This window comes from Aeromonas sp. Y318-3 (genome assembly GCF_027706185.1).
In the GTDB taxonomy this organism is placed as follows: Bacteria; Pseudomonadota; Gammaproteobacteria; order Enterobacterales; family Aeromonadaceae; genus Aeromonas; species Aeromonas veronii.
The window spans coordinates 112,198-164,558 of sequence record NZ_JAPDCN010000012.1; the positions used below are offsets into that span (position 1 = coordinate 112,198).

The following is a 52,361-nucleotide window of genomic DNA, read 5'->3' on the forward strand; positions in this document are numbered from 1 at the left end:
AGGCGGGGCAGCTGGATGGCCGCGAGCGGCGCGCCCTGCTGCGCCGGGCACTGGCTCACCCAGCGGTGATGGATGGCGCGGTGGCGGGGGAGCGGGTTCGCCTGCTGCTGCACCCGGGCATGACGCCCCCGCCGCTGGCGGAGCTGCAATTGACCAACGGCGCCTTTCAACCTGCTCAGCCCCGGCTGGAAGATGCCTTTATCGACCTGCTCGGCGGCGGCCCCGGCGGGGAGTCGAGTCTGGCGGCCGGGATGCGGGAAGCCGAACTGCCGCAGGGGGTCTCCCCCGAGGCGGTGATCGAGGCGCGCCACCTCACCAAGCGCTTCGGCGATTTTGCCGCCACCGATGATGTCAGCTTTGCGGTGCGCCGCGGCGAGATCTTCGGCCTGCTCGGCCCCAACGGGGCGGGCAAGTCCACCACCTTCAAGATGGAGTGCGGCCTGCTGCGCCCGAGCGAGGGGCAGGCACTGGTGACCGGCATCGATCTGGCCCACAGTCCGTCGGCTGCGCGCCAGCGCCTCGGCTACATGGCGCAGAAATTCTCCCTCTACAAGCAGCTCACCGTGGCGCAGAACCTCTCCTTCTTCGCCGGTATTTACGGCCTGTTCGGCCGCCACCAGCAGACGCGGATCGACGCCATGGTGACCGCTTTTGCCCTCACCCCCTGGCTCGATCAGAAGGCGGAATCCCTACCGCTCGGCCTGCGCCAGCGTCTTTCACTCGCCTGCGCCCTGCTGCACGAGCCGCCGCTGCTGTTTCTCGACGAGCCCACCTCCGGGGTCGATCCGGTGACCCGGCGCGAGTTCTGGTCGCACATCAACGCGCTGGCCGACCACGGCGTCACCGTGCTGGTCACCACCCACTTTATGGATGAGGCGGAGTATTGCGACCGCATCGCCCTCATCTATCGCGGCAAGCTGCTGGCGCTCGGCACCCCGGACGATCTCAAGGAGCTGGCCGCCAAAGAGGCGGCGACTTCTCTGCCAACCGGCTCCTTGCCGACCTGTTCTTTGCCAACAATGGAAGAGGCCTTTATCACCCTGGTCGAGCGGGCCAGCGAGGAGGACGCATGAGCATCAACCGTCGGCGACTGCTGGCCCTCTGCCGCAAGGAGACGCTGCAAATCGTCCGTGACCCGAGCAGCATCCTCATCGCCTTCATCATGCCGGTGGTACTGCTGGTAGTGATGGGTTACGCCATCAATCTGGATGTGGACCATCTGCGCCTCGGCATCTGGCGTACCGACAGCGGTGCCCCGGCGGTGCGGCTGGAGCAGGCCCTGCGCGGCTCTACCGCACTGGAGATCCACAGCGGCCCGAGCAAGGCGTCCCTGCTCGCCAGTCTGGCCCGTGGCGAGATCCGCGGCCTGCTGGTGATCGATGACGGCTTCTCCCGCGCGCTGGCCGGTCAGGGCAATGGCACGCCGCAGGCGCTGCTGCTGACCGACGGCTCCGAGCCCAACACCGCCAACTTCGTCACCAACTATGTGCAGGGGATCTGGCAGGGGTGGCTCGCTGGCGAGGGGGTTGCCATGCCGGTGTCGATAGAGAGCCGCGCCTGGTTCAACCCGGCGCTGGTGAGCCGCAACTTTCTGGTGCCGGGCTCCATTGCGGTGGTAATGACCATCATAGGGGCCCTGCTCACCTCGCTGGTGGTGGCGCGGGAGTGGGAGCGCGGCACCATGGAGGCGCTGCTCGCCACCCCGGTCACCAAGGGGGAGCTGCTGCTCTCCAAGCTGCTGCCCTACTATGGACTCGGCATCATCGCCATGCTGCTCTGCCTGCTCTTCTCGGTGGCGGTAATGGGCGTGCCGTGGCGCGGCTCCCTGCTGCTGCTCTTTCTGGTCACCAGCGTCTTTCTCGGCAGCGCCCTCGGGCTCGGCCTGTTCCTCTCCACCGTAATGCGCAGCCAGTTCAACGCCGCGCAGGCTGCGCTGATCGCCGCCTTTCTGCCCGCCGTGATGCTGTCGGGTTTCGTGTTCGAGATCGCCAGCATGCCGCCGCTACTGCGGGCCATCACCCACCTCATTCCGGCCCGTTACTTCGCGAGCTCGCTGCAGACCCTCTATCAGGCGGGCAGCGTCTTCTCGATCCTGCTGGTCAACGGTTTCTGTCTGCTGCTGCTGGCCGGTTTCTGGCTGGCCCTGACCGCCCGCAAGACGCGGCGCACTCTGGAGTAACCCATGCTGATCCGACTCTGGTGGCTGATCCGAAAAGAGCTGCAGGCCCTGATGGGCAATACTCAGGGGCGCTTTCTGCTCATCATGCCGGTGCTGCTGCAAACCGCCCTCTTCCCGTTCGCCGCCACTCTGGAGGTGACCGGCAATACGCTGGCCATCTACAACCAGGATGGCGGTGCCCAGAGCCGCGAGCTGCTGGAGCGCCTCACCCATATGCCCGCCTTCACCACCATCATCCCGGTGCAGGGCGAGGCGGGCATGACCGAGGCCATCACCGGACAGCGGGCACTGCTCGGGCTGATTATTCCGGGGGATTTCTCGCGCCGGCTGGCGCGCGGCGAACCGGCCAAGGTGCAGCTGATCATCGACGGGCGCCGCTCCAATGGCGGTCAGGTGGCGGCGGGCTACATCAGTCAGGTGATTGTCCGCTGGCAAAGTGAGGGCAAGGGGCAACCCGAGCTGGCGGTGCGCAACCTCTACAACCCCAACGTCGAATTCCACTGGCATATCCTGCCGGCGCTGGTGGCCATCATCACCACCACAGGTTGTCTTATCGTCACCGCCCTCTCGGTCGCGCGGGAACGGGAAGAGGGCACCTTCGATCAGCTGCTGGTCTCGCCCCTCACCGCAGGCTGGATCATGGCGGGCAAGGCAGTGCCCGGCATCATGGTGGCGGTGGGGCAAGGGTGCATAGTCGCGCTGGCCGCCCGTTTTGTCTTTCACCTCCCCTTTGCGGGCAGCCTCAGCCTGCTGATAGCGGGCATGGTCTGCTACGGGCTGGCACTGGCCGGGATCGGGCTCTTCATCTCGTCGTTCTGCTCGACCCAGCAGCAGGCCTTTCTCGGGGTCTTCTCCTTCACCGTACCGGCAGTGATCCTCTCGGGCTACATCTCGCCGGTGGAGAACATGCCGCAGGTGTTCCAGTGCCTGGCGGCCATCGACCCCCTCACCCACTTCATCGTGCTGCTCAAGGGGGTCTTCCTCAAGGGGTTCGACTGGTCGGCCGCCTGGCCCCTGTTATGGCCGCTGCTCGCCATCGCTGGCGTCACCCTGTCGCTGGCGCTTGCCATGTTCCGCCGCCATATCGCCTGACGCGCCGCCTTGCTCCGCTGATGCCGGTCTCGCCCAGTGCGAGATCGGCTTTTTCCGACAGCAGTTTTCACTCCCCGGCTTTTGCTAAAGCGCTCTTGCTCTCCACCATCCCTCACCCAAAACCAGTGCGGAAATCATCAACTGGTATACCTAATTTTGTATATCTTTGAATTTTATCGAATTACCCCTGACGAGATATATAAATAGACACTTGATTTGCATCAATTGCCCGCCCCGACTGACTGGGTAGCCTAACCCCAGAATGATGTTTTATTACTCCAAACTAGAGGCAATCATGAGCAAAGTCAGACTGGTCGTTGTGGGCAACGGCATGGTGGGGCACCGCTTCATCGAAGAGTTGATCGAGCGGGCCGAGCCGGGCCGCTACGAGATCACCGTCTTCGGTGCAGAACCCCGTCCCGCCTACGATCGCGTCCATCTCTCCTCCTACTTCTCCCATCACACCAGCGAAGATCTCTCCCTCGTCAAACCCGGTTTCTACGACAAGCACGGCATCCGCCTGCTGCTCGGCGAAGCGGTGAAAAAAATCGACAGGGCCAACCGCGAAGTGCACTCCAACAAGGGCACTGTGGTCGGGTACGACAAGCTGGTGCTGGCCACCGGCTCCTACCCCTGGGTACCGCCCATTGCGGGCAGTCAGCACCACGAGTGCTTCGTCTATCGCACCATCGAGGATCTGAAAGCCATTCGCAGCGCCGCCAAGAGTGGCAAGAGCGGGGTGGTGATCGGGGGCGGCCTGCTTGGCCTCGAAGCGGCCGGTGCCCTCAAGGCGCTGGGTCTCGAGACCCATGTTGTGGAGTTTGCCCCTGTGCTGATGGCCGAGCAGCTCGACGGTCAGGGCGGCCAGCTGCTGCGCCGCAAGATTGAATCCATGGGGGTGCAGGTACACACCAGCAAGAGCACCAGCGAGATCCTGATGCATGGCGGTGAACAGGCGAAGCACCGCCTCGCTTTCGCCGACGGCAGCCAGCTTGAAGTGGACGTGGTGGTCTTCTCCACCGGCATTCGCCCGCAAGATACCCTGGGCCGTTACGGTGATCTCGCCATCGCCGAGCGCGGCGGCATCGTCATCGACGATCACTGCCTCACCTCCGATCCCGACATCTATGCCATCGGCGAGTGCGCCGCCTGGCAGGGCCGCTTCTTCGGGCTGGTGGCACCGGGCTACAAGATGGCCCAGATCACCGTCGACCATCTGCAGGGCGGCGACAGCCGCTTCGAAGGGGCGGACATGAGCGCCAAGCTCAAACTGCTCGGTGTCTCCGTCGGCTCCATCGGTGATGCCCACGGCCGCACACCGGGCAGCCACAGCTATGTGTTTCAGGACGATCAGGCTGGCGTCTACAAGAAGATCGTGGTGAGCGAGGACAACAGCCGATTGCTCGGCGCCGTGCTGGTGGGTGACGTGGAAGATTACGGCAACCTGCTGCAGATGATGCTCAACGCCCTGCCGCTGCCGAGCCACCCGGACACCCTGATCCTGCCCGCCTACGCCGGAGCCAAACCGACGCTGGGGGTGGATGCCCTGCCGGAAAGCGCCCAGATCTGCTCCTGCTTCGACGTCTCCAAGGGCGACATCGCCAAGGCGGTGGCCGAGGGTCACACCACCCTTACCGCCATCAAGCAGCACACCAAGGCCGGTACCGGCTGTGGCGGCTGCGTGCCGCTCATCAGTCAGGTGCTCAACGCCGAACTGGTGAAGCAGGGCATCGAGGTCAACAACCACCTCTGCGCCCACTTCCCCCACTCCCGTCAGGAGCTGTTCCATCTGGTCAAGGTGGAGGGGATCAAGAGCTTCGACGAACTGCTGGCCAAGCACGGTCAGGGCTATGGCTGCGAGGTGTGCAAACCGACCGTCGGCTCCATCCTCGCCTCCTGCTGGAACGAGCATGTGCTGAGCCCGCGCAACATCCCGCTGCAGGACACCAACGACATCTTCCTCGGCAACATGCAGAAGGACGGCAGCTACTCCGTCATCCCGCGCATGGCCGGTGGCGAAGTGACTCCGGAAGGGCTGCTGGCTGTGGCCGAAGTGGCCCGCGACTACAAGCTCTACACCAAGATCACCGGCGCCCAGCGCATCGGCCTGTTCGGGGCCCAGAAGGATGACCTGCCCGCCATCTGGCGCAAGCTGCTGGCGGCCGGCTTCGAAACCGGTCAGGCCTACGCCAAGGCGCTGCGCATGGCCAAGACCTGTGTCGGCAGCACCTGGTGCCGCTTCGGCGTGCAGGACAGCGTTGGCCTCGGGGTCTTCCTCGAGAACCGCTACAAGGGGATTCGCACCCCGCACAAGATGAAGTTCGGCGTCTCCGGCTGTACCCGCGAATGTGCGGAAGCGCAGGGCAAGGACGTCGGCATCATAGCCACCGACGCGGGCTGGAACCTCTATGTGGGCGGCAACGGCGGCATGAAGCCGCGCCACGCCGATCTGCTGGCGTCTGACCTCGACCGCGAGACCCTCATCAAGCTGATCGACCGCTTTATGATGTTCTACGTCACCAGCGCCGACAAACTGCAGCGCACCTCGGTCTGGCTCGGCAATCTGGAAGGGGGTGTCGACTACCTGCGTGAGGTGATCGTCGACGACAAGCTGGGGCTGGCCGAGACGCTGGAGCGCGATATCCAGACTCTCATCGACAGCTACGAGTGCGAATGGTCGCGCACCCTCAATGAAGAGGAGGCGCTCAAGCGCTTCAGCCACTTCATCGACAGCGACAAGCGCGATCCGGACGTCCAGTTCGTCGCCGAGCGCGACCAGCACCGACCGGCGACCCCGGCCGAGCGCATCCCCGTCTACCAGATCGAGGTGGAAACCAAATGATGAAACTTGCCTGCCAACTCAACGATATCCTGCCGGGCTGCATGGACGTTTGCGCCCTGCTCGATAGCCAGTTCATCCAACTCGAGGTGGAGATTAAGCGATGAAACTTGCCTGCCAACTCAACGACATCCTGCCGGGAACCGGCGTCTGCGCTCTGATTGAGGGTCGTCAGATCGCCCTGTTCCGCCCGAGCGCGGCGGCCGAGGTGTTCGCCATCGACAACCGGGATCCCTTCTTCGCCGCCAACGTGCTGTCGCGGGGCCTGATCTGCGAACACGACGGCGAACTCTGGGTGGCCAGCCCGCTCAAGAAGCAGCGCTTTCGCCTGAGCGATGGCCACTGTTTCGACAACCCTGCGATGTCGGTGCAGAGCTATCTCGTTGAAGTGCGCGACCAGCAGGTCTGGGTCGCCGTCTAAAGCCGATTTCACTCTCTTTCGGGCTGCCTGAGGGCAGCCCTTTCAAGGACTCACAAGATGTACACGGAAACCATTAACAAGTGCGCCGCCAACGCGGCCCGCATCAACCGCTTCGAGCGCAGCGACAAGCTCGGCTTCTGGCTCAGCTCCGCCATGGCGGGGGCCTATGTGGGCCTCGGCATCATCCTCATCTTCACCCTCGGCAATCTGGTGGATCCCGCCATCCGGCCGCTGGTAATGGGGGCTACCTTCGGCATCGCCCTGACGCTGGTGATCATCGCCGGCTCCGAGCTGTTTACCGGCCACACCATGTTCCTCACCTTCGGGGTGAAGGCGGGCAAGATCACCATGGCCGACCTGCTGCGCATCCTGCCCCAGACCTGGGCCGGCAACCTGATTGGCTCCGTCGTGGTGGCGCTCATCTACTCCTACGGCGGCAGCCTGCTGCCGGATGCGGGCAGTCTGGCCCACAAGGTGGCGCTGGCCAAGACCCAGGCACCGGCGCTGACCCTGTTTATGAAGGGGATCCTCTGCAACTGGCTGGTCTGCCTCGCCATCTGGATGGCGCTGCGCACCGAAGGGGCGGCCCGCTTCATCGCTATCTGGTGGTGTCTGCTGGCCTTTATCGCTTCCGGCTACGAGCACTCCATCGCCAACATGACCCTGTTCGCCCTCTCCTGGTTTGGCGCCCACTCGGAGGCCTACACCCTGAGCGGCATCGGCCACAACCTGCTGTGGGTGACGCTGGGCAACACAGTCTCCGGCGTCCTCTTTATGGGCCTCGGCTACTGGTATGCCACCCCGAAAGCTGAACGCCCGGTCGCAGTGAGCGAGACCACCCGCACCGCCAACCAGACCCGAACCGCCTGATCCGGAGGCCCCATGGACTACTTGCCCATCTTTTGCCGACTCGACAACAAACCCGTGCTGCTGGTCGGCGGCGGCGAGGTAGCGGAGCGCAAGGCGCGCCTGCTGCTGGATGCCGGTGCCCAGCTCACAGTAGTCGCGCCCGAGCTCGACCCCGAGCTGGCGGAACTGGCTGCCAACGGGAGCATCGAGTGGCTGGCCGGTGAATTCGCGCCGCAGCAACTGGCGGGCAAGTGGCTGGTGGTGGCCGCCACCGATCGGCGCGAGGTGAACGCGCTGGTCTACCAGAGAGCCAATCAGGCGCGGATCTTTGCCAACGTGGTGGATGACCCGAAACGCTCCAGCTTCATCATGCCGTCGATCATCGACCGCTCGCCGCTGATGGTAGCCATCTCCTCCGGCGGCAAGGCACCGGTGCTGGCACGCTTGCTGCGGGAAAAACTCGAAGCCCTGCTGCCACAACATCTGGGTGCCGTGGCGACCTTCGCTGGCAGCCTGCGGGAGCGGGTCAAGGCCCGCTTCGCCAGCATGGGCGAGCGGCGCCGCTTCTGGGAGCGGCTGCTCGGGGCGGACCGGCTTGGGCAGGCGCTGGCACGGGGCGATAGCGCCTCTGCCAATCAGCTGGCCGACAGCCTGTTTGCCGACGAGCGCCAGACCGGTGGCGAGGTGGTGCTGGTGGGAGCAGGCCCCGGCGATCCGGGCCTGCTCACCCTGCACGCCCTGCGCCAGATGCAGCAGGCGGACGTGGTGGTCTATGACCGGCTGGTCTCCGACGAGGTGATGGCGCTGGTGCGCCGGGATGCCAAGCGTATCTTCGTCGGCAAGCAGGCGGGCAACCACTGCGTGCCGCAGGAGGAGATCAACCAGCTCTTGCTGGAGGAGGCGCAGAAGGGACAGCGGGTGGTGCGGCTGAAGGGGGGCGACCCCTTCATCTTCGGCCGTGGCGGAGAAGAGCTGGAGACGCTGGTTGGCAGCGGCATCAGCTTTCAGGTGGTACCGGGGATCACCGCGGCCAGCGGCTGCGCCGCCTACGCCGGCATTCCGCTCACTCACCGCGACCACGCCCAGAGCGTGCGCTTCGTCACCGCCCACGGCAAGGGGGGCGCCCGGGATCTCGACTGGCCGCTGCTGGCCAAAGACAAACAGACCCTGGTGTTCTACATGGGGCTTTCCAGCTGTGCCACCATCCGGGAGCAGCTGCTGACCCACGGCAAGGGGGTCGATACCCCGGTGGCTCTGATCGAGCGCGGCACCCAGCCCTGCCAGCGGGTCATTCGTGGCACCCTCGATGAGCTACCCGCGCTGGCAGTGGGGGTTGAGAGCCCGGCGCTGATCATGGTGGGCTCCGTGGTGACCCTGGCCGACCGGCTCGCCTGGTTTGGCGAGGCCCCGCAGAGCCAGCGAGCCTTCGCCTGAGGGATTCTCGGCAACTCACCATGAGGCCACCAGCAGGTGGCCTCACTTTTACCTCTCTCTTCCCCCATCACGGTCATAACCTGTTGTTTTAAGTCTGGTATCCTATGGGCATTGAGCCCTTGGCTACCATCTCAGGAATTCATCCCATGTCTCTTCCCATCAAGAACAGCGCCCGGCAGCGCGCGGATGACAGATCCCGCATTCTCACCCTGCTGCTGCGCGATGATGCCCTCACCGACAGCCTGCTCGATCCGCAGGTGGTGCAGGATGCCGAGCAACGCGATCAGACCAGCGAACTCACCGCGCTGGTCAACGGGTTGCCCGCCGCCGACGTCGCCGATGCGCTGGAGTCGCTGCCGCCCGATGAGCGTCATGCCCTGTGGGCACTGGTGGAGGAGGAGAAGCGCGGCCAGATCCTGGTCGAAGCGTCGGAGACGGTGTGGGACAGCCTCATCAGCGGGATGAGCGACAAGGAGCTGCTGCACGCCCTGCGCACCCTGGATATCGACGACCAGATCTATCTGGGCCAGTACCTGCCGCGCAACCTGATGGGGCGGCTGCTTACCTATATGGCCCCCGCCGACCGGGATCGGGTGCGGGAGGTGATCCGCTACGGCAAGCACACCGTCGGCGCCATGATGGACTTCGAGATCATCACCATCCGCCCCGAGGTGACGCTCGCCACGGTGCAGCGCTATCTGCGCCTGCGCGGCAAGATCCCCGCCAACACCGACAAGCTGTTCGTCATCGACCGGCGCAACCACCTGCTGGGGGAGCTGGCCCTCACCACAGTACTGCTGCACAAGCCCGCCATCCTGGTGAGCGACGTGATGGAGCGGGATCCGGTCACCTTCGATCCGGAGGATAACGACGAAGCGGCGGCCCGCACCTTTGAACGGGATGACCTGCTCTCCGCCGCCGTGGTGGATGGCAAGGGCAAGCTGATGGGCCGCCTCACCGTCGAAGAGGTGGTGGATCTGGTCTATGAGGAGAGTGACACCGACCTGCGCCGGATGGGGGGTATCAGCGAGGATGAAGACGTATTCGCGCCCGTCTCCAAGGCGGTCAAGACCCGCTGGGCCTGGCTTGCCATCAACCTCTGCACCGCCTTTGTCGCCTCGCGGGTGATCGGCCTGTTCGAGCACACCATCTCGCAGCTGGTAGCACTGGCGGCGCTGATGCCCATCGTCGCCGGGATCGGCGGCAACACCGGCAACCAGACCATCACCATGATAGTGCGGGCGCTGGCGCTGCAGCACATTCAGGCGGGCAACCTCTCCTTCCTGCTGCTACGGGAACTTGGCGTCGCCTTTATCAACGGGCTGGTGTGGGGCGGCACCATGGGCATCGCCACCTATCTGCTCTATCAGGATGCGGCGCTCGGCGCCGTGATGACCCTGGCCATGATGCTCAACCTGCTGGTGGCCGCCCTGATGGGGGTGATTATCCCCATGACCATGACCCGCCTCGGCCGCGACCCGGCAGTCGGTGCCAGCGTAATGATCACCGCCATCACCGACACCGGCGGCTTCTTTATCTTCCTCGGGCTGGCGACACTGTTCCTGCTGTAAACCGTGCGTTGAAAACAACAAGGGAGCCACTGGCTCCCTTGTTGTTTCAGGCGCGTTTGCCCGCCCCTGCCGTTGGGTTGCTTATCGCTTGTCAGCGGTGATCAGCAAGCCATTGGTGTCGGGGAAGCCGATGACCAGCGCCTCTTTTTTGGCATCCGCGGTAAAGGTGGTGACATAGGCAACGCTGTTATCCATCGCCCGGGCCAGAGCAGCATTCCAGAGGTTTTCGATCGGCGTGGCGGCAGCAGATTGCTTGAAGTTGCACTTGCCAAACCCAGTCATGGTCAGCTTGCTCAACCCGGCAGTGGCACTCCCCTCGCCCACCAGCGTACAACCTGCCGCCGGAAACTCGATCGCTACCGTCAGCTTGCCGCCGTTGTTGGTGGTATCCACCTTGCCCACCATGTCGCTGCTGAAGCCATCGCTGTCCGTGGCACTCCAGCTGGCCGTGGTTACCGCTTTGGTGGTCAGAGCCGTCACCGCCACATGACCGCTGAAACCGGAATAGATGGGGGAGTTGTCGGAGAACTTGGTGCCGGTCCGAGTGAAATCAAAAACCCAGCGCTTGATCTCCTTGCCCTGCAGATCGATGACCGGCTGATCCTGGAAGGTGATGAGGTTGTGGTCGTTGTTCACCGAGCTGAGCGCCGTGCTGGTGCCGAGTCGCTCGCTGTTGCGGATCAACTGCACTGGGTAGATCCCGTCTTTGTCGGCTTTCTGGTCAGCCTGACCCAGCCACTGGCTGTTGGTCTCGACCTTGCCCACCTGATGATCCACCCAGACACCCCAGTGCTGCACGGTTTCACCCTTCGGGTAGACCAGCGCCAGACCATCCAGACCCTTGATCATGCGCGGCGTCGCCTTGTCGCCGTCGCGGCTCATCAGATTCGCTTGGTAAAGACCCGCCTCCGGCAGAGCCAGTGGCACCCGCTTGGCGATGCTGTTGGCAGCTTTTTCGCTGTCACAGGCAGACAGAGCCGCAGCGCAGGCGATGGCCAGCAGCGCTTTGTTGTGCATTTTCATGAGTTTTTATTCCTTGCTGTCGCTTTGTAATTTTTAGATGCAATCAATCGCCGCTGAATTTAAGGGAAAGGTCATCTATCAGTCGAATGGAGATCTGTAACCAACCATTACAGCCTCGTAGAAGCGCTTGGCCGCGCAGCTTGCCCCGACCGCACTGCGGTGACTACAGGGTGACTAACGGCGGAAAAGCAGCGAGGGTAGCGACCCGAAAAAACAGATGAAAATCAGAGTCATAACTCTATTAACAGGAGGGTAATTAGCCCGAATTGCCAGGCTGCTCACAATCGGATTCTTTTGCTGTCGATAGAATGCACCACGCTGGCATACCCATAACAAGAGAATCCAACAATGAAAACCACCCTCAAACTGAGCGCGGTGGCAGTTATCTTTTTGCTGTCCGGCTGTGATGACAACAACTCTCAGGCCCCCGGTGATCTCACCCTGCGGCTGATCGAAACCTCTGATATCCACTCCAACCTGCTGAGTTACGACTACTACCAGAACAAGCCGGATGCCTCGCTGGGCTTTGCCCGCACCGCTGTGCTGATCCGCAAGGCCCGCGAAGAGAACGCCAACAACTTGCTGATCGACAACGGCGACCTGATCCAGGGCACCCCGCTGGCCGACTATATCCACGACCAGCAGGTCAAACAGCAGTGGCTGAGCAAGCAGACCCACCCCGCCATCAAGGCGCTCAACACCATGAGCTATGATGTCGGCAACCTGGGCAACCACGAATTCAACTTCGGTCTCGACTTCCTCTCGGAGACCCTGAAAGGGGCCAACTACCCCTACATCAACGCCAACGTCTTCCAAGCCGATGCCTTCAGCCGTGATGGCAAGGGCACCATCGACTGGAGCAAGCAGAAGTTCAAACCCTATGTGGTGCTGGATCGTCAGGTGAAGGATGCCAACGGCAATACCCAGACCATCAAGGTCGGTGTGCTGGGCCTGACTCCGCCCCAGATCACCCAGTGGGACAAGCGCAATCTGGAAGGCAAGGTGGTGGTGGCCGATATGGTCGAGACCGCCGAGCACTATGTGCCCGAAATCCGCGCCAAGGGCGCTGACATCGTCGTGGTCGTAGCTCACACCGGCATCATAGGTGACCCGCGCGAACCCATGATGGAGAACGCCGCCCTGCCGCTGGCCAAGGTGAAGGGGGTCGATGCCCTGCTGCTGGGCCACGCCCACCGCACCTTCCCGGGCGATTACCCCAACATGACCGATGTGGACAACGAGAAAGGCACTCTGGCGGGCGTACCGACCGTGATGCCGGGCGTCTGGGGCAACCACCTCGGCATCATCGACCTGCACATGACCTGGAAAGAGGGTCGCTGGGAAGTGGCCTCCAGCCAGTCCCAGCTGCGCAAAATCGACAGCAGCGCCAGCAGCACCGAAGATCAGGCGGTAGTCGATCAGGTCATTGCCGAGCACGAGCAGGCCAACCAGTGGCTGGACGAGCCCCTCAGCAAGATCACCAAGCCAATCCACAGCTTCTTCGCACTGGTACAGGATGACCCCTCCATCCAGATCGTCAGCGACGCCCAGCTGTGGCACGCCAAGAAACTGCAACAGGATGGTCAGCTCAAGGAGAAATGGCCCATCCTCTCCGCCGCCGCGCCATTCCGCGGCGGTCGCAACGGCCCGACCGACTTCACCTATGTACCGGCTGGCGATATCTCCCTGCGCAACGTGGCCGACCTCTATGTCTACCCCAACACCCTGCAGGTGGTCGCCATCAATGGCGCGACCGTACAGGAGTGGCTGGAGAAGAGCGCCGTCCAGTTCAACAAGATCGATGCTGCCAGCACCGCTACCCAGTGGCTGGTCAACGAGAAGTACCGCACCTACAACTTCGACGTGATCGACGGGGTGAACTATCAGGTCGATGTGACCAAACCCGCCCGTTACGATGTGGATGGCAACAAGGTGAGCGACAGCTATCGCATCACCAACCTCACCTATCAGGGCAAGGCAATCGACCCGGCCCAGATGTTCTACGTGGTGACCAACAACTACCGCGCCAGCGGTGGTGGCAACTTCCCGGGCATCAACGCCAAGGTGATCGTCCATGAAGATCAGTTCGAAACCCGCGAAGTGCTCTCCGAATACCTCAAGGATCTGGCAGAGAAGAATCCGGCCGGTTTCGAGCCCCCGGCAGACAACAACTGGCAGCTGGCCCCCCTGCCCGCCAATCTGGATCTGCGTATCTACAGCTCCCCGCGCAGCGAGGCGCAAGCCCTGAGCGGCGGCAAGCTGAACTATGTGGAGACCCTGCCGGCCAGCGATCCCAAACACCCCGGCTTTGGTGTCTACAAGCTGGTGCTGGCACCCTGAACCTCAGGGTTAATCCGGCAATAACCAGTGCAACCCCCTCCTGATACGAGGGGGTTTTTGATGGTGCTGGCGGAGGGGTCAGCGCCTGTACGCCAGCCGCTACCCGCAGCAACTCGCGCAGCCCATTTATCCCTTCACGCCACCATCCCCCTCTATCACACCATCCAGATCCCGGCTGGTCTGCCCCATCCCGCCCATAAAAAAACAGGCCCACCGAAGTGGGCCTGCTGTTATTTGCGTGGGTGGGAGTATCGCGATAAAGGGCGCTACTCCCGCTCCTTCACATAAGGTGTACCTAGTGCCTTGGGGGCCACCGCACGGCCGATAAAACCGGCCAGCAGGAACACGGTCAGGATGTAGGGCAGTGCCTCGATGGCCTGCACCGGAATGGCGAAGCCACCGATGCTGACCCCTTGCAGCCGGATGGCGACCGCATCGAGGAAGCCGAACAGCAGGCAGGCTGCCATGGCATTCCAGGGGCGCCACTTGCCGAACACCAGCGCCGCCAGTGCCATAAAGCCCTTGCCCGCACTCATGTTGGGGATGAACTGGGCCGTCTGGGCCACCGCCAGATAGGTGCCACCGATACCGGCCAGCAGGCCGCCGATGAGGAGCGCGGTGTAGCGCATCCGCACCACAGAGATACCGGCGGTATCGACCGCTGCGGGTGCCTCACCCACCGCCCGCAGACGCAGACCGAAGCGGGTACGGAACATCACCCACCAGGCCAGCGGCACACAGGCAAATGCCACGTACTCCAGCAGGGAGTGGCCGCTCAGCAGCTCGCTGTAGAGCTGGCCGATCACCGGCACATCCCACAGCTCCTTGGCATAGGGCAGATCGATGGGGGCGAAACGGGCATCACCGGAGAGCGCCGGGGTCTGGCCACCCTGATCGAACCAGTAACGGCCCAGGGTGACGGTCAGACCGGCCGCCAGAATGTTGATGGCCATGCCGCTCACCACCTGATCACCCCGGTGGGTGATGGTGGCAAAGCCGTGCATCAGGGCAAACAGGATGGAGACACCCACTCCGGCCCCCAGACCTACCCAGGCAGAACCGGATACCGCAGCCGCCGCACCACTGGCGAACGCCGCCGCCAGCAGTTTGCCTTCCAGCGCGATGTTGACCACCCCGGAGCGCTCGCAAAACATACCCGCCATGGCCGCCAGAATGAGGGGCGGCGCGGTACGAATGGTCGCATCCAGCATCAGGATCAGAATTTCAAACATGATCAGACTCCTTTAGCTTGTGCGGCTGAGCGGTTGGCAAACGCCAGATAGAGCTGCTCGATGCGCGGACGCATCATGTGCTCAAGGGCGCCACAGAACAGGATCACCAGACCCTGCAACACCACCACGATGTTGCGGTCGACACCGAACTCGAAGCTGAGCTCGGCGCCCCCCTGATAGAGGAAACCGAACAGCAGGCTGGCGATGATGACGCCGACCGGGTGGTTGCGCCCCATCAGCGCCACCGCGATACCGGTGAAGCCGAACCCTTCCACGAAGTTGAGCTTGATCTGGTGCAGTTCACCCTGCAGCACGTTGAGGGCGAAGAAGCCCGACAGCATGCCGGAGATGACCATCGCCAGGATCACCACCTTGGGATAGGAGATACCGGCATAGGCGGAGGCGCTTTGGCTGGCGCCGACCGAGCGGATCTCGTAACCCCAGCGGGTGTGCCAGATAAAGACCCACACCAGCGCCGCACAGATCAGCGCCCAGAAGAAGCTGATGTTAAGTGGACTGTTGGGGATCTCCATCCCGAACAGGCTCGCCAGCCCGCTCATCTTGGGCAGCCAACTTGCTTCGGCAAACACCTTGCTCTCGGTCGCCATCGAGCCGGGCGGCTTGAACACCTCCACCAGCAGATAGGCCATCAGGGAGGCGGCGATGAAGTTGAACATGATGGTGGTGATAACGATATGGCTGCCGCGCTTGGCTTGTAGCCAGGCCGGAATAAAGGCCCAGGCCGCACCGAACAGACCACCGGCAATGATGGAGAGCGGCAACAGCAGGGCAAACGGCAGCACATCGCCGAGCATCAGACAGACCAGCCCCACGCCGAGCCCGCCGATATAGGCCTGACCTTCACCACCGATATTGAACAGACCGGCGTGGAAGGCGACCGCCACCGACAGACCGGTAAAGATAAAGCCGGTTGCGTAGTAGAGGGTGAAGCCGACCCCTTCACCTGTGCCGAACGCGCCGTACCACATGATCTTGGCGGCATCGACCGGGTTGATGTCGAGGTAGTAGAACAGAATGGCCGACACCAGGAAGGCCAGCAGGATGTTGACCGCAGACAAGACGCCTACGGAGACCCAGGCAGGAATACGTACTTGGCTCATCAGTGGGCCTCCTTGGCTACTTCGTCCGGCACTATGTTCGCCATCATCAGGCCGATAGTGCGCTCATCCGCCTTGGCACCATCCAACTCGCCGACGATGCGGCCATCGGCAATGACCAGAATGCGATCTGCGAGGCTCATGATCTCGTCCAGCTCCACCGAGACCAGCAACACCGCCTTGCCCTTGTCGCGCATGGCGATGATCTGCTGGTGGATATACTCGATGGCGCCGATGTCGACCCCGCGGGTCGGCTGGCCGATCAACAGCACATCCGGGTCCTGCTCAACTTCACGGGCGATCACCAGCTTCTGCTGGTTGCCACCGGAGAAGTTGGCAGTCTTGTGATCGGGATGAGGCGGGCGCACATCCCACTTCTCCATCTTGGCCTGACAATCCTGCTGGATCGCCTCCTTGTTCTGCAGCCACCCCTTGTTGTATTGCGGGCGACGGTGATAACCGAGAATAAAGGCCTCTTTCGCCTCGAAGCGGTTGATCAGCCCCATCTTGTGGCGATCTTCCGGCACATGGCCGAGGCCGTAGTTGCGCACCAGCTCGGGATCGGCCGGGTGCTCAGCGCTCACTTTGTGCACGCCGCTGCGGCTGCTGATGGTGAAGCTGCCCTTGCTCGGCTTGAGAATGCCGCCAAGCAGACTGAGCAGTTCAGACTGACCGTTGCCGGAGACCCCGGCGATGCCGACCACTTCACCGGCCCGCACCTCGAAGCTGACCGATTTGACCCGCTCCACCTTGCTGGCATCGACGTAGCTGAGCCCTTCGATCTTCAGCTTGGCTTCACCGGGTTGGGTTGGCCCCTTGTCGACCTTGAGGCGCACCTTGCGGCCCACCATCAACTCGGCCAGCTGCTCCTTGTCGGTATCCTTGGTGGCGACGTGGGCCACCATCTCGCCACGGCGCATGATGGAGACCTGATCGGTAATGGCCAGGATCTCCCGCAGCTTGTGGGTGATAAGGATGATGGTCGCCCCCTGATCCCGCAGCTTTTTCAGTACCTCGAACAGGTGATCCGCCTCTTGCGGGGTCAGTACCCCGGTCGGCTCGTCGAGGATCAGGATGCGGGCGCCGCGATAGAGCGCCTTGAGAATTTCGACCCGCTGTTGCAAGCCAACCGGCAGATCTTCGACCTTCTCGTGCAGCGGCACGTCGAGGCCATAATCCCGCGCCAGTTCACCAAGCAACTTTTCGGCTGACGCCACGCTCTGCTGAAGGTGCCAGCCGTTCTCAGCGCCGAGGATGACGTTTTCCAATACGGTGAAGTTATTGACCAGCATGAAGTGCTGGTGAACCATGCCCACCCCTGCGGCAATCGCATCTTGTGAGCCATGGGGTTTGAAAGGATTCCCGTCGATCAGCATCTCGCCTTTGTCGGCATGGTAGAAACCATAAATGATGCTCATCAGGGTGGACTTACCGGCGCCATTTTCGCCGACAATGCCGTGGATACTGCCTTTGCGAACCTTAAGGTCGATCAGCTTGTTGGCGTACACTTCGCCGAACCGCTTATCGATACCTCTTAATTCGATGGCATAGCGATCTGTCTGGTCCATGATGCAGCCCTGCGTTTCATGAAATAAGACTAAAAACCGGCCCGTGCGGGCCGGTGGTGCGTTGAGAGTCGTAGCAACTATCTAATTAGTATTTGCAGGTGTTATCGCTCATGTAGTCATGAACCTTGACCTTGCCAGCGATGATTTCAGCCTTGATGGCATCCACCTTGGCTTTCATTTCCGGGGTGATCAGCTTCTCGTTGTCCTTGTCGAGCGCCCAATCCACACCGCCTTCGGCCAGACCCAGGTTCTTGATACCCGGCTTCCACTCGCCTTTGGCAGCGTCATCCCAGGTCTGGTAAGCAGCCAGACCCACAGACTTGACCATGGAGGTCAGCATGGTGCCCGGTTGCAGGTGGTTCTGGTTGGAGTCCACCCCGATGGCGAACTTGCCGCTGTCCTTGGCTGCCTGATAGACACCGATACCGGTACCACCAGCTGCGGCGTAAACCACGTCAGCGCCCTTGGCGAACTGGGACTTGGCCAGCTCGGCACCCTTGGCCGGGTCAGCAAACGCGGCCGGGGTAGAGCCCGCCATGTTCTGGAACACTTCGATCTTCGGATTGACGAACTTGGCACCCTGCTCGTAACCGCACTGGAATTTGCGGATCAGCGGGATATCCATGCCACCCACGAAGCCGACCTTGCCGCTCTTGGAAGCGATGGCAGCCAGCGCGCCCACCAGGAAGGAACCTTCATGCTCCTTGAAGATGACGGACTGGACGTTCGGCTTGTCGACCACCATGTCGATGATGGTGAACTGGGTTTTCGGGAATTCGGTCGCCACTTTCTCTACCGCAGAACCCATGTTGAAACCGACCGCCACGATCGGGCCGTTGCCACGGCTGGCCAGACGACGCAGACCCTGCTCGCGCTGGGCTTCGTTCTGGGGTTCAAACTCTTTGACCTTGACGCCCTTGTCCTTGTTGTAGAGCTCGACGCCGTTACGGAACACGGCTTCGTTGAATGATTTGTCGTACTTGCCCGCGGTGTCATAAATGACGGCTGGCTCGGAAGCAGCCTGAGCAGAGAGAGCAGCGAGAGTGAGGGAGGCCACAGTGGCCAGCTTGAGCACTTTAGTCACGATCGTATCCTTGATTGTTATTAAGTGAGGGAACTTGCTTGCCTGTCAGAGCAGGCTATCTAGCACGCAGGCTTACTCTAAGTCAGCCCCGATGCGGGTCAAGCAAATGATAAGGGAAAAACGTTTGCGTTAACGGTTTGAATTCTAAGCAAATAACCTTATAAGCAGTTGTTTTTTAGCTACTTTTCAGTTTTTTATGCTAACAACCAAAAGACCCAAACGACATTTCTCTTATTGTTCAGCAAGTTACTGTAAACCGTTTTCCCCTCTTATTCATCCAGCCCCCCGGCAAGCCCGTGATCCGGCTCGCAAAATCCCCACAAACCGCGCGAGCAAGGATTGGCTACAGCTGGAAACCTCCCCGCCCTCCTCTCTCTGCACCAGCCAAAAATGGCCGCACCGGCGCCCCTGCAAGCGCCCATCTCACCCCTACCCCCGAGTTTGGATTTGGTCTGGCAGGGGGATGGCCGTATAATCCCCGCCTGTATAAATAAACAGGAGTGGTGATGGACGTTTCAACCCTGCTCGACGGGCTCAACGACAAGCAAAGAGATGCCGTTGCGGCGCCCCGCAGCAACCTGCTGGTGCTGGCCGGTGCCGGTTCGGGCAAGACCCGGGTACTGGTGCACCGTATCGCCTGGCTGATGCAGGTGGAACGCTGTTCACCCTTCTCCATCATCGCGGTCACCTTTACCAACAAGGCGGCGGCCGAGATGCGCGGCCGGGTCGAGAAGGTGATCGGCGACGGCGTGCGCGGCATGTGGATCGGCACCTTCCACGGCATCGCCCACCGTTTGCTGCGGGCCCACCATCTGGATGCGGGCTTGCCGCAGGATTTCCAGATCCTCGACTCCGACGACCAGTACCGCCTCATCCGCCGGGTGCTCAAGGCGCTCAACCTCGACGAGAAGCACTGGGCCCCGCGCGCCGTGATGGGCTACATCAACGGCAAGAAGGACGAAGGGCTGCGCCCCGGCGACATCGACCTCTACGGCGATCCCGTCACCCGCACCTATCAGCAGATCTACAAGACCTATCAGGAGACCTGCGATCGCTCCGGTCTGGTGGACTTTGCCGAGCTGCTGCTGCGCGCCCACGAGCTGTGGCTGAACAAGCCGCACATCCTCGAGCACTACCGCGACCGCTTCCAGAACATCCTGGTGGACGAGTTTCAGGATACCAACGGCATCCAGTACGCCTGGCTGCGGATGCTGGCGGGCAACAGCGGCAAGGTGATGATCGTCGGCGACGATGACCAGTCCATCTACGGCTGGCGCGGCGCCAAGATCGAGAACATCCAGCGCTTCCTGACCGACTATCAAGGCGCCGAAACCATCCGCCTCGAGCAGAACTACCGCTCCACCGCCAATATCCTCAAGGCTGCCAACAGCGTCATCGCCAACAACGCCGAGCGCCTTGGCAAGGAGCTGTGGACCGAAGGGGCCGAGGGCGAGCCGATTTCCCTCTACGCCGCCTTCAACGAGGTGGACGAAGCGCGCTTCGTGGTCGGCCGTCTCAAGGATTGGAAAGAAAAAGGCGGTCTCTTGGCCGACTGCGCCATCCTCTATCGCTCCAACGCCCAATCGCGGGTGCTGGAAGAGGCGCTGATGCAAGACGCCATGCCGTACCGCATCTACGGCGGCTTGCGCTTCTTCGAGCGGCAGGAAATTAAAGACGCCATGGCCTACCTGCGGCTTATCAACAACCGTGGCGATGACGCCAGCTTCGAGCGAGTGGTCAACACCCCGACCCGCGGCATCGGCGATCGCACCCTCGAGATCCTGCGCGGCAACGCCCGCGATCAGGGGCTCAACCTGTGGCAATCGGCCAAGGCCCTGCTCAACGACAAGGTGCTGACCGGTCGCGCCGGAAACGCGGTGCGCGGCTTTGTCGAGCTGATCGACGCGCTGGAGGAGCAGGTCGCCATGCTGCCGCTGCACCAGCAGGCGGATATCGCCATCCAGAACTCCGGCCTCAAGGCGATGTATCTGGCGGAAAAGGGTGAGAAATCCCAGGCGCGGGTAGAGAACCTGGACGAACTGGTCACCGCCTGCCGCCAATACCAGCGCCCGGACGAGCTGGAGGATATGAGCGATCTCTCCGCCTTCCTCGCCCATGCGGCGCTGGAATCCGGCGAGAATCAGGCCGACGAATATGCCGATGCGGTGCAGCTGATGACCCTGCACAGCGCCAAGGGCTTGGAGTTCCCGCTGGTGCTGCTGGTCGGCGTCGAAGAGGGGATGTTCCCCAGTCAGCAATCGACCGAGGAGTCGGGCCGGCTAGAAGAGGAGCGCCGCCTCTGTTACGTCGGCATGACCCGCGCCATGGAGAAGCTCTACATCTGTTATGCCGAGAGCCGCCGCATCTATGGCCGCGAGATGTTCCACAAGCCGAGCCGCTTTATCCGCGAAATGCCCGCCGAGTGTCTGGAAGAGATCCGGCTGCGCACTCAGGTCAGCCGCCCCACCCAGTACGGCCGCTTTAGCCAGAACGAGGTGCAGCAGAGCTTTGACGCCAGCGGCATCAAGCTCGGCCAGCGGGTGCTCCATCCGAAATTCGGCGAAGGGGTGGTACTCAACTTCGAAGGGGTCGGCCAGCAGAGCCGGGTGCAGATCCAGTTCGACGACGTCGGCGCCAAGTGGCTGGTGACAGCCTATGCCAGACTGGAAGCGCTCTGATTTTTCCTGCTTTTTGAAAAACCCAACCCGGCTTAGGCCGGGTTGGTTGTATCCAATCATACGAACTTAGCTAATCAAACCTTAGCGTGATAAATATCTTCTGAGTGCGGGATTTGATCTCTAATTTGTTATTCTGTAACTGTGATCTAGCCCCTATTTTTGTATTGTGTTTATTGCCGCCTTTATGCAATAAATAGTCGAGTAGATTATGTATACGATTGAGCTTTTAAATGGAAACTATTGAGTTATCAACGACGGTACTAGATTGGGCTGCTAGATCCAGTGGTAGTTCTTTGTCAGATGTGGCTCAGAAAATATCAAAAAAGAGTCTAGGTGTAGAGAAAATTGTATCTGGCATAATGACCTATGCTCAGGTCAAGAAGTTTTCACAGCTTACTGGTATCCGTGTTGCTGATCTTTTTCTTGACTCACCACCACCGCCAAGGCGCTTGCCTATTGCAGATTTTAGAACAGTGCAATACGCAGAGGAGATCAATGATGATTTCTTTGATGTTTATGATGACATCATATTTAAGCAGTCTTGGTACCATGATGAGCGTAAAAACAACGGATATTCGGAATTAGATTTTGTTGGGCGTTTTAATAAGACAAGAAATGTTTCAGAATTAGCTAATGATATCAGAGAAACACTAGGATATTCACTAAGTGAACTCGAGTCATTAAAGAAACCAGATGATTTGTTTTCATTGCTATCTAAAAAATCCGAGGATATTGGCATTCTCATTTTTAAAAATGGCGTGGTAGGAAATAATACTAGGCGACCAATATCTGTTAATCAGTTCCGTGGCTTTGCCATTTGTGATAGGTATGCACCTGTCATATTTGTAAATGGTTGTGATGCCCCAGCAGCATGGGTTTTTACGCTGGCTCATGAGCTAGCTCATATTTGGATCGGTGAAACAGGAATATCTGATGGAGCCGCTGCAACGCAGATTGATGTTGAAAGATTTTGCAATTCTGTTGCGGCAGAATTCCTTCTTCCATCCCAACACTTTATTTCAACATGGCTTTCACTTAAAAGTGAAAATGCATTTATAAAAATATCTGAAGTAAAAAAGGCATTTAAAGTAAGCGAATTTGTAGTTGCAAGAAAAGCATATGAGCTTAAATTTATTGATATAGATGTATATGAAGAAGTCTATAAAAGATTGCGATTTATTGCGAAGCAAAATAGGGAAGCAAGTTCCGGTGGTGATTTCTATAGAACACTGGCGATAAGGAATAGCAAACGATTTACTAAAGAAGTAACAAATTTAGCTATATCAGGAAAAATTACTCTTGGACAGGCAGGAAGATTGCTGAATACAAACCCAAATAATGTGGTGAAATTCTATGCTAAGCAACACTCGCTATCTATTTGACTCTGATGTAATGATATCAGCAGCTCGTATCCATTATTCACCAGAGTTTTGTCAGGTGTTCTGGGATTGGCTATTGCAGGGCCACAAAAATGGTGTTTTTTATAGCATAGATAAAGTCAAAGAAGAGCTAATGGATGGTAATGATGACCCTCTTTCAAAATGGGTCTCCTTACCGGAAATGAAAGATTTTTTCATGAAAAGTAACGAGGTAGCTGCAACCTGGGGCAAGTTAGGTAGATTAGCAAGAGAGCCAAGTAGAGGCTATAAAGATTTCGCCATAAATAAGTTTGTGGATGATAGTAAAGCAGATGCATGGCTTATATCCTTTGCAGCGAGCAAAGGTGACTTTGTCATTGTAACAAATGAGAGGTCTGCCCCTGATAGTAAAAGAGAAATAAAGTTACCAGATGCAGCAGATTGGCTTGGTGTGAAAACAGTGAAACTGTATGACCTATTCCTGAAACATGCTGGAAGTAATTTCTCTTGGTCAACACATAAGCCATCTGCAGAGATGAGAAAATCACTTATCAACCAAGATTATAACTAAGACTGTAGGTTCGATTAGCGAAGCATAATCGGACGATCGCGTGATTGGTGCTTGCTACGGACAAGTCCTTTCAGGAGTTTACCTCCGCACCAATCCGGTGGATAGATGTCGTTCGTCACGAGGCAGCAGAAGATAATCCGACCACAAATTTACATGCCCATGCTGATATAGCTCATAAGAATAAGTGGCCGTTCTATCTGTCTATCTATCTGGTTCATTAACGTGGCAGCTCTTCACATCGATGATGAAGTCAATAAGCTGTATTTTTTCATCGGCTCTTATTATTGCATTCTGAAATAAAAAGCCGAATATATAAAGAATGATAGATGCATATGCTATCGGTTGTGCCCATGATGAGGCTCCACTATTACCGATTTGGTTAAGTGATATTAATACGGCAACCAAACCGGGGAAGATACCTATCTTATCAATCCCACCTATTAATAGAGATACTTTGCTATTGAGAGTATTCCTTTCAGTTTTCATTCTGCTTGATATGTATTTAAGCTCTTGTATTGGAAAATACATCAGAGCTTTATAAAGCAAAGCATCATAGCGAACGGTGACTTTAGTGTTATGGATAATCAAACTAAATGGCTTAGATAAAATCTTTATAAAATCTTGCCAGTTTGCGAATAGTATGAATAGGTGCTGCAGTATAGTACCAATATATGAAGTAAAGAGGAATATCAAACCTGTGAATGCAATGCCACTGCTATCAAAGTATAAGTTAATACCAAGACATAAAAATGACAATGTTAGAGGTAAAACAACCAATGCCTTGAATATTATATTTGACCACCGTTCTTTCTTTTTTACAGCTGTATTTCTTTTTCGTATTTCATAACGATAGTGGTTATTTATAATCGATAAAACCGCAGTTCCATATCCATTTCTAAACATCATAATTAATACTATCCAAGCTCTATTCGTCTCAATATATTGATCCCAGCCACATATAATGGCTGGGCTCAACCTACTTAACCAACTTGCTCTCCATCACCCCTTGCTTGCCCTCCTCTTCACTGACCTGACTCAGCTTGGAGCGAGCCATCAGCAGGCCCATCTTGACCTCCTGCCAGACGTAGTAGTTTTTACCCGCCTCGGTGCTGAGGGTCAGGGTGGCATCGTTCTCCGACTTGGAGGTGATGGTGTGGCTGCCCGGTGTCACCTGCTTGAGGATGTAGGTGTGGGCCACGGTATCGCCGACCGCCATACCATCCACCAGCAGCGGCATTTTGACGGCCGCCCCGAAGGTCTCGTTGCGATAGATATAGAGGTTGGCCGCATCCTTGGGCGCCACAAACTGCTTGGCCTGCGCATCTGCGGTGGCATCGGCCATGGGTACGGAAGCACAACCGGAAAGCAGCGCCGCCGACAGCAGGGCGGCACTCATCATTATTTGCCTGAACATAGTCGTTATTTTTTAGTGAGTTAACGGGATTTAAAGGTTCGCATGAGCCTGCACTGGCTGACAATCGCTCAAATCGAGCGAGGTGTGACTCGGTTCAATTTTCCAGCATTTTACTGCCTCTTCCTGCCACAGCCATCCCTATCGCCAAATTGGCTACTGCCCTCAAACCTGACTGGTAGCAAAAGCAGAAGACATTGATTTATCTTGTCTTTCAGCCGTATCCATCCGGCGGGTTGGACTGGTTTTTAATGACGCGCTCATCCGAATATGTTTCGATATTCACCCCAACACCTCTCTGTAAGCAGAGCAATATCTGCACATCGACAACATCGCCAAGGACTATCAGTGCCTACTGGATTTATGAATCACACCCACGCCAGCCGACTGGCGATAAGAACCCGTGCATCTCTAAGCAGGATCAATTGGCCGCTCTACTTGGCGCTTTTGATCACAGCCGCTTTGCCGACCATCTATACCACCACGCGGATCAACTACCTTGGCGATCTCCCAACTGAGTGGGGAGTCAACATTGCAAGCCAGCTGGCCTGGGTCAATCTGGGGCTGGAGGTTGTGCAGGAAGCGCTGATTCTGCCGCTGTTCTATCTCTTGGGAAAAACACTCCATGAGCGTGACGCCACACTGAACAAGCTCAAAACAGGCCTCATTGTCACCGTCGGGATCTATTCCCTCTTTACGGGTCTCATTGCTCTCTTCGCTATGCCACTGGTGCAGGCTATGGCTCAAAGCCCGGAGCAAGTTGCGGCCACCGTGGACTATATACGTCTCGAAATGATTGGCACGACTCTCTTCAATGCGGTTCGCTTCCTGACCATATTCTTCGTCCTGCAAGATTGGCGCCGCGCCATATATACCGTTCTTGCCATCCAGCTTCTGGTCAGTGTCACCCTTGATACACTCCTGCTCAGCCAGTTTGAATTTAGCTTCCGGCTAGGGGTCAACGGCATCGCGTATAGCAACATAGTGGCAAGCATCTGCACCCTCGTTTATGCACTCGGGGTTGTCAGGCAGAGATACCGGCTCACCTCTGCTGACCTGTATGTGCAAGCCGACTTCGGATGGATGCGGGAGTGGTTCCGAGTTGGCAAATGGAGCGGCGTGGACTCATTGATACGGAATGCTTTCTTCCTCATTTTCATCATCAGAATGATCAATGTTGTCGAAGAACAAGGGACATTCTGGGTTGCCAACAGCTTTATATGGGGATGGTTACTGCTTCCGTTTTTACCGATGGCAGATCTCATAAAGCAAGATGTGTCACAAGGAGACAAGCTCCCGCATTGGGACAAAATGCTTGGCTATTTCACCACCTGCGTCCTCATTGCAATTGCATGGATACTCCTCTCACCGGGTTATGAATGGTTCATCAGAAACATCCTCAACACAGCGATCACCCAGCATCTTCACCTGATCCTGCTTTCGCTGCCGTTTTACATGCTGTTTATGTTCAACACCTGCATGGATAGCGTCCTGTATGGTCGGGGACAGACCCGTTATTTGGCCATTCAATCGGTGATCACCAACGTCACCGTCTATGGCACCGCCTATGTGTGCTACCTGCAAGGCTGGTTGACGCCATCCCTCGATGGCATAGCGATTCTCTTTGGGTGTGGTATTGCGGTGGACACGCTGGTGACCGGATGGCTCTACAACCGGCACCTCCGGCAAGAAAATTACGCAGTCTAGGCAATGTATGTTGCTAAAGCAGATGGCATCGCCCTGACGACTCAAACCGGCTTGAGGCAAAAGATGGGTATCCCAATAAAAGTACCGCCAGCCAAGGCGTCATGTTGCCCATCCCCAGATGAGAGTCATTAATGTCTAAGTTGATACCGACACTGCGCCGGATGGGGCGCTGGTTTTTGCGAAAAACGGCGCTGGCACTGCTGACCAGTCTGCTGTTTATGGTCTCGTTTACCCTGTTTCAATACGTATCGTGGTGGCCAGCCCTGACCGAGGATACCTCCCTCGAATGGAGTGGCCTCTCTTCAGGGCATACCTTTGCCGAGCTGGCCCCAACCATGCTGGAGTTCAGCGCCTTACTCGCTTGTGTTTTCTTACCCCTGTTTTTGCTGATACCCCGCCTGCTGTTGTTGCCGTTCTTTGCCGGGCTCTGGTTGTGGCAAACCTATGACCTCGCCTTTATGACGGCGACCGCCTCGACCTGGCTGCCACACGAGATCATCTGGAGCTTTATCCTGCCCCACACCCACTGGCTGCTGCTCACGCTACTGTCGCCTCTGTTGCTGATCCGCCATGCAGGCAGGCGGCTATTTGCGGCGGCTCCAGCCAGCCAATCAGAAATGAGCCACCTTGCTGGCAGGCCGTAAGCCACGGGATCTTTCGATGACGCTTCGCTGATCGAATCAGCTCGATGGCTCAAACCGGCTTGAGGCGATGCAATATCAGGGTGGGCAATAGAAGAAGGGAGAGCAGAAACCCGGCCGTCAGGCGCGGCAGCCGGGTGAATTGTAAAGAGTAGGGTGACAGGGAAAGGGATCAGCCTAGTCTAATCAACTCGATGGGGGCGTAGCGCTCCCCGGAGTTTGCCAGCAGCACGCACTTCTCATGCTCCGCCTGATAGGGGGTCATATTGTCGGTGTGGGCCTCTTTCAGAAAATCGACTGCGCCAGTGGCGGCAATCATGACGCGCTGACCCAGGTTCAGCACATTGCGGTTACGGTCATAGATCTTCATTTCATTCTCCTTTTCTTGTGTCCTGGCGAATGCGCAGGCGTCTGTCCAGGACAACGGCATTCAGCCTACGCCCCTGAAAAAAGGTGATTTATGTCACAGATCAAAAAAGGGGTGATAAGGGACTCGCAGGCTCAAAAAGCGAGCATGGCCCCTTGGCCAACGGCTGTCGCACGCAGTGGTGCAGCCCTGCACTTTTCGTCGCGGCAGGCTCGAACCCGGCAGCGGTTGGGGTATATTGGTGGCCGATTAGCCAGTCTCATTCACTGTGGCCGCGCAAGCGGGCCGCTGTTTCAACAAGATGGAGAGTGCTCATGAATCGCGACATTACCGCCCAGTTCATCAAGATGCTGACCAACCTCGACCACTGTCTGGCCAAGGCCGAAGCCCACGCCGCGGCGAAGCAGTTCAACGTGGAGAACTTCTTCGGCGAGCGGCTGATCGTCGATATGCTGCCGCTGTCCAAGCAGGTGCTGATCTGCTGCGATTCGGCCCGCGCCGTGGTCGCCACCGCCAGCCACAGCGAACTGCCGGTGCTGGGTGATGACCCTAAAACGATCGCGGATCTGCGCGCCCATATCGGCAAGACCATCACCTATCTGCAAGGCAAGCTGGACGCGGACTACAGCCAGTACGCCAGCGGCCGTTACGTGCCCCACTGGGCGGGCGGCAAGGGGATGGATGGCCATACCTGCGTCCATGAATACGGCATTCCCAACTTCTACTTCCACCTCACCATGGCCTACGCCCTGCTGCGCCGCGCCGGGGTCGATCTCGGCAAGCGCGACTATCTGGGCGGGCTCAACCTGCAATAAGCGCTGCCCACTCGGTGCGAACAGATAGCAAAAGCCTGCCACGCGGCAGGCTTTTTTATATCGGGTGGTGCATAGCTGGTGCGCAGAAGAGCTGCGCCCTAGAAGGGGCCGTTGCTCTCGCGCAGCTTGTCGGGCAGGCCGTCGTGATCCCCCAGCTCGCGCTCGGGCACGTCATCCCAGTGCAGCTTGCCAAGGGTGATATTGCGCTCGGGATGAACGGCGTAGTGGATGCGGTTGTCCTCCCGGTCGGTATCGCCGATGCAGAGCAGCCGGACAGTCTCTTCGGTGTTGTTGATAAAGGCGTGGGCTAGTCCGTCACCGGCCTTGAAGCCCACCGAATCCCCCGGTTGCAGCCGATAGAGCACGCCATCGAGCCAGACATCCGGCGTCCCTTCCAGCACGTGGACAAACTCGTCTTCGGTCTTTTCGGCATGGGGCCAGCTGGTGCGATGGCCGGGCTCGACAATCTCGTGGTGAATGCCGATACGGCTAAAGCCGAAATGCTTGCCGAGGGCGCAGCCGCGAGAAAGGGGCTCCTGACTGCCGGAGTAGTAGCGCGGCGTCTGCTCTTGCAGCTCGCGCCAGTGTTTGATGCAGGGGTGGCGATTCATAGCGGTTCCTTTTCCATGAGGATGCAGTCACGGGAAGGGTCATCCTAACTGCCAAAATGCGGGCGAGAAAAGCAGAAATCGGTCGGCCCACTTCGCAGCAGATGGTGAAAAGACGGACTCGGCTGCGGGTCAATTCCCATCCTGCAAGGGCTGTACGGCCATGCCAGCGGCAGCGGTGCGGACAAAAATGGAGACAAAAAGAGGGAGCCGCTGGCTCCCTCTCTCGATCTGTCTGCACCGGTTTTCTGAGGCTCTTATTTCCTGCTCTTATTTCCCCAGATTGTCCGCCAGCTGTTTGGCACGATTGGCCGCCCACTGGTCGATCATCTTCTCCATCTCCTCGGCGGTGATAGGCGAATCCTTGTGGGTGCTGTCCGGGCTCTCGCGGGCATCCATCACCCGCACCAGCAGCTTGCCGCTCCGGGAGTCGAGCAGCTGGGCCATGCTGCCCACCTTGAGCAGGTAGGGCTCCTTGCCGATCACTTCACGGGTGACGTTGATGGCGATCTTGGCTGGCAGCAGGTCACGCAGCTTGGGGTCGGGGCGGGTCAGGTCGAAGTTGGTGACGGCTGCCTGGATCCGCATGACTTTCGGGCCGGGGGCGGTGGCGATCTTGACGCCCTGCTTGATCAGCTCGCTTTGGAACTTGTCGTGGTAGTAGCGGCCAATCTGGTTCTGTTCGTTGGCGGTCAGCAGATACCACTGACCGTTCTCCTGCCGGATAAACTGCAGCGGATCGAGCAGCACCTCATTGTATTGGCGCAGGTCAACGCCCGGCTCCTTGTAGACCCGCTGATTGGGGTTGCTCTCACTCTGCTGGAAGGCTGTCAGCGGGATCGCCTGCAAGCTGTGGGATACCTGATTCTTGACGGCGCAGCCACCCAGCAGGGCCGCAGCCACGGCAACCATCACGACCTTTTTCATATTTGCTCCTGCATTTTACTGTTTGTTTTTGCTGTGGATTTCGCACCACATGGCTGGAGAACCCGTGCCGGATGCCGCCAATGTCACAGAGAAATAACCTATTCATCACCTTCCTACAAGGGACAGATCAGGATTGTTCAGCTCACATCCAAGTTGTCACAATTGAGGCACTTTTGTACAGGGTCAGCCAGGGTACGAACGGCAATCTGGCGAGGGTTCGGTTGTTTAATCCGGCTAAATGGGATTGCGGAAAGCGCTCAGTTTTTCAAACGATGGGGGCCAGCGAGCGGCGTGAGTTGAACGGGGGAATGCCCTGGAACGCGCGATGACCGATCACCATCCATCTTGCGCAAACTTGCCTGCCGCCGGAGAAGCGACAGGCTCATTCATCAGTTATCGAGATCCCAGGGACACTGCTTGACCAGCCCCTCTTTGCCGCTGGCGACGATCGCCTGCTGCACCATCCGTTTGTAGCGATTCTTGATATGGGCGGGCAACGCGGGCACCAGCAGCCGCTCGTCAAACTCCGGCAGCGGGCGATCCGGCAGCACCGCCTGCTCCTGCGGGCTGAGGGGCGGCCGGGAGGCAATATTGCTGGCCGAAATGGTGGGCGTGCCCACCAGCATCTGGCGTTGCAGCGGCGCGCTCAGCAGAAAATCCACCAGCAGGTAGGCGGCCTTGAGCCGTGCGGGATCATCCCCGACATGGCGGGCGATGGAGATCGCATCGAGGGCATAGATGGCCCCCTCCTGCACCATGGCGATCCGCCACTGCTGCTCGTTCTGCTTGTTGCACTCCACCAGCTCCAGCCCCCAGGTGGTGGCAAAGGTCTGCTGGCGCAGATCCTCACAGCGGTTGGCCTGATTGAACCAGAAGCCGCGACTGGCTCGCAGCCGCTGCGAGAGCTGCTGCTCCACCTCTTGCTGCAAGGTCTTGTCGGCCAGCATCTCGCCGCTGGCAAACAGGGCGGGCGACTTGCCAAGCGAAAGCAGCACCGAGAAGAGCAGCGGCTCGAACTGGTCGCAGAACTCGGCAAACTGGCCCGACGGCGAGCTGTTGGCGAGCACCTGCCAACTGGTGGGCGCTTGCGGCACCTGCTTGCTGTCATAAGCGAGGCTGAACATGGCGTAGGAGAAGGGCACCGAGTAGTTGCGCTCCCCCTGCTTGTCATACTCGGTGTTCTTGAGGGCGGGCTTCACCTCGGCGTAGTGCTGCAGGCGACTGAAATCGATGGGGAGCAGCAGCTTGAACAGCGGCTGGTGATGGGCCTTGTAGAAGTAGCTGGTCGGCAGCACCACATCGGCGCTGCGGGTGCGCAGGGAGCGGTAGACGCTGTCGAAATCGGTCAGCAGCGGCTCGATCCGGCTGACCGTCGCCTCCACCCCATGGGCTTTGGCGTAGTCGGCAAACTGTTGTTCATAACCCGCAGGCAGATAGCCCCACTCCAGCAATTTGAGCTGAACCGGGGCCGCCAGCGCCGGGGTCATCCCCAGCAACCAGCAAAGAGGCAGTAGACGCATGGCCGGGCACTCCTGACAGGTAAACCTTGTTGGAGTATAGGCCCATGCGCCGACGCGTCAGGCCACCAGCTCGGCCCCCATGCTCGCCAGAATGGAGAGGCTGACCACCGCAAACAGCACGCCGGTCACCAGATTGAGCGGCCGCTGTACCCGCAGCAGCAGGCGCTGGGCACGATCGGTGGAGAGGCTCCACGCCAGCAGCCCGAACCAGCAGAGGGAGATGATGAAGAGCTCGCCCACCAGCAGGCTGCGGGTCATTCCATCCACCTCTGGCGTCACCATGGCGGCCAACAGACCGATAAAGAACACCAGCGCCTTGGGGTTGAGCAGATTGGTGGCAAGGCCAGTGCGCACGCCCCTGCCCCAGCCGCGCAGCTCGTTGGCGGCGCTGGCCATCACTGTACTGCTCTGCTGGCGAGCCGCCATCAGGGCGCCCCACCCCAACCAGCCCAGATAGAGGGCACCGCAGCACTTGATCACCATAAACAGCAGCGGGTGACTGGCGATCAGCATGCTGATCCCGGTCAGGCTCAGGGTGGCGTGCACCATGATCGCCAGCGAGATGCCCAGCGCAGCGCCAAGGGCGGTCGGCCGGTGCAGGCTGGTGCGCAGGATCAGGGCGAAATCGGGGCCGGGGCTGGCCAGTGCAATCAGGTGCATCAGGCCGAGGGTAACGAACAGACTGGTCAGCATAACAACTCTCGCTTTAACGACGGAGAGCCAGCATGGCGGATCAGCGGGGGACGCGGCTTGTAAAAGATTGCATCTGGGCACGAAATTCGGCGGGCGTCAGACCGAATGCCTGGCGAAAACCGTGGTGGAAGTGACTCTGATCGAAGAAACCGACCGCCAGCGCCACCTCGCTCACCGCCATGCCGCTCGCCAGCAGCCGCTTGCCCTGCTCCAGCCGCAGCCGTTTCAGCCAGGCATAGGGGGTCATGCCGCTGCGCTTCTTGAACTGGCGCAGGAAGGCGAAACGGTCGAGCCCGAGCAGCCCCGCCAGCTCTTCCAGCGAGTGGGGCTCGTCGAGGGCGGCCATCAGGTAGTCGCGCAGGAATCGCAACTGGGGATCGGCCAGCTGGTGTACCTCGGGGGCCAGATGCAGCAGCTCCCCCAGCAGGGCGAGCAGCTGGCTCTCGATCAGCAGGCCATCGGCCTTGGGGTTGTCGAGATAGCCGTGTAGCTGGGCAAAGCCCTGATAGAGGTCGGGGCGGCTCTGCAATCCCTTGTCGAAGAAGGGTTCCGGCTGCTCCGGCAGCCAGAGCGCCAGCTGCTGGGGATCGATGGCGAAGACCCGTACCTCGTACCCTTCCGGCAGCAGGCTGAGGCCATCGTGCACCTCGTCCGGGTTGACGGTAGAGAGCACCCCGCGCACCAGATGGTGGCTGTTTCCCTTGTGGATAAACTTCTGGCCACCCCGCTGCACCAGCCCGATATGGTAGTCGAGATGGACATGGCGGCCGTAGCTGAACGCCCTGTGGTGGGAGTGTGACAGCTCGACCCCCGGCAGGTGCGGGGATTGCCAGTAGCGGATGAGGGAATCGGTGGTATTCATGGGTTATAGATACACCAGAAGCGAGCCTTGGACTTGTAGATTATTGCACGCAACCCCCTCTCAACGCCCCCACAGCCGCGGGGTTGGCTCCACCAGCGAGGCGAGCGGCACCCGCTCCACCATCTGACGCATATGTTGCACCAGATCGGGATTGCCATCCCCCAACGACTTGTTCAGCACGATATGCACCTGCAGCGGGGTGACCGGCAGGTAGATGAGGCGGGTCGCCGCAGGAAGTTTGGCGCGAAAATGGTTGGCGGAAATATCGTTGGAGAAGAGCGCGGCATCAATCCGCCCGCGTAGCAACTTCTGCATGTTGCCATGCTCCCAGCTGAGCTGGGAGAGGGTGTCGATATGGATCTGCGGATGCTGCAACAGCGGCGGCACGATCGCCTGACTCGACCAGCCGATGGTAGTGCCGTAGAGATCTTCCTGCCGCTCGACCGAGTGAAGCCGCGATGGCATCAGTACCACCAGCACCGGCCGCAGCAGCAACAGGTGGGGGTCGATATAGCGAAAGTGACGAGCACGCTCGGGACTGTAACTCAGCAACGGGGTCAGATCGCACTCGCCGCTCTCGAGGTTGCTGAGCAGCCGCGCCACATTGAGCCCCTGCCACTCGATGGTGCGCCCGATCGCGGGTTCGATATGACGGCGAAAGTAGTCGATCACCGGCCCGGAGACCTCGCCCTGCTGATCGATGGTGACCAGCGGTGCCAGCTGGAAGACACATCCCCGCAGTGGCGCATTGGCCGCCACGGCTTGGCTGATGGTCATAAATGGGAGAAGAAGTGCCGATAGCAGTAATACCAAACGCGTGCCCGAACGAAAGATGCCCATAGGTGCCGACCCGATGCCCTGATAGCCATCAGCATGGCACAAGGCAAAGGGGCGGGCTATCCGCTCCCGACGCGCTTCGGCCTCTTGCGCCCCCGACTCCCATGACCAGTGGGCCCCGTTTTATTGAAGTGAAAATCAATAATCCCGCTGCTTTGATGGATTTTGGTCTCTTGAGATATAGTGCGGCACCATTCATCAAACCGGCGGGTGAGCGCCCCGCCGGACAGGTAGATTCATGAGACTGTTTTTGCTGTTGTTGTCGTTGTTTGCTGCGACCGTAAGTTCTGATGAAAAGCCGCGCCTGCCCTATTACGACTGGGGTCGCTGCCCGTTTGAAGGTTGTACCTATCAGTCGTGGACCACCAAGCAAGAGGTGATCGTCAGAGCCGAGCCATCCCTGACTGCCAAAGCGCTGTTCCGGCTACCTCGCGGCCAGCAGGTGGAAGGGCTGACCGGGGTCGTCATTACCGAACAACCGGGGATCGTCGAGATACTCAGATCGGTCAAGCTGGGCTACAGCAAGGAGGGCAAAGGGCCGCTGTTGAATATGAAGGCAGGGGAAACGCTTTATATCCTCGGCGGACTGGGCGAAGGCAATAGCCTGTTCTGGTACAAGGGCAAAACCTACATTCTCGATTATGACTATGCGCGCAAAGAGATCAGATACGGCCGGTCACCGCAGAACCAGTGGTGGGTAAAAATTCGGGACAAGCAGGGGCGTGAGGGTTGGGTTGCCGAAGCCAAAAACTTCGCCCATATGGACCGTTTCGAATAGTGATAGCCAGCCCCCCGAGATAGGGGTGCTGGCCGTGGATGACTCACTGCTTGGGTTGCAGCTTCATCTCTTGCAGATACTCCAGCACCTGGGTTTTGTAGTCCGCCTGATAGGAGAACTTGGTGCTGTCGCACGCCGCAATCAGGTTGACCGCGGTGCAGAACAGGGTGGCTGCCAGCAGCCCCTTGCCAACCCACTGCGGATAACGGCGGCTCCAACGCACCAGTAACAGCAGGATCGGGAACAGGGCGTAGGGGAAGATCAGCATCAGGTGCCAGTAGTTGAAGATGATGGGCGAGAGCGCCGCACTCACCAGCACCGCCAGCACCGCCGCCAGCGCATAGAGACCGAGCCAGCTTTCACCATCCACTGGCGCGCGGTCGCTACGCAACAGACGCGGCTTGAGTTCCTGCCACAGCTGCCAGTTGGCCTTGGCCGCCAGCAATACGGTCGCCGAGCCGACCCCGTAGATCACCACCCGCCACAGCCAGACTGCCGCCATCTGCAGGTATTCGTGCCCCGCCAACCAGATGAACTGGGTATCGTTGACCAGCTTGCTGGCAAACAGCCAAGAGCCGTAACGCAGCCAGTAGAGCACTGATTTCAGCACCGGATAGACATGCACCAGCCCCCAGCCGATATAGCGCTGACGCGCCTCGGGATCGACGTTCTGGGTAATATGGCTGTTGCTCATCACTTCCATGGCGTAAGGGATCAGGGAAGCACCGATCAGCAGGGTTGCCACCACCACCCCGCTCCAGCTCACCTTGAGAATGCGACGCCAGAACAGATAGGTGGACATTACCGCCAGCAGCGGCCAGGAGTAGTGCAGTTGCATCGCCATGCCGATGGCCAGCAGGTGAACGATCATGTGCCAGAAGGAGGCCCGCTCGCGCATATGCCAGGCCGACCAGCAGTGCATGGCCGAGAAGAGGAACAGATAGGAGGGGTTGTAGAGCAGACTCTCGTACTGGAACCAGGGGTTGAGCCAGCAGAGCAACAGAAACAGCAGACGCACCCTGTCATCAAACACCTGACGGATCACCGCATCAAACAGCAGGAATCCGACCAACCGCATCGCCAGCAGCAACACCATGGGGGCATAGGGAGAATCCCACAGAAGCAGCGGCCCGCCAATCAGCCAGGCAGACAAGCTCCCCGGCACATTGCCCACCGCACTCGCCGCATTGCCATAGCTGAGCCAGACCCCCTCATAAGCCCCAAGGTAACCCTTGTAGAGCATCTGGGTCTGGTCGCCGGTGAGGAGTTGGTGGCATAAGAACAATGCGCTACAAAATAGACCTAATAATAACCCCCCCCCCCATAAAACTCCGTGACTTGATTTTGAATTATAATTATTTCTTAACACGGACATCTCCAACACGCTTATTAAAACCACTTAAAATGGATATATAACCCACCAAGTTTTCCATGTCTATAATACTAACACAGCTATCTTGCCATGCCATTTACCAACCTAGTTACCACATTAACATACGTTCCTCTGGTGATGCCTCATAGAATTCCCCAGCTTTGCCGAGCAGATCATAAAAAAAAGTACTCTCCAGCGGCCCCTGAACCTGACACAACGTATCAGTTCTTTTAAAATAAACTTGAACTTAATGACTGATGCGCTAAGCCAAGAATAATTCTTGCTTAAAAAATAAAATAACGATATGTAAAATTCTTTTTCTATATTAATATTTCTTGTCGTACTTCCACCACCAAGATGCACTATTTTAGAAGATGGTACATAACTCACCTTCATATTCTCACGCTGCAACCTCAAACAAATATCCTCTTCTTCACAATATAAGAAATAGTTGCTATCGAAGCCGCCGACTTTAAAGTAATCACTTTTTCTAAAACACATTGCAGCCCCAGAGCCCATCTCGACATAAATAGGCTCACAGTACTCTTTCTTACGATCAGGAAATCTACGCCCTTTAAAAGCACAATATACTTTATCACCAAAAATAGAATTTATTATTCCTGGTAGATAAGCAAATGATGCCGTTCGTCTACCATCAACTTCATAAATAGAAGGAATCGAAAGAGACACTTGATTATTTTTTTCCATGTAGGAAACCAACTCTTTCAGAGCGTTTTTTTCTACTGTTGTATCATTATTTAAAAATAAAATATAGTCACCAACAGCATTATTTGCGCCAATAACATTCCCCATAGCGAAACCATGATTTATTTTATTCTTTATGAGCCGAATATGATTGCAATTTATTTTATTTAAGCCTGCTGCTAACAGTTCAACGTCTGCAGATAATGAACTATTATCAACAACAATAATTTCAAAATCTTGATAATCACTTTGCAATAGGCTCTCAATACATTTAATAGTGTATATTGATGAGTTGTAGTTCAATAAAACTATTGAAATCATATCTCCCCCAAGTAAAAGACTTTCCAGCTTGTTACACTTCTTCTTTATTTGTTTCATTTAGTGAAGTAATTAATAATGAAAAACATACAAAGAAAAATACAATCCCAGAATTATGGCTAATAAATGCTTGGGAAAGACTGTAATCTATGAGTGTTAGCGATGCCACAGCCATTAAAATATACTTCATCGATAAACTTTTTTTATACTTATAAAAAACTGATATCGGATAAAAATATACTAAACAAAGTGCAAACAATCCAATTATGCCACGTTTCGCCATCTCATCCAAAAACTGATTGTGAGCATGATAGTTGAAGTTATATATAAACTCAGAAATTTTACCCTGCTCTAACTGTTGCTTGTGTATCTGCCGAATACCATTATTACCCCAGCCAAATATTGGCTTTTTTTGAAAAGCATCCCAAGCACTTGACCACAATTGAAATCTAATACCTAAAGATGTATCCGGATTCTCACCATCAATGAACTGAACTATATCACTTTTTGCTGTTTTAATTCTGTCTAACACTCCGGTCTGAGGAGTTGAAATAATACCAAAACCACCAATAACAATGCATGTAAACACCCATAAAAAATAACGACGACCTGATCTTTGATAATGCATAACTATTGTGGTGATAATGACCGGAAGCAGCACCCATCCTCCTCTAGTGCCAGATAGAAAACTCCCCAACATCCCCATCAGACATGCCGCAAGCATAATTTTAGAAAAAACGTACTCATTATTTTCTCTATGCCAAAAATATGCACACAGACAAAACAGACCGAGTGTCATACTTATATTTCCTGATTGAATAGGCATTCCATCACCAAATGCACGCTCCATGCCAATATATATCTTGTCATATATTGCAATGAAACCGGATATGACAGCACCCAAAGCGAATCCGGACATGATGGAAACGAGGTGCACACGATGTTTGGATAATAACGGTAAAATTATGGCCGCCATTAAGGCTCTACTGGGTCGGTCTAGCTCTTTGAGTGCACCATTATCCAAGGAAATCGATATGGCCTGAACCATAAAATAAAAAATAAATATCCAGAAAAGGATCTTCGCCTCTCGTGACATGGCTAACCAATAATCAGCTCGCCAAAAAACAAACAGGCTCATTATTGATAATAAAACTGGACCATATGAATAACCACTAGGAATAGCCAAGCAAAGAGCACCAAAAAAAAATGCTGATGTTTGTACTAAGTTATGAGTCAGATGGCTGCGAAAAGGCATGATCAGTGGTGAGCAGATGGCCATTCATTACTTCCTGAATACATAATTCCCGCGAATCTTGCGCCACAATCCGAACACATCGGTACGGGGGAAGATGGCAATCCGGCGGATCTGGAAAGGGTCCTGGTGCATTGCTTTGGGGCCGCTATTGGTAGCAACGGCAAAACGATACCCGGCGGTGATAGCCTGCTCCTTGGCACTCTCGTTCATATCTCCGTAAGGGTAGGCAAACGAGAGCAACGGATGGCCAAGCAGGGCCTCCAGTTGGCGTTTATTCTCCTGAATTTCATGGGCTTGTTGTTCGGGTGTGAGCTTGCTCAAGCGGGGATGGGTCAGGGTATGCCCACCAATTTCCACATGACCGCTGGCGGCCAACGCCTTGACCTGCTCACCACTCATCAATGAGACCTTGGTATCCGGATTGGTCGGATGCTCCACATCCCAACGGTTATAACCTTCGCCGGTGACTACGTACACCACAGCTTTGTAACCATATTTTTCCAGCAGTGGCAGCATGCGGGTCAGGTTGTCCTGATAGCCGTCATCGGCGGTGATCATCAGATACTTCTTGCCGTATTGCAGACGGTGGATAAAGCCTTTGTCCGCCAAATCGCGGAAAGTCAGGGTTTCATAGCCTAGCCACTTCATCAGGCGCAGATGCTTCTCGAACATGGTGATCGGCATCCAGGTGCCATGCACCCCCTTCTCGCTATCCTGCTCGATAAAACGGTGGTACATGATGACGGGCATCTCGCGGCGCAGGGTTTCGACTACGGCATCCTGATAGATGGTTTCGAGGCCGGATACTACCCCCTGCAAGCCATACTCATCCTGAATGCGCTGCCGAATGACTTCCGGCACCGTCTTGCTGGTCAAAGCGGTCTCGATTTCTCCCTTAAGGGCAGCAAAATCGATAGCCAGATCCTTGGGGCCGATATCGCCAAAATTACTCGCCAGAGCATCATCCAGATTCTGTTCGGTCACCAGACCAACTGCCTTGGCTTCACCAATGGCAAAGGCGGGCCGACCACAGAGCAGTGCTTCCATCGCCACCCGACCGGCGCCGATCACCAGATCGCAACTCGCCAGCAGAGCGGGCACATCATCGACATAACCAACAAACTCGGCACGGCCTTCGAAACGGGCAAAGCGCTCCGGTACCTTGGTACCGCTGACAATCCGCACCTTGCAGGCATCCAGATCGAGTACCTCGTCGAGCAGACGGTAACAGAGCTCCCCTTTGGGGCCGCTCAAACGGCCAATGATGGCGATCACCGGCTTTGGATTATCCGGCGCAGGCACAGGCTGGAATTTGTCGGTTTCGATACCGTTGCGCAGCACCTGCACGATCGCGGGATCCACCCCCAGATTGTCGACTATCTGATGGGCAATATCTTCACAAACGGCAACCGCCCGATAGCCGAGTGCATGGAAGGCCTTGCGCGAAGCGTGCACCGGCTGGCGACCATGCACCGTGGTGATCATCGGGGTGCCAGTCAACTTGCAGGCCACATAACTGCTCCAGCCGGAGGCGCGGGAGTGAGCATGCACCAACTGAATATGATGCTTCTTGATGAGATAGATGAGGTAAAAGACGTGCCAGAAGCGGCGCAGAATGCTGCGCTTGTTGAATCTCAGCTTGAAGACGGGGCCAAGGGTCGGCTTGGTCAGGGTATCTGACACATAAAAGACGTGGTGACCACGCCGGGTCAGTTCGTTACCGACCGTGGTGGCATAGACCTCAGCTCCCGTTACCTCGAGCTGGGAGAGTGCCATCAATATATTCATCGCGCGGTTACCCGGTAGAGAAGAGAGGAACAGCAAGCAGCCACAGAGACCAGAAACCGGAAGCAGGCGAGTGCCCACTTCCGGTTTTGCGCTCAAACTGCCGCGTTGTGCTCACCCGTTAGCGGTTGAGCCAGGCCATGTAATCCGCTACCCCTTCGGCAACGGTTTTGAACTCGGCGTCATAACCCACACTGCGCAGCTTGGTCATATCAGCCTGGGTGAAGCTCTGGTAGCGGCCCTTGAGGTGATCCGGGAAGGGAATGTACTCAATGGCTCCCTTCTGATGATGCTTGATCACCGCTTCGGCCACGTTCTGGAACGGCTCGGCACGGCCGGTACCGCAGTTGAAGATGCCGGAGTGCTGCGGGTTCTGCCAGAACCACAGGTTTACCTTGCAGACGTCGTCAATATAGATGAAGTCACGCATCTGGCCACCGTTCGGGAAGCCATCGCAACCTTCGAACAGCTTGGGATTCTCGCCCTTCTTCACCTGGGTATTGAGGTGGAAGGCAACGGAGGCCATGGAGCCTTTATGCTGCTCGCGCGGGCCGTAGACGTTGAAGTACTTGAGGCCAACGACCTGAGAGTTGATCTCCGGCATCCAGCGGCGCACGTACTGGTCAAACAGCTGCTTGGAGTAGCCGTAGACGTTGAGCGGCTGTTCGAACTTGGGATCTTCGATGAAGTTGTCATTGCGGCCACCGTAGGTCGCGGCAGAAGAGGCGTAAATAAACGGGATTTCACGCTCGATGCAGTAGTGGAACAGATCCTTGGAGTACTCGTAGTTGACCTCCATGATGAACTTGCCATTCCACTCGGTGGTGGCAGAGCAGGCACCTTCGTGGAAGATCACCTCGATGCCGTTGTCCCACTCTTCAAACTCGTCACCGGAGACGATGCGAGCCTGAAACTCGTCTTTGTCCATGTAGTCAGCGATGGTCAGATCGACCAGGTTGACGAACTTGGTGCCATCGGTCAGGTCATCAATGACCACGATATCGGTCCGTCCTTGAGCGTTCAGCTGCTTGACCAGATTGCTGCCGATAAAGCCAGCACCGCCAGTTACTACGATCATGGAGTTTGCCTCTCGTACGTTGATGGCTACATGTGACTGCTTGTTAAAGCTGTGTATAGTGAGCCAATTTGAAATTGCCGAAAAGTTTATCACGGGCCGCCCGGGGATTCGACCTTGTTCAAAACTGCCCCGAGCGGAACCTGTTGGAGGAATGAGTGATGAAAACCAGAGACAGGATCATTCACAGCGCGACCGAGCTGTTCAACGATCAGGGTGAACGCAACATCACCACCAACCATATTGCGGCGCACATGGGCATCAGCCCGGGCAACCTCTACTACCACTTCCGCAATAAAGAAGACATCATCCACTCCATCTTCGACCAGTATGCCCGACACCTGAGCGAGAGCTTCGTCCCGACCCGCAATCGTGAAATCACCCTGCAGGATCTGATGGGCTATCTGGATGCCATCTTCTATCTGATGTGGCAGTTCCGCTTCTTCTACGCCAACCTGCCGGACATCCTGAGCCGTGACGAGCCGCTGCAACAGAAGTACCTCAAGGCCCAGGAGCAGATGCGCTCCTCCGTGGTCGCACTGCTCAGAAGCCTGCGCGAAGGGGGCATTATCGATGTCAGCGATGAAGACCTGCCGGATCTGGGACAGACCATCAAGATGGTGGTGACCTGCTGGATCCCGTTCCAGATTGCCCAGGCCCCCAACACCCGCATCACCAAACCGCTGCTCTATCAAGGCGTGTTGAAGGTGCTGTTCCTGCTGCGCCCCTATGTGCAACCCCAGGTGGCCGGACAGATCCAGCAACTGGAACAGCACTACCGTCAGCTGGCCCAACCAGCTGGGTGAGATCTGTTTCACATTTGTTGAATATCAGCACAATCATTTGAATTTACCGCAACAGATTGCAGTAAAATGTCGCCCTCTGTTGATACGCAGCTGAAATAGCCAATAAGGATCGAGGATGTCTAACGGATTCTATCGTCACCTGACCGAGCAACTGAACCAGGTGCAAGCTGAAGGGTTGTACAAGCAGGAGCGCATCATCACCTCCGCCCAACAGGCCAGCATCGCCGTCGGCGGTGAGCAGGTACTGAACTTCTGTGCCAACAACTATCTGGGATTGGCCAACCACCCGGATCTGATCGCCGCCGCCCATCAGGGACTCGACAGCCACGGCTTCGGCATGGCCTCGGTACGCTTCATCTGCGGCACCCAGGATCAGCACAAAGCGCTGGAGCAGAAGATGTCTGCCTTCCTCGGCACCGAAGACACCATCCTCTACTCCTCCTGTTTCGATGCCAACGGCGGCCTGTTCGAGACCCTGTTCGGCGCCGAAGATGCCATCATCTCCGATGCCCTCAACCACGCCTCCATCATCGACGGCGTGCGGCTGTGCAAGGCCAAGCGCTATCGCTACGCCAACAACGACATGGCCGAGCTGGAAGCCCAGCTCAAGCAGGCTGACGCCGATGGCGCCCGCTTCAAGCTGATCGCCACCGACGGCGTCTTCTCCATGGATGGGGTCATCGCCGACCTCAAATCCATCTGCGATCTGGCGGACAAATACGATGCGCTGGTGATGGTGGATGACTCCCATGCCGTCGGCTTTATCGGCGAGAATGGTCGTGGCACCCACGAATATTGCGGCGTGATGGATCGGGTCGACATCATCACCGGCACCCTGGGCAAGGCGCTCGGCGGCGCATCCGGCGGCTATACCTCCGGCAAGAAAGAGGTGATCGACTGGCTGCGTCAGCGCTCCCGCCCGTACCTATTCTCCAACTCGCTGGCCCCCTCCATCGTTGCCGCCACTATCAAGGTGATCGACATGCTGGCGGAAGGTCACGACCTGCGCGCACGTCTGAAAGAGAACAGCCGTTACTTCCGCGAGCGGATGAGCGCCGCCGGCTTCACTCTGGCTGGCGCCGACCACGCCATCATTCCGGTGATGCTGGGGGATGCCAAGCTAGCCTCCGAAATGGCGAGCCGCATGCTGGCAGCCGGCATCTATGTGGTGGGCTTCTCCTTCCCGGTCGTGCCCAAGGGCCAGGCGCGCATTCGCACCCAGATGTCTGCCGCTCACACCCGCGAGCAGCTGGACAAGGCGATCAACGCCTTCATCCGCATCGGCCGTGAACTCGGCGTTATCTGATTTGAATCAAGGGGCAGCAGCCCCTTTTTTCTGCATTCATATTGAAGGAACAGCCATGAAAGCACTCTCCAAACTGCACAAAGAGGTCGGCATCTGGATGACGGATGTGCCGGCCCCCGAGCTCGGCCACAACGACCTGCTGATCAAGATCCGCAAAACCGCCATCTGCGGCACCGATATCCATATCTACAACTGGGATGAGTGGTCCCAGAAGACCATTCCGGTACCCATGGTAGTCGGCCACGAATATGTCGGCGAAGTGGTCGCCATCGGTCAGGAAGTGCGCGGCTTCGCCATCGGCGATCGGGTCTCCGGTGAAGGGCACATCACCTGCGGTCACTGCCGCAACTGCCGCGCCGGGCGCACTCATCTGTGCCGCAACACCATTGGTGTTGGCGTCAATCGCCCGGGCGCCTTTGCCGAATATCTGGTGATCCCCGCGTTCAATGCCTTCAAGCTGCCGGACAACATCCCGGACGAGCTGGCCGCCATCTTCGACCCGTTCGGCAATGCGGTGCACACCGCCCTCTCCTTCGATCTGGTGGGTGAAGATGTGCTCATCACCGGGGCAGGCCCTATCGGTATCATGGCCGCCGCCGTCTGCCGCCATGTGGGTGCGCGCCACGTGGTGATCACCGACGTCAACGAATACCGGCTGGAGCTGGCCCGCAAGATGGGCGCCACCCGCGCGGTCAACGTGGCCAAGGAGAAGCTGGCCGACGTGATGAGCGAGCTGGGCATGACCGAAGGCTTCGACGTGGGGCTGGAGATGTCCGGCGTCCCGAGCGCCTTCCAGGAGATGCTCGACAAGATGAACCACGGCGGCAAGATCGCCATGCTCGGCATTCCCCCCTCCACCATGGCCATCGACTGGAACAAGGTGATCTTCAAGGGGCTGTTTATCAAAGGGATCTATGGCCGCGAGATGTTCGAGACCTGGTACAAGATGGCCAGCCTGATCCAGTCCGGGCTGGATCTCTCACCCATCATCACCCACAGATTCCACATCGACGAATTCCAGCAGGGGTTCGATGCGATGCGCTCCGGCCACTCCGGCAAGGTGATCCTGAGCTGGGATAAATAGGCCGTTTCACCCCTTGGTTAACCGAAACCCGGCGAATGCCGGGTTTCTTTTTATCTCCACCACCCGAATTGCCGTGATATCGGCCAAAACTTTGCACGCAGAGTGTTTAACACTTCACACACAAGCGTTTAAATGGCTGTAACTATTCGGTTATAATCCCGTCGTTTACATGGATAATAAAAGACTGCTGGGAGTATATGAGCGTGTTGAAAAAACTGAGCTATTTGCTGGCTGTCGGGATGACGGCCGCCAGCTTGTCTGGGGCAGTGCTTGCTGCCGATGAGATGTCACCGGAAGCCATTGCCGAGCGGATCAAACCAATCGGTCAGGTCTATACCGCCAAGGATCTGGAAGGTATTGCCGGCGCGAGTGCTGCACCTGCTGCGACCGCCTCCTCCGGTCCCCGCGATGGCGAAACGGTATACAAGGGCGCCTGCTTTGCCTGTCACGACAGTGGCGCCGCCGGTGCCCCCAAACGGGGTGACAAGGCAGCCTGGGATCCTCGCATCGCCCAGGGCATTGATACTCTCAAGAAACATGCCATTGAAGGCTTTACCGGCAAGTCCGGCATGATGCCTCCGCGCGGCACCTGTGCGAACTGTAGTGATGAAGAGATTGAAAACGCCATCCACTACATGATCGACAAGCTGTAAGTATTTGAAAGGGCCGCAATTGCGGCCCTTTCAATCTATCGGCTTCCGACTACTCTTGTAAGGTAGACATATCGGGAGTTGCACATGTCGGCCCAATCCATCGAACCCCACTACTCAACTCCTCTGTTGGCGTTGGTCTCTGCCATTATGGACTTCCCGGCGCCACAAACCGCCACGCCTGACGATTACGATGCCCTGATCCAGCAGATTGACCAACTCTGCCCGCTGCAACATTTCGGCATGCTGGGCCTCTCCGATACCGGTCTAAACTGGCTTTACGCCTACAAGGTCAGCGACATCTTCAAGCAACAGCTGGGCCGGGAGCAGTCCCGTATCACCGATCAGCTCACCCAGCTGGATGAGGCCGAAGGGTGGTGCGTCTTCCCCATCGAGCATGGCCAGATACAGTGGTTGCTGGCGCGCGGCACCCCCGCCGACCTGCCGACCCTGCGCCTGCTGCTGGAGTGTCTGGCCAAGCGGCTGACCGAAACCCAGGCGGGCTCCCATCTCACCGAGCTCCCTTCGCCGCTGATCCGCAAAGACCCGAACTGGAAAAAGAAAATCGAGAGCATCAGCCGCATCATGCGGCTCGCCAATACCCTGCCGGCCCAGGCGCTCTTCTCCCAACTGGAAGCGGTACTGCGCCAGATGCTCACCATCGAGGATATGCTGCTGGTCAGGTTAACCAGTCAGAAGCTGGAAAAGATCTACCCTGCCCATCCCCATCAGGGAGACGAGTTCATCAGCGGCTTGTGCCACAGCACCAGCAATATCGAGGTGAGCAGGGAGTCACGCTACTGGCACAGCATGCCGCTGCGGCTGCAACAACAGTACTTCGCCCACTTCATCATCAGCACGGCTCAACCGCTGGAGACCGACGACAAGCTGTTTCTCGACTTCTTGCGTGGCCAGCTCACCCTGCTGCTGGAGCTGAGACGGATCCGCCAGCAGCTCAACGACATCAATACCGAAGACTCCATCAACCAGCGGCTACAACAGCTGCGTCAGACCAACCTCAGGCTGCAAAAGCAGCTCAAGCAGCATCAGGAGCTGGAACGGCGGCTGCAATTCGATGCGCTTCACGACCCGCTGACCCAACTTCCCAACCGCGCGCTGTTGATGAACCACCTCAACCACGCCATGACCCACTACAACCGCTACAAATCGCCGGGATTCGCGGTAATTTTTATCGATGTGGATCATTTCAAGCAGATCAATGACACCCTGGGCCACAGCGCTGGCGATCAGCTGCTCAAGGAGGTGAGCCGCCGCCTGCAGACCTGCATCCGGCAAAACGATCTGGTGGCCAGACTGGGGGGCGACGAGTTCGTTATCTATCTGGACAGCAGCAAGAGCGACGATGACATCAGCCCGGTGCTCAACCGCATTATCAGCCGTCTCTCCTACCCGTTCCGGCTACTCGGCAACGAGCTGAGCATTACCGTCAGCCTTGGGGTATCGAGCGTCTCCGAGCAAACCTCAGATATCAGCCAGCTGCTCCATCAGGCCGATCTGGCCATGTATCAGGCCAAGCGCAATGGCCGCAGTCGCATCGTCAGCTACTCGGATGATTGCATCAACCAGAACTGGAATTCGCCGGAAGAGATGCTGGCCAGAGCCCTGCGGGAGGGGCGTATCGTCCCCTACTTCCAGCCGGTGATCCGGCTGCAGGATAGCCGCCTGACCGGACTGGAGGTGATGGCGCGCTGGCTGACCGAGGAGGGGATTCTGAAGGATGCGTTCGACTTTATTCCGCTGGCGGAGCAGTGCGGCCTGATTCTGGAGCTGGATTACCAGATCCTGCGCCACACCTGTCAGCAACTGAAAAACTGGCTGCCAATCTCCGGGCAGAGCAAGTTCAAGGTCGCCATCAATCTGTCGGGCAAGCATCTGGTCAACCATGACCACATCATGCGACTGATGGGGATCATCGAAGAGGAAGGTGTCGCCCCCGGCTATCTGATTTTTGAATTCAACGAGCGGGAACTGTCGCGACAAGATTCCGATGCACTGGCGTCGCTGCACGAGCTGCGCGCCAAGGGCATCCAGATCAGCCTCGACGATTTTGGGACCGGCTTCTCCTCCCTCAACGCCCTGTTCCACTTCCCGGTGGATTACATCAAGGTGGATGACAGCTTTACCCAGAGGATGCTGCAATCGCCCAAAGATTTGGCGCTGATCCGCGCCATGCGGGATATCTGTCAAGATCTCGATTACACCCTGGTGGTCGAGGGGATCGAGAACCAGCAGCAGTTGCAGAAGCTGATTGATATCGGCTGCCGGATGGGGCAAGGGCGCTATATCTCTCCGCCCATGCCGGGAGCAGATATAGTGCCGCTACTGACCCCGGCCAATCCTTAGGGTTAATCCTTCTTGAACAACGCCCGCAGGTTGGCAACACCGACCTGCCCCTTCTGCTGGCGCTCCTCGGCAGTCACCTTCTTCTGGTTTTCCCCTTGGGGATAACTCAAGAAGTAGAGAAGAATCGCCCTACCCCTTTTTCAAATTATGTTGTGCTCTTATCTGAGCAAGAGCATCCAAACCTCTTTGCTGACGCTCTTCAGGGCTGACTACTTTTTTATTCTCCCAATCCAGATCATCCTGCGGCAGCTCCAGCAGGAAGCGGCTTGGCTCCGGACGTACCGACTCGCCAAACTGGCGCCGCTCCTTGCAGAGGGTGAAGGTCAGTTCGGTCTGAGCCCGGGTGATCCCCACGTAGGCGAGACGTCGCTCCTCCTCTACGTTGTCCTCGTCGATGCTGGTCTGGTGGGGCAGCAAGCCCTCCTCCATCCCCACCATGTAGACATAGGGGAACTCCAACCCCTTGGAGGCATGCAGGGTCATCAATTGCACCTGATCGGCGTCGTCCTCCCCCTCGTTGCGCTCCATCATGTCGCGCAGGGTGAGGCGAGTGACCACCTGAGCCAGCGTCATCGACTCCTCCAGCTCATCCCCTTCCAGCATCTCGGTGATCCAGCGATAGAGGGTGGAGACGTTCTGCATCCGCATCTCGGCCGCTTTCGGGCTGGGGGAGGTCTCGTAGAGCCACTCTTCGTAGTGGATCTCCTTGATCATGTCCCGCACCGCCTCCACCGGATTGCCACGCAGCGCCTGATCGCCAAGGCGAACCAGCCAGTTGGTAAATGCCTGCAGGGCCACGAGGCCACGGCCTGAGAGGTGCTGCTCCAGCCCCAGCTCGAAGCTGGCGGCAAACAGGCTCTTACCGCGCTGATTGGCATATTGGCCGAGCTTTTCGAGGGTAGTGGGGCCAATCTCGCGGCGCGGCAGGTTGACCACCCGCAGAAAGGCGGTGTCCTCGTCCGGATTCACCAGCAGCTTGAGGTAGGCCATGATGTCCTTGATCTCGGTGCGGGAGAAAAACGAGGTACCGCCGGAGATACGATAAGGAATCCGGTTGGTCATCAGCGCCTTCTCGAAGATGCGCGACTGATGGTTGCCCCGATAGAGGATGGCGTAATCCTTGAACCTGGTGCGGTTCATAAACTTGTGTCCCATCATCTCGGCAGCGATCCGCTCCGCTTCGTGCTCCTCGTTCTTGGCGAACAGCACCTTGAGCTTCACCCCTTCATCCAACTCGGAGAAGAGCGCCTTGTCATAGACGTGCGGGTTGTTGGCGATCAGGATGTTGGCGCATTTGAGGATCCGCCGCTTGGAGCGGTAGTTCTGCTCCAGCTTGATCAGCTTGAGGCTGGGGAAATCTTCGCTCAGCAGCACCAGATTCTGCGGCTTGGCACCGCGCCAGGAGTAGATGGACTGGTCGTCGTCGCCCACTACGGTGAAACGGGCCCGCTCGCCGACGATCTGCTTCACCAGCTCGTACTGGCTGGTGTTGGTATCCTGATACTCATCGACCAGCAGATAGCGGATCTTGTTCTGCCAGCGCTCACGCACCTCCTGATTGCTCTTGAGCAGCAGGGTCGGCATCACGATGAGGTCGTCAAAATCCAGCGCGTTATAGGCCACCATCTGCCGGTGATAACGCTCGTAGAGCTGGGCCATCAACACCTCGTCCGGCCCGCGGGCGATACGCATGGCGCGGGCGGGCAGGATAAGATCGTTCTTCCAGTTGGAGATTTGGCTTATAAGGGCCGAGAGCTTGTCCTTGTCGTTGTCGAGCTCGTCTTCAGTCAACTCTTTCAGCAGAGCCAGCTGATCGGTATCGTCGAACAGGGAGAAGTTGGCCTTGAGATTCAGGCTCTTGTGCTCACGACGAATGATATCGAGCCCCAGGGTATGGAAGGTGGAGACCATCAGCCCCCGCGCCTCCTTGCGACCCAAAGTCTGGCCAACCCGCTCCTTCATCTCCCGCGCAGCCTTGTTGGTAAAGGTGACCGCCGCTATGTTGCGCGCACTGTAGCCGCACTGCTGCACCAGATAGGCAATCTTGTTGGTGATGACGCGGGTCTTGCCCGATCCGGCACCCGCCAGCACCAGGCAAGGGCCGGAGACATACTTGACCGCTTCGTTCTGATTGGAGTTGAGCTTCATGGGCCGGATCTCTTGGCTTATGATGAGGGGCGGCATTGTACCAGAAATCACCCGATGAGCCGTACCTGCTGCACTGCAGGCAGCCGCTCATCGGGCTTATAGCACCTTGTGTTCGGGCGCTATTTTCAGGATCATGGCCGACCTTTCGAGATGATGACTTTTTCCAGATGATGAGGGGAACATGAATCAGCAACAGCACGACCAACTGCGCAGCCAGTTTCCGGCCTTGGCGCAGGGGGTAAACGGCCACCCTCTGGTCTATCTGGACAACGCCGCCACCACCCAGAAACCGCAAGCGGTACTGGATGCCATCGCTCACTACTATCGGGTCGACAACGCCAACGTGCACCGTGCCGCCCACGCCCTGAGTGGCCGCGCGACCCGCGCCTTCGAAGCTGCCCGCGAAACGGTCGCCCGCTTTATCAATGCGCCTCACTCTCGCGAGGTGATCTGGACCCGCGGCACCACAGAGGCGATCAATCTGGTGGCCCAGAGCTGGGGGATGAGCGAGCTCAAGGCGGGGGATGAAATCATCCTCAGCACGCTGGAACACCACGCCAATATTGTCCCGTGGCAACTGGTCGCCCAGCGCACCGGCGCAGTCATCCGGGTTATCCCCCTTGATGAGCGGGGCAATCTCGATCTGGCCGCCTATCACGCCATGCTGGGGCCACGTACCCGACTGGTCAGCATGGCCCACGTCTCAAATGCCCTCGGTACCGTCAATCCAGTCAAAGAGATAGTGGCTGCCGCCAAGGCGGTTGGCGCCGTGACGCTGATCGACGGTGCTCAGGCGGTGGCTCATCTCGAGGTGGATGTGCAAGCCATCGGTTGCGACTTCTACGCCTTCTCCGGTCATAAACTCTATGGCCCGACCGGCATCGGCGTGTTATGGGGCCGCACCGAGCTGTTGGAGCGGATGCCGCCCTGGCAAGCAGGTGGTGAAATGATCGACCGGGTCAGTTTCAGCGGCACCACCTTCAATAGCCTGCCCTTCAAATTCGAGGCGGGCACCCCCCATATCGCTGGCGCAATCGGCCTCGCCGCCGCCATCGACTTTGTGATGGCGCAAGATCGGCAATGGCTCGCCAGCCATGAGCAGACACTGACCGACTATCTGGTCGCTGGCCTGCAACAGGTGCCGGGGCTGCGTCTAGTCGGCGAACCTGGCCAACGCGCCGGGGCTGTCTCTTTCTTGCTCGACGACATCCACCCGCAAGATGCTGCTACCCTGCTCGACATGCAGGGGATCGCCCTGCGAGTCGGCCATCACTGCGCCATGCCGCTGATGGAGTCGCTCGGGATCGGCGGCACCATGCGCGCCTCGCTGGCTTGCTACAACAATCGGGACGATGTCGACGCCCTGCTGGCCGCCCTGCACAAACTCAGTGACTTCTTCTAAGGCAGACAACCGAATGAGTGACCTCGCAAGCTATACCCAGATTGGCCTTGAGCCCAACGCCGACACCATCCGCCAGCAGTTTGCCGCCGCTCATGGCTGGGAGAACCAGTACCGGCTCATCATCCAGCTCGGCAAGCAGCTGCCGGTGCTACCCGGCGAATGGCAGCAGGAGGAGTTCCGCCTCAAGGGGTGTGAAAGCCTGGCCTGGCTGAAGGGGGAACAAAGCGAAGATGGTTGCTGGCACTTTGCCTGTGATTCCGATGCCCGCATCGTGCGTGGCCTTATCGTCATCGTGCTGGCGGCGCTCAACCACCAATCGTCTGCGGCGATCCAGGTTTTTGATATGGAAGGCTATTTCAGCGAACTAGGGCTTGAGAAACACTTGAGCCCGTCACGAGGTAACGGGCTCAGAGCGGTCGTACTGGCGATCCGGGAACAAGCGGTCTAACCCGCCTTGTTCAGTGGTCGATTAGGCTTCGCTAATCGACCCAGCATCTTCATTCCCTGCCTCTTTCTCGGCTCGGGTGCCCCGCTCGGCAATCTTTTTCAATACCCGGGACGCGGCAACCAGCCCAAAGGTTGCCGTCACCGGCGTCACAGCGCCAAAGCCGGAAGCGCAATCCATCTTCATGGTGCCATCGCTGGCCGCTTTGGCCTGACAGGTACCGCCATTGCCATCCGGATAGCTCAGCTGCTCGGTTGAGAAGACACACTCCACTCCGAATTTGCGCGCCGGATTCTTGCTGAAGTTGTGCAACCGGCGCAGGTCGGAGCGCACCTTGGCGGCCAACGGATCCTGAATAGTCTTGGACAGATCCGCCACAGTGATCTGGGTCGGATCCATCTGTCCGCCAGCACCACCGGCCACAATCACCGGGATCTTGTTACGCTTGCAGAAGGCAATCAGCGCCACCTTGGCCTTGACCGAGTCGATGGCATCCACCACATAGTCAAACTCCCGCTTGATATGCTCGGCCAGATTGTCGGCGGTGACGAAATCATCCACCTCGATCACCTCGCAATCCGGGTTGATGGCGCGAATACGCTCGGCCATCACCTCGGTCTTGAGGCGACCGACCGTACCCTGCATTGCATGGATCTGGCGATTGGTGTTGGTGATGCAGATATCGTCCATGTCGATCAGGGTGATCTGGTTGATACCGGCGCGGGCCAGCGCCTCTGCCGCCCAGGAGCCCACGCCACCGATCCCCACCACACAGACTTTCGCCTGGCTAAAGGAACGCAGGGCATTCTGACCATAAAGACGGGCAATGCCCCCGAATCGCTGTAGATATTCTGCTTTCATACCACCACCTTGCTTGAGGGCGGCCATTATAACGACAACCAACGCCAGCCGCGATGGCAGAACCGGAGAAAATCAGGGAGGGAAAACAGAGAAAACGGCAGAGAAGAGAGAATGAACGGTCAATTATCAGACTATTTACCGAATTGCAGGCAATAAAAAACCCCGCTCGATGAGCGGGGTTCTTAAATTGGGTGCCTGGCAGTGTCCTACTCTCGCATGGCGAATGCCACACTACCATCGGCGCTACCGCGTTTCACTTCTG

At 57.9% G+C, this 52,361-nt stretch carries 44 protein-coding genes (1 of these 44 running past the window's edge); 23 read left to right on the forward strand and 21 right to left on the reverse strand.

Features of this window, described 5'->3' with window-relative positions; translation table 11 throughout:
* The 8 genes from OKB77_RS16595 to mgtE form a co-directional block, all read left to right on the forward strand.
* A protein-coding gene (locus tag OKB77_RS16595) for an ATP-binding cassette domain-containing protein (RefSeq protein ID WP_150389976.1) crosses the window boundary here: on the forward strand, positions 1–1,073 show its 3' portion. The gene continues 697 nt to the left of window position 1, outside the view; the window shows 1,073 of its 1,770 coding nt (coding positions 698–1,770); its start codon lies beyond the left edge, outside the window; its stop codon occupies positions 1,071–1,073.
* On the forward strand, positions 1,070–2,179 hold the full coding sequence (locus OKB77_RS16600) for an ABC transporter permease (RefSeq protein ID WP_103250847.1): 1,110 nt from the start codon (positions 1,070–1,072) through the stop codon (positions 2,177–2,179). The genes OKB77_RS16595 and OKB77_RS16600 overlap by 4 nt, the downstream gene beginning before the upstream one ends.
* A 3-nt stretch (positions 2,180–2,182) precedes the next feature.
* Positions 2,183–3,271, forward strand: coding sequence for an ABC transporter permease (locus OKB77_RS16605; RefSeq protein ID WP_265776216.1), 1,089 nt, complete (start codon positions 2,183–2,185; stop codon positions 3,269–3,271).
* A gap of 295 nt (positions 3,272–3,566) precedes the next feature.
* Positions 3,567–6,113 (forward strand): nitrite reductase large subunit NirB, encoded by a 2,547-nt coding sequence (gene nirB, locus OKB77_RS16610; RefSeq protein WP_270817987.1) that lies wholly within the window; start codon positions 3,567–3,569, stop codon positions 6,111–6,113.
* Positions 6,114–6,213: 100 nt separating this feature from the next.
* Entirely contained in the window at positions 6,214–6,531 is a 318-nt protein-coding gene (gene nirD, locus OKB77_RS16615; RefSeq protein ID WP_075113767.1) for a nitrite reductase small subunit NirD, read from the forward strand.
* Between the two features lie 57 nt (positions 6,532–6,588).
* A complete protein-coding gene (nirC, locus tag OKB77_RS16620) occupies positions 6,589–7,401 on the forward strand; it encodes a nitrite transporter NirC (RefSeq protein ID WP_265776218.1) in 813 nt (270 codons plus the stop codon).
* A gap of 12 nt (positions 7,402–7,413) precedes the next feature.
* Positions 7,414–8,814 carry a siroheme synthase CysG gene (gene cysG, locus OKB77_RS16625; RefSeq protein ID WP_265776219.1) on the forward strand — a complete coding sequence of 467 codons (1,401 nt, stop codon included), beginning with the start codon at positions 7,414–7,416 and terminating at the stop codon, positions 8,812–8,814.
* Between the two features lie 146 nt (positions 8,815–8,960).
* Positions 8,961–10,385, forward strand: a complete 1,425-nt coding sequence (gene mgtE, locus OKB77_RS16630; RefSeq protein WP_265776220.1) for a magnesium transporter — start codon at positions 8,961–8,963, stop codon at positions 10,383–10,385.
* 81 nt (positions 10,386–10,466) lie between these two features.
* Here the strand turns inward: mgtE and OKB77_RS16635 are convergent, their stop codons facing one another.
* On the reverse strand, positions 10,467–11,408 hold the full coding sequence (locus OKB77_RS16635) for a hypothetical protein (RefSeq protein ID WP_270817988.1): 942 nt from the start codon (positions 11,406–11,408) through the stop codon (positions 10,467–10,469).
* A 348-nt stretch (positions 11,409–11,756) separates the two neighbouring features.
* Between OKB77_RS16635 and OKB77_RS16640 the strand changes: the two genes are divergently transcribed.
* Positions 11,757–13,748, forward strand: coding sequence for a bifunctional 2',3'-cyclic-nucleotide 2'-phosphodiesterase/3'-nucleotidase (locus OKB77_RS16640; RefSeq protein ID WP_265776222.1), 1,992 nt, complete (start codon positions 11,757–11,759; stop codon positions 13,746–13,748).
* A 266-nt stretch (positions 13,749–14,014) separates the two neighbouring features.
* Here OKB77_RS16640 and OKB77_RS16645 read toward each other — a convergent pair whose 3' ends face one another.
* From OKB77_RS16645 to OKB77_RS16660, 4 genes are all read right to left on the reverse strand, one after another.
* Positions 14,015–14,980: an ABC transporter permease gene (locus OKB77_RS16645; protein ID WP_005340795.1), complete on the reverse strand. Its 966-nt coding sequence runs from the start codon at positions 14,978–14,980 to the stop codon at positions 14,015–14,017.
* 2 nt (positions 14,981–14,982) lie between these two features.
* Positions 14,983–16,101, reverse strand: a complete 1,119-nt coding sequence (locus OKB77_RS16650; protein ID WP_005340798.1) for an ABC transporter permease — start codon at positions 16,099–16,101, stop codon at positions 14,983–14,985.
* Positions 16,101–17,666 carry an ABC transporter ATP-binding protein gene (locus OKB77_RS16655; RefSeq protein WP_069555542.1) on the reverse strand — a complete coding sequence of 522 codons (1,566 nt, stop codon included), beginning with the start codon at positions 17,664–17,666 and terminating at the stop codon, positions 16,101–16,103. Before OKB77_RS16655 ends, OKB77_RS16650 begins: the two co-directional genes overlap by 1 nt.
* An 85-nt stretch (positions 17,667–17,751) precedes the next feature.
* On the reverse strand, positions 17,752–18,750 hold the full coding sequence (locus OKB77_RS16660) for a BMP family lipoprotein (protein ID WP_005340803.1): 999 nt from the start codon (positions 18,748–18,750) through the stop codon (positions 17,752–17,754).
* A 506-nt stretch (positions 18,751–19,256) separates the two neighbouring features.
* On the opposite strand from OKB77_RS16660, the gene uvrD reads away from it, so the two are divergent.
* The 3 genes from uvrD (at position 19,257) to OKB77_RS16675 (ending at position 23,357) form a co-directional block, all read left to right on the forward strand.
* Positions 19,257–21,428 (forward strand): DNA helicase II, encoded by a 2,172-nt coding sequence (gene uvrD, locus OKB77_RS16665; RefSeq protein ID WP_041209786.1) that lies wholly within the window; start codon positions 19,257–19,259, stop codon positions 21,426–21,428.
* Positions 21,429–21,658: 230 nt separating this feature from the next.
* Positions 21,659–22,810, forward strand: coding sequence for an ImmA/IrrE family metallo-endopeptidase (locus OKB77_RS16670; protein ID WP_005340807.1), 1,152 nt, complete (start codon positions 21,659–21,661; stop codon positions 22,808–22,810).
* Positions 22,782–23,357 carry a DUF4411 family protein gene (locus OKB77_RS16675; RefSeq protein WP_005340809.1) on the forward strand — a complete coding sequence of 192 codons (576 nt, stop codon included), beginning with the start codon at positions 22,782–22,784 and terminating at the stop codon, positions 23,355–23,357. Before OKB77_RS16670 ends, OKB77_RS16675 begins: the two co-directional genes overlap by 29 nt.
* A gap of 201 nt (positions 23,358–23,558) precedes the next feature.
* On the opposite strand, the gene OKB77_RS16680 is transcribed toward OKB77_RS16675, so the two are convergent.
* Together OKB77_RS16680 and OKB77_RS16685 are read right to left on the reverse strand one after the other, a co-directional pair.
* Positions 23,559–24,332: a hypothetical protein gene (locus tag OKB77_RS16680; RefSeq protein WP_265776223.1), complete on the reverse strand. Its 774-nt coding sequence runs from the start codon at positions 24,330–24,332 to the stop codon at positions 23,559–23,561.
* 1 nt (position 24,333) lies between these two features.
* A complete protein-coding gene (locus tag OKB77_RS16685; RefSeq protein ID WP_017788673.1) occupies positions 24,334–24,771 on the reverse strand; it encodes a DUF2846 domain-containing protein in 438 nt (145 codons plus the stop codon).
* A gap of 360 nt (positions 24,772–25,131) precedes the next feature.
* On the opposite strand from OKB77_RS16685, the gene OKB77_RS16690 reads away from it, so the two are divergent.
* Together OKB77_RS16690 and OKB77_RS16695 are read left to right on the forward strand one after the other, a co-directional pair.
* Positions 25,132–26,475, forward strand: a complete 1,344-nt coding sequence (locus tag OKB77_RS16690; protein WP_265776519.1) for an MATE family Na+-driven efflux transporter — start codon at positions 25,132–25,134, stop codon at positions 26,473–26,475.
* A gap of 161 nt (positions 26,476–26,636) precedes the next feature.
* Positions 26,637–27,119, forward strand: a complete 483-nt coding sequence (locus tag OKB77_RS16695) for a hypothetical protein (RefSeq protein ID WP_322874438.1) — start codon at positions 26,637–26,639, stop codon at positions 27,117–27,119.
* A 169-nt stretch (positions 27,120–27,288) separates the two neighbouring features.
* Here the strand turns inward: OKB77_RS16695 and ydfZ are convergent, their stop codons facing one another.
* Positions 27,289–27,486 carry a putative selenium delivery protein YdfZ gene (ydfZ, locus tag OKB77_RS16700; protein ID WP_005342516.1) on the reverse strand — a complete coding sequence of 66 codons (198 nt, stop codon included), beginning with the start codon at positions 27,484–27,486 and terminating at the stop codon, positions 27,289–27,291.
* A gap of 311 nt (positions 27,487–27,797) precedes the next feature.
* On the opposite strand from ydfZ, the gene OKB77_RS16705 reads away from it, so the two are divergent.
* Complete coding sequence (locus OKB77_RS16705; RefSeq protein ID WP_005340817.1) at positions 27,798–28,298, forward strand: DUF1993 domain-containing protein; 501 nt, start codon at positions 27,798–27,800, stop codon at positions 28,296–28,298.
* 98 nt (positions 28,299–28,396) lie between these two features.
* Here OKB77_RS16705 and OKB77_RS16710 read toward each other — a convergent pair whose 3' ends face one another.
* The 6 genes from OKB77_RS16710 to OKB77_RS16735 all read right to left on the reverse strand — a co-directional run bounded on the left by OKB77_RS16710 (position 28,397) and on the right by OKB77_RS16735 (position 33,685).
* Positions 28,397–28,909, reverse strand: a complete 513-nt coding sequence (locus tag OKB77_RS16710) for a cupin domain-containing protein (protein WP_139433489.1) — start codon at positions 28,907–28,909, stop codon at positions 28,397–28,399.
* A gap of 267 nt (positions 28,910–29,176) precedes the next feature.
* Entirely contained in the window at positions 29,177–29,833 is a 657-nt protein-coding gene (locus tag OKB77_RS16715; RefSeq protein ID WP_265776517.1) for a DUF3313 domain-containing protein, read from the reverse strand.
* Between the two features lie 389 nt (positions 29,834–30,222).
* On the reverse strand, positions 30,223–31,353 hold the full coding sequence (locus OKB77_RS16720) for an ABC transporter substrate-binding protein (RefSeq protein WP_267519470.1): 1,131 nt from the start codon (positions 31,351–31,353) through the stop codon (positions 30,223–30,225).
* 57 nt (positions 31,354–31,410) lie between these two features.
* Positions 31,411–32,046 (reverse strand): LysE family translocator, encoded by a 636-nt coding sequence (locus tag OKB77_RS16725; protein ID WP_058059345.1) that lies wholly within the window; start codon positions 32,044–32,046, stop codon positions 31,411–31,413.
* A 40-nt stretch (positions 32,047–32,086) separates the two neighbouring features.
* The gene (locus OKB77_RS16730) at positions 32,087–32,908 is read right to left on the reverse strand and encodes a helix-turn-helix transcriptional regulator (RefSeq protein WP_159142748.1); all 822 of its coding nucleotides are present in this window, start codon (positions 32,906–32,908) and stop codon (positions 32,087–32,089) included.
* Between the two features lie 60 nt (positions 32,909–32,968).
* Entirely contained in the window at positions 32,969–33,685 is a 717-nt protein-coding gene (locus tag OKB77_RS16735) for a substrate-binding periplasmic protein (protein ID WP_265776515.1), read from the reverse strand.
* A 298-nt stretch (positions 33,686–33,983) separates the two neighbouring features.
* On the opposite strand from OKB77_RS16735, the gene OKB77_RS16740 reads away from it, so the two are divergent.
* On the forward strand, positions 33,984–34,523 hold the full coding sequence (locus tag OKB77_RS16740; RefSeq protein WP_058056425.1) for a hypothetical protein: 540 nt from the start codon (positions 33,984–33,986) through the stop codon (positions 34,521–34,523).
* 43 nt (positions 34,524–34,566) lie between these two features.
* Here the strand turns inward: OKB77_RS16740 and OKB77_RS16745 are convergent, their stop codons facing one another.
* The 5 genes from OKB77_RS16745 to rfaD all read right to left on the reverse strand — a co-directional run bounded on the left by OKB77_RS16745 (position 34,567) and on the right by rfaD (position 41,036).
* Positions 34,567–35,766: a 3-deoxy-D-manno-octulosonic acid transferase gene (locus OKB77_RS16745; protein WP_265776514.1), complete on the reverse strand. Its 1,200-nt coding sequence runs from the start codon at positions 35,764–35,766 to the stop codon at positions 34,567–34,569.
* 246 nt (positions 35,767–36,012) lie between these two features.
* The gene (locus OKB77_RS16750; protein ID WP_150389993.1) at positions 36,013–36,978 is read right to left on the reverse strand and encodes a glycosyltransferase family 2 protein; all 966 of its coding nucleotides are present in this window, start codon (positions 36,976–36,978) and stop codon (positions 36,013–36,015) included.
* Positions 36,953–38,197: an O-antigen ligase family protein gene (locus tag OKB77_RS16755; protein WP_005355655.1), complete on the reverse strand. Its 1,245-nt coding sequence runs from the start codon at positions 38,195–38,197 to the stop codon at positions 36,953–36,955. Before OKB77_RS16755 ends, OKB77_RS16750 begins: the two co-directional genes overlap by 26 nt.
* A 3-nt stretch (positions 38,198–38,200) precedes the next feature.
* Positions 38,201–39,961, reverse strand: a complete 1,761-nt coding sequence (locus tag OKB77_RS16760; RefSeq protein WP_150389994.1) for a polysaccharide deacetylase family protein — start codon at positions 39,959–39,961, stop codon at positions 38,201–38,203.
* A gap of 118 nt (positions 39,962–40,079) precedes the next feature.
* On the reverse strand, positions 40,080–41,036 hold the full coding sequence (gene rfaD, locus OKB77_RS16765) for an ADP-glyceromanno-heptose 6-epimerase (protein WP_005340846.1): 957 nt from the start codon (positions 41,034–41,036) through the stop codon (positions 40,080–40,082).
* A gap of 158 nt (positions 41,037–41,194) precedes the next feature.
* Between rfaD and OKB77_RS16770 the strand changes: the two genes are divergently transcribed.
* The 5 genes from OKB77_RS16770 (at position 41,195) to OKB77_RS16790 (ending at position 47,243) form a co-directional block, all read left to right on the forward strand.
* Positions 41,195–41,839 carry a TetR/AcrR family transcriptional regulator gene (locus OKB77_RS16770; protein ID WP_005340848.1) on the forward strand — a complete coding sequence of 215 codons (645 nt, stop codon included), beginning with the start codon at positions 41,195–41,197 and terminating at the stop codon, positions 41,837–41,839.
* Between the two features lie 115 nt (positions 41,840–41,954).
* Positions 41,955–43,145: a glycine C-acetyltransferase gene (locus OKB77_RS16775; protein ID WP_265776511.1), complete on the forward strand. Its 1,191-nt coding sequence runs from the start codon at positions 41,955–41,957 to the stop codon at positions 43,143–43,145.
* Positions 43,146–43,200: 55 nt separating this feature from the next.
* Positions 43,201–44,229 carry an L-threonine 3-dehydrogenase gene (gene tdh, locus OKB77_RS16780; RefSeq protein WP_005340852.1) on the forward strand — a complete coding sequence of 343 codons (1,029 nt, stop codon included), beginning with the start codon at positions 43,201–43,203 and terminating at the stop codon, positions 44,227–44,229.
* A gap of 197 nt (positions 44,230–44,426) precedes the next feature.
* Positions 44,427–44,882 (forward strand): c-type cytochrome, encoded by a 456-nt coding sequence (locus OKB77_RS16785; RefSeq protein WP_069529785.1) that lies wholly within the window; start codon positions 44,427–44,429, stop codon positions 44,880–44,882.
* A gap of 84 nt (positions 44,883–44,966) precedes the next feature.
* Complete coding sequence (locus OKB77_RS16790; protein WP_265776510.1) at positions 44,967–47,243, forward strand: putative bifunctional diguanylate cyclase/phosphodiesterase; 2,277 nt, start codon at positions 44,967–44,969, stop codon at positions 47,241–47,243.
* A 129-nt stretch (positions 47,244–47,372) separates the two neighbouring features.
* On the opposite strand, the gene rep is transcribed toward OKB77_RS16790, so the two are convergent.
* Entirely contained in the window at positions 47,373–49,391 is a 2,019-nt protein-coding gene (gene rep / locus OKB77_RS16795) for a DNA helicase Rep (protein WP_265776509.1), read from the reverse strand.
* Positions 49,392–49,572: 181 nt separating this feature from the next.
* Here rep and OKB77_RS16800 point away from each other — a divergent pair, with 181 nt between their 5' ends.
* Together OKB77_RS16800 and OKB77_RS16805 are read left to right on the forward strand one after the other, a co-directional pair.
* The gene (locus tag OKB77_RS16800; RefSeq protein WP_265776508.1) at positions 49,573–50,793 is read left to right on the forward strand and encodes a SufS family cysteine desulfurase; all 1,221 of its coding nucleotides are present in this window, start codon (positions 49,573–49,575) and stop codon (positions 50,791–50,793) included.
* Between the two features lie 13 nt (positions 50,794–50,806).
* Positions 50,807–51,241, forward strand: coding sequence for a SufE family protein (locus tag OKB77_RS16805; RefSeq protein WP_265776507.1), 435 nt, complete (start codon positions 50,807–50,809; stop codon positions 51,239–51,241).
* Between the two features lie 21 nt (positions 51,242–51,262).
* Here the strand turns inward: OKB77_RS16805 and tcdA are convergent, their stop codons facing one another.
* Positions 51,263–52,099 (reverse strand): tRNA cyclic N6-threonylcarbamoyladenosine(37) synthase TcdA, encoded by an 837-nt coding sequence (gene tcdA / locus OKB77_RS16810; RefSeq protein ID WP_265776505.1) that lies wholly within the window; start codon positions 52,097–52,099, stop codon positions 51,263–51,265.
* Positions 52,100–52,361: the final 262 nt, after the last annotated feature.

Excerpts from the sequence above, each read along its gene's own strand:
- uvrD (WP_041209786.1), top strand. The coding sequence starts at position 19,257 with ATGGACGTTTCAACCCTGCTCGACGGGCTCAACGACAAGCAAAGAGAT.
- rfaD (WP_005340846.1), bottom strand. The coding sequence starts at position 41,036 with ATGATCGTAGTAACTGGCGGTGCTGGCTTTATCGGCAGCAATCTGGTC.
- OKB77_RS16675 (WP_005340809.1), top strand. The coding sequence starts at position 22,782 with ATGCTAAGCAACACTCGCTATCTATTTGACTCTGATGTAATGATATCA.
- OKB77_RS16725 (WP_058059345.1), bottom strand. The coding sequence starts at position 32,046 with ATGCTGACCAGTCTGTTCGTTACCCTCGGCCTGATGCACCTGATTGCA.
- OKB77_RS16735 (WP_265776515.1), bottom strand. The coding sequence starts at position 33,685 with ATGACCATCAGCCAAGCCGTGGCGGCCAATGCGCCACTGCGGGGATGT.
- tcdA (WP_265776505.1), bottom strand. The coding sequence starts at position 52,099 with ATGAAAGCAGAATATCTACAGCGATTCGGGGGCATTGCCCGTCTTTAT.
- nirB (WP_270817987.1), top strand. The coding sequence starts at position 3,567 with ATGAGCAAAGTCAGACTGGTCGTTGTGGGCAACGGCATGGTGGGGCAC.
- OKB77_RS16645 (WP_005340795.1), bottom strand. The coding sequence starts at position 14,980 with ATGTTTGAAATTCTGATCCTGATGCTGGATGCGACCATTCGTACCGCG.
- OKB77_RS16635 (WP_270817988.1), bottom strand. The coding sequence starts at position 11,408 with ATGAAAATGCACAACAAAGCGCTGCTGGCCATCGCCTGCGCTGCGGCT.
- mgtE (WP_265776220.1), top strand. The coding sequence starts at position 8,961 with ATGTCTCTTCCCATCAAGAACAGCGCCCGGCAGCGCGCGGATGACAGA.
- OKB77_RS16750 (WP_150389993.1), bottom strand. The coding sequence starts at position 36,978 with ATGAAACAAATAAAGAAGAAGTGTAACAAGCTGGAAAGTCTTTTACTT.
- OKB77_RS16770 (WP_005340848.1), top strand. The coding sequence starts at position 41,195 with ATGAAAACCAGAGACAGGATCATTCACAGCGCGACCGAGCTGTTCAAC.
- OKB77_RS16720 (WP_267519470.1), bottom strand. The coding sequence starts at position 31,353 with ATGCGTCTACTGCCTCTTTGCTGGTTGCTGGGGATGACCCCGGCGCTG.
- OKB77_RS16655 (WP_069555542.1), bottom strand. The coding sequence starts at position 17,666 with ATGGACCAGACAGATCGCTATGCCATCGAATTAAGAGGTATCGATAAG.
- rep (WP_265776509.1), bottom strand. The coding sequence starts at position 49,391 with ATGAAGCTCAACTCCAATCAGAACGAAGCGGTCAAGTATGTCTCCGGC.
- tdh (WP_005340852.1), top strand. The coding sequence starts at position 43,201 with ATGAAAGCACTCTCCAAACTGCACAAAGAGGTCGGCATCTGGATGACG.
- OKB77_RS16640 (WP_265776222.1), top strand. The coding sequence starts at position 11,757 with ATGAAAACCACCCTCAAACTGAGCGCGGTGGCAGTTATCTTTTTGCTG.
- OKB77_RS16695 (WP_322874438.1), top strand. The coding sequence starts at position 26,637 with ATGGGGCGCTGGTTTTTGCGAAAAACGGCGCTGGCACTGCTGACCAGT.
- OKB77_RS16710 (WP_139433489.1), bottom strand. The coding sequence starts at position 28,909 with ATGAATCGCCACCCCTGCATCAAACACTGGCGCGAGCTGCAAGAGCAG.
- OKB77_RS16800 (WP_265776508.1), top strand. The coding sequence starts at position 49,573 with ATGAATCAGCAACAGCACGACCAACTGCGCAGCCAGTTTCCGGCCTTG.
- nirC (WP_265776218.1), top strand. The coding sequence starts at position 6,589 with ATGTACACGGAAACCATTAACAAGTGCGCCGCCAACGCGGCCCGCATC.
- OKB77_RS16715 (WP_265776517.1), bottom strand. The coding sequence starts at position 29,833 with ATGAAAAAGGTCGTGATGGTTGCCGTGGCTGCGGCCCTGCTGGGTGGC.
- OKB77_RS16760 (WP_150389994.1), bottom strand. The coding sequence starts at position 39,961 with ATGAATATATTGATGGCACTCTCCCAGCTCGAGGTAACGGGAGCTGAG.
- OKB77_RS16745 (WP_265776514.1), bottom strand. The coding sequence starts at position 35,766 with ATGCTCTACAAGGGTTACCTTGGGGCTTATGAGGGGGTCTGGCTCAGC.
- OKB77_RS16805 (WP_265776507.1), top strand. The coding sequence starts at position 50,807 with ATGAGTGACCTCGCAAGCTATACCCAGATTGGCCTTGAGCCCAACGCC.
- ydfZ (WP_005342516.1), bottom strand. The coding sequence starts at position 27,486 with ATGAAGATCTATGACCGTAACCGCAATGTGCTGAACCTGGGTCAGCGC.
- OKB77_RS16730 (WP_159142748.1), bottom strand. The coding sequence starts at position 32,908 with ATGAATACCACCGATTCCCTCATCCGCTACTGGCAATCCCCGCACCTG.
- nirD (WP_075113767.1), top strand. The coding sequence starts at position 6,214 with ATGAAACTTGCCTGCCAACTCAACGACATCCTGCCGGGAACCGGCGTC.
- OKB77_RS16690 (WP_265776519.1), top strand. The coding sequence starts at position 25,132 with ATGAATCACACCCACGCCAGCCGACTGGCGATAAGAACCCGTGCATCT.
- OKB77_RS16755 (WP_005355655.1), bottom strand. The coding sequence starts at position 38,197 with ATGGCCATCTGCTCACCACTGATCATGCCTTTTCGCAGCCATCTGACT.
- OKB77_RS16790 (WP_265776510.1), top strand. The coding sequence starts at position 44,967 with ATGTCGGCCCAATCCATCGAACCCCACTACTCAACTCCTCTGTTGGCG.
- OKB77_RS16740 (WP_058056425.1), top strand. The coding sequence starts at position 33,984 with ATGAGACTGTTTTTGCTGTTGTTGTCGTTGTTTGCTGCGACCGTAAGT.
- OKB77_RS16685 (WP_017788673.1), bottom strand. The coding sequence starts at position 24,771 with ATGTTCAGGCAAATAATGATGAGTGCCGCCCTGCTGTCGGCGGCGCTG.
- OKB77_RS16670 (WP_005340807.1), top strand. The coding sequence starts at position 21,659 with ATGGAAACTATTGAGTTATCAACGACGGTACTAGATTGGGCTGCTAGA.
- OKB77_RS16785 (WP_069529785.1), top strand. The coding sequence starts at position 44,427 with ATGAGCGTGTTGAAAAAACTGAGCTATTTGCTGGCTGTCGGGATGACG.
- OKB77_RS16775 (WP_265776511.1), top strand. The coding sequence starts at position 41,955 with ATGTCTAACGGATTCTATCGTCACCTGACCGAGCAACTGAACCAGGTG.
- OKB77_RS16650 (WP_005340798.1), bottom strand. The coding sequence starts at position 16,101 with ATGAGCCAAGTACGTATTCCTGCCTGGGTCTCCGTAGGCGTCTTGTCT.
- cysG (WP_265776219.1), top strand. The coding sequence starts at position 7,414 with ATGGACTACTTGCCCATCTTTTGCCGACTCGACAACAAACCCGTGCTG.
- OKB77_RS16600 (WP_103250847.1), top strand. The coding sequence starts at position 1,070 with ATGAGCATCAACCGTCGGCGACTGCTGGCCCTCTGCCGCAAGGAGACG.
- OKB77_RS16605 (WP_265776216.1), top strand. The coding sequence starts at position 2,183 with ATGCTGATCCGACTCTGGTGGCTGATCCGAAAAGAGCTGCAGGCCCTG.
- OKB77_RS16705 (WP_005340817.1), top strand. The coding sequence starts at position 27,798 with ATGAATCGCGACATTACCGCCCAGTTCATCAAGATGCTGACCAACCTC.